Below are 55,714 nucleotides of genomic sequence, written 5' to 3' on the forward strand. Positions count from 1 at the left end.
GAATGGCCCATTGAGGGACGCTATGTCCCTCAATGGGCCATTCACGGCCTTCCGCCTGACCGCTTGCGCGGCAGACTTCAGGAGCGGCGGTCCGCGACCACCGCGGAGATGATGTCGTCCAGGGTCCGGGTGGGAGCGAAGCCGATCTGGTTCAGTGCGCGGGTGCAGTCGGGGATGCGGCGCTGCATGTCCTCGTAGCCCTCGCCGTAGGCCTCCTCGTACGGCACCTTCGCGATCACGCTCGTCGAGCCCGTCGCCGTGATGACGCGCTCGGCGAGCTGCGAGATCGTCGTCTGCTCGGTGCTGCCGAGGTTGAACACCTTGCCGTACGCCGATTCGTCGGACAGCAACGCCACCAGGGCCGGCACCACGTCGTGGACGTGACAGAAGCAGCGGGTCTGCTGGCCGTCGCCGAACACGGTGATCGACTCGCCCGCGAGGGCCTGGGTGACGAAACGCGGGATGACCATGCCGTAGCGGCCGGTCTGGCGCGGGCCGACGGTGTTGAACGGCCGCACGATCACCGTGCGCAGTCCGTGCTCCACCGCGTACAGGTGGGCGAACGTCTCGTCCAGCGCTTTGGCCTCGGCGTAGGACCAGCGGTTCTTCAGCGGCGAGCCGATGATCCGGTCGGACTCCTCGGTGAGGCCGTCGGCGGTGTTCTTGCCGTAGATCTCGCTGGTGGAGGCCACCAGGATCGGGACGTCGTGGCGCAGCGCGGCGTCGAGCATGTTCTCGGTGCCGTGCAGGTTGGTGCGGAGGCTGTCCATCGTCTTGTCGAGGATGGTGAACACCCCCACCGCCGCGGCGAGGTGGAACACGGCCTCGACGCCGGGCATGCACGCCTCGACCGCGGCCGGGTCGGTCACCGAGCCGCGCACGAAGCGGAACTCGGGCCGGCCGATGACGTCGGAGAGGTTGTCGAGCGTGCCGGTGCTCAGGTCGTCGAGCACGACGACCTCGTCGCCGGCCGCCAGCAGATGCTCGGTCAGGTGGGAGCCGATGAACCCGGCGCCGCCGGTGATCAGATAACGCACGTCAGTCGTCCTTTCAGGCCGCGGAAAGCGCGGGGTCGAAGCGGTAGGTGGCGTCGATGACGATCGGGCACTGACCGAGCCAGTCGTAGTCCTGGCCGGGGTGGACGGTGTGGATCAGCGCGAGGTCCCAGTCTTCGCCCGCGGGCTCGACGACGCTGTCCAGCGAGCCACCGGTCACGCGGACGTTCGGCGCCAGCGGGTCGTAGTAGCCGACCGTCGCGCCCTTTTCGGCGAGCAGGTCGATGATGTCCAGCGCCGAGGAGGACCGCACGTCCTGCACGCCGGGCTTGTAGGTCACGCCGACCACCAGGATCCGCGCGCCCGCCATGCCCGTCCCGTTGCGGGACAAGGTGTTCAGCACCCGGTCGACGACCTGGCCCGGCCGTTCGGCGATGGCCCGCATGGCCTGGGTGACCAGCGGCGCGCTGTTCTGCGTCGCGCGGAGCTGCCAGAGCAGGTAGTGCGGGTCGCACGGGATGCAGTGGCCGCCGACACCGGGGCCGGGGTGGAAGGCCATGAAGCCGTAGGGCTTGCTGGCCGCCGCGTCGATCACCTCGATGGGGTCGAGCGAGAAGCCGTCGCTGATCTCCGCGAACTCGTTGGCCAGTGCGATGTTCACCGCGCGGAACGTGTTCTCGTACAGCTTGGTCAGCTCGGCCGCCTCCGGCGAGCTGACCAGGTGCACCCGCGGGGTCAGCACGTTGAGCACGCGCTGCGCCATCGCGGTGCACGCCGGCGTCACGCCGCCCAGCACGCGCGGCGTCTCGGCCTGCGTGTGCGTGACGTTGCCGGGGTCGATGCGCTCGGGGCTGGACGCGACGAAGATGTCCCGGCCGACCTTGAACCCCTTGGCCGTCAGCGGCTTCACCAGCAGCCGCCCGGACGTGCCGACGTAGCTGGTGGAGGTGAGGATCAGCGTCTGGCCGGGGCGGGCGTGCGCGACCAGCGCCGCGCACGCGCTCTCCAGCGGCCCGAGGTCCGGCATCAGGTACTCGTCGAGCCCGGTCGGCACGCACACCAGGATCGCGTCCGCCTCGGCCATCCGCGAGGCGTCGGCGGTGAGCTGGAAGTCCTCCTGGTGCACGGCTTTCTCCAGCCGGCGTTGGTCGTTCTCGATGAGGTCGACCTCGCAGGCGCGGATGGCCTCGAGGCGGTTCTGGGAGAGGTCGATGCCGATCACGGCGACGCCGCCGGCGTGCAGGCCGAGTGCGGTCGGGAGGCCGACATAGCCCATCCCGATCACCGCGACCGACGTCAGCTCGTTCAGCTCGGCCACGGTCTGGAATTCAGCGACAGTACTGGTCATTGTGGTTCACCCGTTTCTGGCAGGGCGGTCAGTGGACGATCCGGACGATCTCGAACGCTTCGGCGAGGCCGGCGGAGATCTGCGAGCCGCGGTATTCGGCGAGCGCCCGCACCCCCCGTTCGCTGCGGGGGTGGGGCCAGGGCTCCAGCTCCTTGCCATAGGCGCGCAAAGCCTCGATCTTGCGCGCCACGTGGGTTTCGTCGAGGAGCTGCCAGTAGTTGGGGCGGAAGGTGACCGGCAGGCCGGACGCCTCGCCGACGTCGGTGGCCGACCGGATCTCGAACGTCCGGACCTCCCGGACGCTGCCTTTGCCCGGCCGGCCCGCCACGCGGGCGGCGCGGCTGACCAGGGCGTGGTCGGTGCTCAGGTCGCACATGCTCGTGGTGAAGATGGTGTCCGGCTCGAAGTCGCGCACCTCCTGCTCCACCACCCGGTTGAGCTCCAGGTGGCTCACCGTGTCGAGCCGGTTGTCACCGAACTCGTTGACGCGCACGCGTTCGACGCCCAGCGTCTTCGCGGCCAGCTCGATCGCGTCGGTGCGGTTGACGACACCGGCGCCGGTCGCCGACCGGGAGCCGTCGTCGTTGGTCAGGATGCAGAGCGACACGATGACACCCTCGTCGGCGAGACGGGCGATCGTGCCGCCCGCGCCGAGTGTCTCGTCGTCGCCGTGCGCTCCCACGACCAGGAGTTTGCTGATTGTCCTGCGCATACCGATCCCCAGCCTTAGTCCAAAGGGCGAGCCAATGCCGAACACGGCATGACGGAATTGGAAAGTCGTTTGATCGTGCCGAAAATCTGTCATCCGGGCGGGCGAACCGGCAACCCCTAAAGACCGTCTAAAGCGGACCTTGGGGGAGGCCCCGGGTGCGTCCCGGCCGCCCGGAACGCACCCGAGTCTGGGGGCCTTAGGGGTGGGTGCCTCCCCGGCGCCGCTCGTATCGTTTCCCCTCGACGCTTCTTCTCGCGTGGAAGGAAAGAGGACTCGTGGGTAACTCCGAAGACAAGCTGGTCGGTGCGCTCCGTGCGTCCCTCAAGGAGAGTGAGCGGCTGCGCGAGAAGAACCGGCGGCTGACCGAGGCCGCGCGGGAGCCGATCGCGATCATCGGCATGGCCTGCCGGCTCCCGGGCGGGGCGGTCACCCCGGAGGAACTCTGGCAGCTGCTCGACGGCGGCGTCGACGCGATCGGGGAGTTCCCGGCGAACCGGGGCTGGGACCTCGAGCGGCTCTACGACCCGACCGGCGAGCGACCGGGCTCCAGCTACGTGCGGGAGGGCGGGTTCCTGCACGACGCACTGGACTTCGACGCCGACCTGTTCGGCATCAGCCCGCGCGAGGCTCTGCTGATGGATCCCCAGCAGCGGCTCCTGCTGGAGACGTCGTGGGAGGCCTTCGAACGCGCGGGCATCGCCCCGCACTCGGTCAAGGGCAGCCCCACCGGCGTGTTCGCCGGGACGATGTACCACAACTACCAGGGCAGCTACGGGTCTTCCGGGGTCATCTCCGGGCGGCTCGCCTACACCTTCGGGCTCGAAGGACCCGCGGTCACCATCGACACCGCGTGCTCGTCCTCGCTCGTCGCGCTCCACATGGCGGTACAGGCTCTGCGCAACGGCGAATGCTCGCTCGCCCTCGCCGGCGGTGTCTCGGTGATGTCCACACCGCGCACGTTCGTCGAGTTCACCGTCGACGGCACGCTTGCCCGCAGCGCCCGCTGCCGCGCGTTCGCCGACTCCGCCGACGGCACCGGCTGGTCCGAGGGCTGCGGAATGCTGCTCGTCGAACGGCTTTCCGACGCGCGCCGCAACGGCCACCCGGTCCTCGCCATCGTCCGGGGCACCGCGATCAACCAGGACGGCGCGTCCAACGGGATGACCGCGCCGAACGGTCCCGCGCAGCAGCGCGTGATCCGCCAGGCGCTCGCCAACGGCCGGGTCGCCCCCGAAGAGGTCGACATCGTCGAGGCGCACGGCACCGCGACCACCCTCGGCGACCCGATCGAGGCGCAGGCGCTGCTCGCGACCTACGGCCAGGGCCGCCCCGAGAATTCCCCGCTGTGGCTGGGTTCGGTGAAGTCCAACGTCGGGCACACCCAGGCCGCGTCCGGCGTCGCCGGGGTGCTGAAGATCGTGCTGGCGCTGAACAACGGGATCATGCCGCAGACGCTGCACGTCGACAAGCCGACCCGGCACGTCGACTGGAGTTCCGGGCAGGTCGAGCTGCTCACCGAGCGGCGCCCGTGGGAACGCAACGGGCACCCGCGCCGCGGCGCCGTGTCCTGCTTCGGCCTGAGCGGCACCAACGCCCACGTCATCCTCGAAGAGGCCCCGGAACCCGATGATGCCGTGGCGGCGCCGCGGGACGACGCCGCGGTCCCGCTCGTCCTTTCCGGACGGACGCCGCAGGCGCTGCGGGCACAGGCCGCGCGACTGGCCGGGTACCTCGCCGAAAATCCCGCGAACCCGCTCGACGTCGCCTACACACTGGCCGCCGGGCGTACCCACCTCGACCACCGCGCCGCCGTCGTCGGCCGCGATCACGCCGAGCTCCTTGCCGGGCTGACCGGTCTCGCGAACGGCGAGCCGACGCTCTCCGGTCTCGCCCGCGGCGAGACGAGCACCGCTTTCCTGTTCTCCGGGCAAGGTTCCCAGCGCGCCGGAATGGGCGCGGTCCTCGCCGCGAAGTACCCGGTGTTCGCCGAGGCCTACGACGCCGCCTGCGCCGAACTCGACCGGCACCTCGACCGCCCGATCCGCGAGGTGATCGACGCCGACGCGGAAGCCCTGTCCCAGACCGGGAACACGCAGGCCGCGCTGTTCGCCTTCGAGGTCGCGCTGTTCCGCCTGGTCGAGTCGTGGGGCCTGGTCCCGGACGCCGTCTGCGGTCACTCGATCGGCGAGCTCGCGGTCGCGCACTGCGCGGGCGTGCTGTCCCTCGCCGACGCCGCCAAGCTGGTCGCCGCCCGTGGCCGCCTGATGCAGGCGCTGCCCACCGGTGGCGCGATGGTGGCCGTCGAGGGAACGGCCGACGAAGTCGCGGCTCACGATGCCGGGGGGACGGTCGACGTGGCCGCCGTCAACGGACCGCGATCCGTGGTCCTTTCCGGCGAAGAGGCCGCCGTGCTCGCGGTCGCCGCCAAGTTCGCCGAGGCCGGCCGGCGCACGACTCAGCTGCGCGTTTCGCACGCCTTCCACTCGCGCCTGATGGAGCCGATGCTCGCCGAGTTCCGCGCTGTCGCGCAGAGCCTCACCTACTCGCAGCCCGAACTGACCGTCATCTCCAGCGTCACCGGCGCCGAGGTCGCCGCCGAGCTGACCGACCCCGGGTACTGGGTGCGCAACGTCCGGCAGCCGGTCCGGTTCGCCGACGCCGTGCGCGCGCTGGCCGCCGAGGGCGTCAACCGGTTCCTGGAGCTGGGTCCGGACGCGCCGCTGACCGCCGCCGTCCCGCAGTCGGTGGCCGACACCGCGGTCGCCGTCGCGTCGCAGCGCCGGGATGTCCCGGAGGACGTCGCGCTGATCACGGCGCTCGCGACCCTGCACGTCCGTGGCGTGGTGCCCGGCTGGGCCGCGCACTTCACCGCCCGCGGCGCGAGCCGGGCGGACCTGCCGACCTATGCCTTCCAGCACCGGCGTTACTGGCTCGAGGTGTCGTCGGAGTCCGGCGACATCGCCTCGATCGGCCTCGACCCGGTCGACCACCCCCTGCTCGGCGCGGCCACCCTGCTGGCCGACGCCGATGGCGTGGTGCTGTCCGGCCGGATCTCCGCGACCACCCAATCGTGGCTGAACGAACACGTGGTCGGCGGCGCGATCCTCTTGCCCGGCACGGCTTTCGTCGAGCTCGCCGTGCGCGCCGGAGACGAGGTCGGCGCCGGCCGCGTCCGCGACCTGACGCTGCACGCCCCGCTGGTGCTGCCCGCGAAGGGCGCGGCCCGGATCCAGGTGCGGGTCGGCACCCCCGCCGCCGACGGGACCCGCCCGATCAGCGTCCACTCACGACCGGACGGCCTCGCCGTCACCGCCGGCTGGGTCCGGCACGCCGACGGCACCCTCGCGCCGGGCACGGCCGGCGCCGCGTTCGATCTGAGCGCGTGGCCGCCCGCCGGCGCCGAGGTCGTGGACGTCGAAGGCATGTACGACATGCTCGCCGAGGCCGGCATGGCCTACGGCCCGGTCTTCCAGGGCCTGCGCGCGGCCTGGAGCCTCGGCGAGGACATCTACGCCGAGATCGCCCTGCCCGAGCAGGACCGGCTCAGCGCCGAAGCGTTCGGCCTGCACCCGGCGGCGTTCGACGCGACGCTGCACGCCGTCGGTCTGAGCGGCGCCGCCGGGGAGGGCACGACCCTGCCGTACTCGTGGTCCGACGTCGAGCTGCTGGCCACGGGCGCCGCGGCGCTGCGGGTCCACGTCCGGCCGGTCGGGGAGCAGACGGTCGAGCTGCGGCTGGCCGACTCCGCCGGGGCGCCGGTCGCCAGGGTCGGCGCGCTGGCCCTGCGCCGGATCAGCGAGGAGCAGCTCGCCGCGGCCCGTGCGGTCCCCGGTGGCAGCGACTCCCTCTACCGGATCGACTGGGTCCCGGCCACGCTGCCGGACGCCTCAGGCGACTTCGTCGTGCACGAGGTCACGCCGGGAACGGACGCGGCCGCGGCGAAGAAGGCGATCCACAGCGCACTGGCCACCGTGCAGAGCTGGCTCGCCGAAGCGAAGTCCGGACGTCTGCTCGTCGTGACCAACGGCGATCTGGCCGGTGCCGCCGTCGCCGGGCTGGTCCGTTCGGCCCAGGCGGAGAACCCGGACCGGATCGTCCTTGTCGAGGGCGGTGCGACCCCGGAGCAGCTGGCCGCGATCTCCGTCGCCGACGAGTCTTCGGTCCGCATCGAGAACGGCGAGTTGTCCGTGCCGCGGCTGGCGCGTGCGGTGCCCGAACCCGCCGAGCCGATCGACTGGGGCACCGTCCTGCTTTCCGGCGGCACCGGTGCGCTGGGCAGGCTCGTCGCGAAGCATCTCGTGCGGCGGCACGGCGTGAAGAACCTCGTGCTCGTCAGCCGCCGCGGGCCCGAAGCGCCCGGCGCGGCCGAGCTCGTGGCCGAACTGACCGAGCTGGGCGCCGAGGCGACCGTGGTGGCCGCCGACCTGGCCGACCGGGCGAAGGTCAAGGCACTGCTGAAGAAGTACCCGGTCACCGCGGTCGTCCACGCGGCCGGGGTGCTCGACGACGGTGTCCTCGCGTCCATGACGCCCGAACGCGTCGACGGCGTCTTCGATCCGAAGGCCCTGGCGGCCTGGAACCTCCACGAGCTGACCGGCGACCTCGCCGCCTTTGTCACGTTCTCCTCGGCCGCCGGCGTCCTGGGCGCTCCGGGCCAGGGGAACTACTCCGCCGCCAACGCGTTCCTGGACGCGCTCACCGCACAGCGTCGTGCCGAGGGCAAGCCCGCGCACTCGCTGGCGTGGGGCATGTGGGAATCTTCGGCCGGGATGGCCGGGGAAACCCACGGCAAGCGCGGCCTCGGCGCGTTCGGCGCGGAAGAGGGCTTGGCGCTCTTCGACACCGCGGTCGGCGCGGCGGGCGATGTGTACGTCCCGATCAAGCTGGACCTCCCCGCGTGGCGCGACGCCGGTGGCGTTCCCGACCTGCTGCGCGGCCTCGTCCCGGCGGCGCGGCGGACGGTGTCCGACCGCGAGGAGGGCGCGGACTCGTTGCTGGGCAAGCTGATCCGGCTGCCCGCGGGCAAACGCCTCGACCACCTGCGCGATCTGGTGGTCCAGCACGCGGCCGCGGTGCTCGGCCACGGCTCGGCCGCCGAGTTCGACGCCGACCGCGTGTTCAAGGACCTCGGCTTCGACTCGCTGACCGCCGTCGAACTGCGCAACACGCTCAACGAGGCCACCGGCCTGAGCCTGACCGCGACGCTCGTGTTCGACCACCCGACCGCGGGCGACCTCGCCGCGCACCTGCACGAGTCGCTGCTCGGCGACCTCGCCGACGCGGGGGAGCCCGAGGAGGTCGTGGTGGCCCTCGGCGCCGACGAGCCGATCGCGATCGTCGGCATGGCCTGCCGGTTCCCCGGTGGCGTCGGCTCGCCGGACGAGCTGTGGCGGCTGGTCGCCGCGGGCGGCGACGGCATCAGCGACTTCCCGGAAGACCGGGCCTGGGACATGGACCACTGGCTGCCGCAGGTCGCGCCGGACGGCGGCACGCCGCAGGGCGGGTTCGTCCACGACGCCACCGATTTCGACGCCGCGTTCTTCGGCATCAGCCCCAACGAAGCCGTGATGATGGACCCGCAGCAGCGGATGCTGCTGGAGTCCTCCTGGGTCGCGCTGCAGAACGCGGGCGTGGACCCGTTGTCGCTCAAGGGAAGCGTGACCGGGGTGTACGTCGGCGTGATGCAGACCGACTACGACCCGGGTGACGCGCTCGCCCAGGGCGGCGGCCTCTACCGCGGGTCGGGCGCGCTGAGCAGCGTGGTCTCCGGCCGGGTGGCCTACTCGCTCGGTCTCGAAGGGCCGGCGGTGTCGGTGGACACCGCGTGCTCGTCCTCGCTCGTCGCGCTGCACCAGGCCACGCAGGCACTGCGGGGCGGGGACTGCTCGCTGGCGCTGGTCGCCGGCGTGTCCGCGCTCGTCTCGCCCGCGCCGTTCGCGCAGTTCGTGGACGGCGCCGTGGCCAGGGACGGCCGCTGCAAGCCCTACTCCGCCGCGGCCGACGGCTTCGGCTGGGGCGAGGGCGTCGGTGTCCTGGTGGTGGAGCGCCTTTCCGACGCGCGCCGCCACGGGCACGAGGTGCTCGCGATCATCAAGTCCAGCGCCATCAACGCCGATGGCGCTTCCAACGGCCTCACCGCGCCGAGCGGGTCCGCCCAGGAGCGGCTGATCCGCCGGGCACTGGCCACCGCCGGTCTCGAACCGTCCGAAGTGGACGCGGTCGAGGGCCATGGCGCCAGTACACCGCTGGGCGACCGGATCGAGACGTCGGCGCTGCTGGCCACCTACGGCAAGGAGCGCTCCGCCGACCGTCCGCTGTGGCTCGGTTCGGTGAAATCCAACATCGGCCACACCCAGGCCGCGGCCGGGGTCGCCGGCGTGATCAAGATGGTGCAGGCGATGCGTCACGGCGTGCTGCCCGCCACGCTGCACGTCACCGAGCCGACAGCGGACGTCGACTGGTCCGCCGGGGCCGTCCGGCTGCTGGAGCGGACGCAGCCGTGGCCCGAGGTTTCCCGGCCGCGCCGCGCGGCGGTGTCAGCGTTCGGCTACAGCGGTACCAACGCGCACGTGATCCTGGAGCAGGCCCCGCCCGTCGAGGCGCCGGTGACCGAGCCGGTCAAGGACGCCGGCGGTGTGCTGCCGCCGCTCGTGTTGTCGGCCCGGACCGCCGCGGCGCTTCCGGACCAGGCCCGGGCCTTGCTGGCGCGGCTGGACGGCTCGTCGGATCTGCTGGACGTCGCCTACTCGCTGGCGAACCGCCGCCCGCTGTTCTCCCACCGCGCCGCGGTCGTCGGAGCCGACCTCGACGAGGTTCGCGCCGCTCTGTCCGCTCTGGATGTCGTGGGGCGTGTGCGTTCCGGTGGGAGCACGGCGTTCGTGCTCCCCGGTGAGGGGGCGCGGCGAGCCGGGACGGGTGCCGCCCTGTATGCCGCGTTCCCCGCTTTCGCCCGGGAATTCGACCGCGTGGCGAACGGATTCGACGCTTACCTCGGCCGGTCGCTGCGTGAGGTGATGTTCGCCGAGGCCGGTTCGGTCGCCGCACAGTTGCTCGGTCGCACGGACTTCGGCCAGGCCGCGGCGTTCACCCTCGGTGTCGCGCTGGCCCGCCTGTTCGAAGGGTGGGGGCAGCGGCCTGATGTGCTGGCCGGCCTCGACGTCGGCGAGATCGCCGCCGCGCACCTGGCCGGTGTGTTGTTCCTCGAGGACGCCGTGAAGCTCGTCGCCCACCGCGGCCAGATGATGGCGGAGGGGCCTCTCGACGACGATCTTCTCGAAGAGCTGGAGGAGATCGCGGGGGAGCTCACCTACAACGAGCCGCGCGTTCCCGTCGTGTCCACCGTGGCCGGTGGAGACGTTCGCGACCCGAAGCACTGGGTGGCCCTCGGCCGCGACGGCGGGCAGCTCCCGGTGACGGGGGCGACGCGGGTCCTGGACCTGGGAGCGGGTGTGGACCCGGCGGACGACCTCCTCCTCGTGCCGGTGCTGCCCGAGGTTCGCTCCGTGCTGCTGGCCGCCGGGCAGCTGCACGCGGTGGGCGCCGGGCTCGACGTGACGCGCATGTTCGCCGATCGCGCGGCGAAGATCGTGCCGCTGCCCGACTACGCCTTCCACCGCACCTACTACTGGCCCACGGTCGACATGGAGGCCCGGCACGCGGTCGGCGATTACGAGCTGCCCGCGCCGCGAGCCGCGGTCGAGGAAGAGGTCTCCCTCGAGCTGACCGAACAGGGACTGCTGCGGTTCGTCCTCACCGAAGCCACGGAGCTGCTCGGATACGCCGACACGGAGGCGATCGACCCGGACGCGCACTTCCTCGAGTTCGGCTTCGACTCGCTGACGGCCGTGCGGCTGAGGAACCGGATCGCGAGCGTCGCCGGGGTCACGCTGGGCGCGGCGGTGGTGTTCGAGCACCGGACGCCGGCGGGGCTGGCGGCGCACCTGCTGGAACTGCTGAGCGGCCCGGCTCCGGTCTCGACGGCCGGGGATCCGGTGAAGGAGCTCTTCTTCGAAGCCGTCCGCGGTGGTCAGGTCGAGAACGGCATCGCGTTGCTGGGCGCCGCCGCGAACCTGAGGCCCAAGTTCGGCGGCGTCGCCGACCTCGGTGCGGCGCCCCGGCCGCTGGAACTGGCCGATGGCCCGGACGGCCCGCGGCTGCTGGCCCTCCCGTCGCCCGCGGCGCTGGGCGGGGAGTACCAGTACGCGAAGCTCGCGGCGCGGTTCCGGGGCAGGCGCGCGGTTTCCGCGTTGCCGACGCCCGGGTTCCACACCGGCGACCCGGTGCCCGCCGACTTCGACGCGTTGCTGGAGGTGCTCGAGGAGAGCGTCCGGCTGGGCGCCGGCGACAAGCCGTTCGCGCTGCTCGGGTATTCGTCCGGCGGTGTGCTTGCCTACGCGCTGGCGGCGCGGCTGGAGAAGTCCGGCTTCGCGCCGGCGGCCTTGGTTCTGCTCGACAGCTACGAGATGGACGGCGGCGGTGACGCGACCGCGGACACGGTTTCGGACATGGCCACGGGCATGCTCGAACGCGAAGAGCAGTACGGCCCGTTCGACCGCGACAAGCTGACCGCGATGGCGCACTACCTCGGTCTGCTGGAGACGGCTTCGCTGGGCGAGGTGACGGTGCCGACGGTCCTGATCCAGCCCGACCACCGCTTCGCCACGGGCAGCGCCGTCGCTTCCGATGACCCGTCGGCCTGGCGGACGACCTGGCACCGGGCGGACACTGTCGTCACGGTGCCGGGTGATCACTTCAGCCTCGTCGACACCGACTCCGAGACCACCGCGAAGGCCGTGGACACCTGGCTCGGCTCCCTTTCCTGAGCCTCCCGGCCGGGCGGCGCCCCACCTCCCCCTCGCGGGGCGCCGCCCACTCTTACTCCCCCTGTTCCCGAGTCCGGCTGCGAGGGTTTCTTGGTCCCGAGTCCGGCTGGGCGGCGGGTCAGGAGCGGGAGTCGACGAGCAGGCCCGCGATGCCGTCCAGGACCCGGTCGAGACCGAAGTCCACCGAACTCGACGCCGGGTACTCGCCCCGCGAGGCGAGCGCCGCCAGGTGGGGATAGCCCTCCGCGGCCAGCAGCGGCTGGAGGAACGAGCGAACATCCCCAGCCCGCGAAGGGGAGTCGGCCGAATCCGGGTCGGACGACGCCCGCAGGCGGTCGGCCGTGGCGCGGGCGAAGTCCGCCACCAGCCGGGCACAACCGAGGGCGTCCACATCGGACAGTCCGGCGGCGGACAGGGTCGCCACCAGCAACTCCGTCCAGCGCAACCGGTGCGGGGTGATCGCGCTGCCGCGGAACGGGATGTCCAGCAGCCACGGCCGGGCCTGGTAGCGGTCCAGCGCGGCGTGCGCCCAGGCACGGGTGACGACCTGCCACTCCGGGCCGGACATCGGCGGCGGTGGCCCGAAACCCTCGTCCGCGAGCAGGATCAGCAGTTCGTCCTTCGAGCCGACGTAGCGGTACAACGCGTTCGTGGTCAGGCCGAGCGAAGCGGCGATGTTGGGCAGCGACGCCGCGGCCAGCCCGTCGGCGTCGGCGAGCTCGATGGCGGCCGTGACGATCTGGGCCAAGCTGTGCGACGGCTTGGGGCCACGGCGGGGCCGCGGCGCGGCGACCCACGCCGGGGCCAGTCCCGGTGGCAGGTCCGGACGTTCGTCCGGCTCGGGTTCGGTCGGCATCTATCGCTCCGCGGTCTGAGTCAGTAAACTGTGCAAGTCTTACACTAATCGGCGCTGGGAGCGAGTACCTGTGAGCGAGAGCAACCGGTTCGGGCTGGGTCCAGTCACCGAGCTGGACCGGAAGCTGGCGGCCACCGAGGTCGAACACGCCCTCGCGACCGGGCAGTACGACGGCGGGGAAGCTGCCCGCCGGCTGGCCAGGGTCCGGCTGGCCACCACGCAGGCCGCGCTGCGCGTCGCGGTCGCGGGACGGGCCGAGGCGGTGGTCCCGCCGGTGCTCGAGGCGGCGCCGAAGATCGCGGGCGCGCTGTGGGCGGTCGTCAGCCTCGTTCACCTCGTCATCTGGCTGTTCATCGGGTTGATCGGCGGGCAGTGGGACCCGCTGTGGCTGCTCTGGGTGGTGCTCGGCGGCGGGGTGCTGGTGGCCGGCGTGTGGAAGGCCCGTGACTGGGACCGCCGCATGCGGATCTCCGCAGGTGGCGCCCCCTAGGCGGGCGCGGCTTCCCCGTCCGGCGGCGGTGCGCTAAACTGTGCATGCCTTACACGATTAATCCGACCACTCGGCCGGTGCCGATATGGGGGGCTTCATGCCGGAGAGCACAGAAGAAACGCGGTCCTCGGGCGGTCGCGCCCGCCGGGTCGTCACGATCGTGTGGGCGGTCGTCGGCGGCATCCAGTTCGTGATCTGGCTGCTCATGAGCCTGATCAGCATGTCGTTCAAGTCGCCGTTCTGGCTGTGGACGATCGGTATCGGCGGGGTCGTCCTGCTGGCGTGGTGGTACCTCGACCCGGCGCGGCGAGCCCGGGAAGGATCGGAGTGAACGACGTGCCAACGATGACCTCCGTCGAGTCGCCGGTCCAGCTGGACGCGGTGCACAAGACCTACGGTTCCGGCGACAGCGCCGTGGAAGCGCTTGCCGGAGTCACTGTCACCTTCCCGGCGGGCACCTTCACCGCGGTGATGGGCCCTTCGGGTTCCGGCAAGAGCACGCTGCTGCACTGCGCGGCGGGCCTGGACAAGCCGACCTCCGGCAGCGTCCGGCTGGCCGGCACCGACCTGAAGGGCAAGAGCGAGACCCAGCTGACGGTGCTGCGCCGCGAGCACGTCGCGTTCGTCTTCCAGTCGTTCAACCTGATGCCCGCGCTGAACGTCGAGCAGAACGTCACCCTGCCGACGCTGCTGGCCGGCCGCGAGCCGGACCAGGCGTGGGTGAACGAGGTGATCGGGCGCGTCGGGCTTTCGCAGCGCGTGAAGCACCGCCCCGGTGAGCTTTCCGGCGGCCAGCAGCAGCGCGTCGCGATCGCCCGCGCGCTCGCCGGGCGGCCCGCGGTGGTCTTCGCCGACGAGCCGACCGGTGCGCTCGACACGACCACCGCGCTCGAGGTGCTGAACCTCATGCGCGAGCTGGTGAGCGCGGGCCAGACCATCGTGATGGTCACTCACGACCCGGTCGCGGCGTCCTTCGCGGACAACGTCCTCTTCCTCGTGGACGGCCAGATCGTCACGCAGATGGCGACGCCGAGCGTCGAAGCCGTCGCGTCGACCCTGGCGCAGCTCGGGGCCCGGGCCAAGCAGGCACGGGGGCAGCGGTGAGTTCGCGGCGGGTGGTGCTCAACCTGGCGCTGGCCAGCCTGCGGTACCGCGTGGCGGCATCGCTCGCGTCCTTCGTCGCGATCCTGATCGGCTGCGGGTTGCTGATCGCGTGCGCCGGGCTGTTCGAGACGGCCATCGTGCTGCAGGCGAAGCCGCAGCGGCTCGCGTCGGCGCCGATCGTGGTCGGCGGGTCGTCGGGGTTCAAGCTGCCCGACGAAGAGTCGGAGGTGGTCCCGTACGCCGAGCGTGCCGGGCTGCCCGCGGACCAGGTCGCCAAGATCGCCGCGGTGCCGGGCGCGCAGCGCGTGGTCACGGACGTGTCGTTCCCCGCGGTGCTGCTGAGTGACGGCACGCCACAGGTCACCGGCCCGTCCGTCCTTTCCGGACACGGCTGGGACTCCGCCGCGCTCGGCGGCTACGTCCTGCGCGAGGGCGGCCAGCCGGCGCCGGGGCAGGTCGTGCTCGACGCGGCCACCGCGGACGCGGCCGGGATCAAGGCGGGCTCGAACGTGGACCTCGCGGTCGGCGGGCGGAAGCAGACCTTCACCGTCGCGGGGACCGCCGGGCCTGGCCAGGCCGTGCGGGCGCCGGCGTTCTTCTTCTCTCCCGTTGACGCGCAGCAGTTTTCCCCGCACCAGGGCCGGTTCGACCTGGCCGGGGTGTTCCCGGCCGATGGCGTGGACGCGGGCGAGCTCGCCGCGCGCATCGCGGAGCAGGTTCCCGGCGTCAGCGTGCTGACCGGCGACGAGCGTGGTTCGGCCGAGTTCCTCGGCGTCGACAACAGCCGGCTGCCGCTGATCCTGCTGGCCGCGGTGTTCGGCGGCATGGTGCTGGTGGTCATGGCGCTGGTCGTCTCCGCGACGATCAGTCTCACCGTGCGGCAGCGCCAGCAGGAGCTCGCGCTGCTGCGGGCCACCGGCGCGACGCCGAAGCAGGTGCACCGGATGGTGCTCGCCGAGACCATGGCCGTCGGCGCGGTCGCCGCGGTGTGCGGCGGCGTCCTCGGCAGCTTGCTCGGCAACCAGATCTTCGACACCAGCGCGTCGCTCGGCATCGTGCCGGACGAGCTGGTGTTCCGGCAGGACGTCGTCGCGTTCGCCGCCGGGATCGTCGCCACGCTCGCGATCGTCTACGCCGCGGCGTGGTTCGCCGCGCTGGCCGCGGCGCGGGCCCGGCCGATCCAGGCGCTGGCCGAGGCCTCGATCCCGAGTGCCAAGGTGAACCCCTTGCGCCGCACGGGTGCCGCGGTGTGCGGGATCGCGACGGTGCTGCTCGCCGGCACCACGATGTTCATGCCCGCCGATACGGCGGCGGCGTTCGGCGGGCCGGCGGTGCTCACCGGCGCCATCGCGGTGGCGCTGGTCGGGCCGGAGATCATGGCCTACGTCGCGGACCGCTTCGGCCCGCTCATCCGGCGGGTCGGTGGCCGGGACGCCACCCTCGCGGTGATCAACTCGCGGGCGCGCGCGGTGGCTTTCGCCGCGGCGCTCACGCCGATCACGCTGGCCACGGCGGTCGCGCTCGGCAACGTCTACTCGGAGACCACCGCGCAGAAGGCGCAGATCGCCGCGTATGCCGGTCAGCTGCGGGCCGACGTCGTGATCAGCGCCGGCAGCGGCGCGATGCCGGCCGACGAGCTCCAGCGGATCCGGAGCACGCCGGGAGTCGGCACCGCGTCGCCGCTGGTCACCAGCTCCGGCTGGATCGAGCAGCCCTATGACGGCAACGGCAGCGACCCGCTGCGCCTGATGGGCGTGGCCGCCGAGGACCAGGGCGGCACGGTGCTCGCGACCGCGGTCACCGAGGGATCGCTGAAGAACCTCACCGGTGACGCGGTCGCGCTGCCTCAGGAAGTGGCGGAGAACCTCGAGATCAAGGTCGGGTCCAAGATCACCATGCGGCTCGGGGACGGGACGCAGGCGCAGGTGAACGTCGTCGCGCTGCTCGACAGCCCGTCGAGCTACGCGAGCATGGTCCTGCCCGCCGACCTCCTCGCCGCGCACACCACGAGTGGCCTGCCCGCGCAGGTGCTGGTGAAGGCCGCCGAGGGGAAGGACGCGAGCGAGCTCGTGTCCGCGCTCACCGACCAGTTGAAGGACTGGCCGGGCGTCACGGTCGGCGACGACAGTGCGCTGCTGCGGAACTTCCAGGCCGGCGCGGACGTCGAGGCGTTGATCAACTACCTGCTGGCCGTGCTCGCCATCGCCTACGCGGCGATCGCGGCGGTGAACACGCTCGCCGTGGCCGTGCTCGGCCGCCGCCGGGAGTTCGGCGTGCAGCGGCTCGCCGGCGCCGATCGCCGCCAGGTCCGGCGGATGCTGTTCATCGAGGGTGGCATCGTCGCGGTGGCCGGGCTGGTGCTCGGCATCGTCATCTCGCTGTTCACCGTGCTGCCGATGGCGATCACGACCGGTGAGATCATCCCGTCCGGGCCAATCTGGGTGTTCCTCGCGGTGGTGGTCGCGGTGTTCCTGATCGTCTGGCCGGTCACCGCGCTGGCCGCGCGGCTCGCCATGCGCCGGAACCCGATCGAGGCGGTGGCCCTGCCCGGGCAATGAGCGACCGGCGATAGGGGTACTGGGGCACCTCCGGCGTGGTTAGTGTCGAATCAAACTATCCGCGCCGGGTGTGCCCCGGCTCCATTTCCTGGAGTGGATTCCATGCGCGTGCTCATGGCCGCCCCGTCGTCGCCTGCCCGGCTGCACAATCTCACGCCCCTCGCGTGGGCGTTGCGGAACGCGGGCCATGACGTGAAAATCGCCGGACGCCCGTCGTTCGTCGAAGAGATCCTCCGTACCAGTTGTGTGGCCGTCGAATTGGAAAGCGGTGCGGAAGCCTCGCTCGCCGAATCCGCGGCCCTGGCCGAATTCGCCGAGCTGTGGCGGCCCCAGGTCGTGGTCTCCGACGCCCGCGCACCGGCGGGAACGGCCGCTGCGCGGGCGGTCGGAGCCGTCGCCGTCCGGGTGATCGGCGCGCTGGACGAGCCGGACCCGGCGGACGTGGACATCACCTTGGACACCGTGCCACCTTCGTTGCGTGCCGGGGGCGGTTCGGCCCGCGCGGTACGGCACGTGCCCTACTTCGGTCCCGTCGTGGTGCCGAACTGGTTGCGCCGCAAGGCAAGGCGCAGCCGCGTACTGCTGTCGCTCACCGACGAGACGATGTTCGGCCCGGTGTTCGACGCGGTCGCGGAAGCCGACTTCGAACTGGTGTGCGCGGCCGAGGCGGCCCGCGTCCCGGCCGGGGTGGCGATGCCGGCCAACGTCCGGCTCGTCGACTCCGCGCCCCCGGCCGCGCTGCTGCCGACGTGTGCCGCGGTCGTCCACGACGGCGACGCGGCACTCGCGCTCGCGGCGGCGGCGCACGGCCTGCCCCAGCTTTCCCTCACCGAATCGGCGATCGCCCCGCGGATCGCGGCGGCCGGCGCCGGAAGGACCGGCTCCGTCGAAGGAGCCCGCGCGCTGACGGCCGACGAAGAGCTGCGCCGCGCCGCGAACGCGTTGCGTGAAGAGATCGCCGCGCTGCCCGCCCCGCGCACCGTCGTGGCCGAACTGATCCGCTGATTGCGGGGGCGTCCCGGCCCGGTTAGGGGTGGGGCGGGCGAAGACCTCTGGGTAGCGTTTTCCGCAGAATCACCTGGAAATTCGCGGGCAACTTACCGAGGCGGTCGATTACGTGAGTGCCATTTTCTGCTCCGCCGGCGCCGGAATGGGGGTAATGACGTGAGCACGGAAGACGAGGGCAAGCTGCTCGGTTACCTCAAGCGCGCGACGGCCGAACTGCGCGAGGCGAAGCAGGCCCTGCGGGAGGTGCGGCAGGCCGACACCGAGCCGATCGCGATCGTCGGCATGGACTGCCGGTACCCCGGTGGGGTCGCCTCCCCGGAGGACCTGTGGGAGCTGGTGGCGTCCGGCACCGACGCGATCGGCCCGTTCCCGGCCGACCGCGGCTGGCCGCTGGAGGCGCTCTACGACCCGGCGGGGGAGCGGCCCGGCACCACGAACACCCGCGAGGCGGGCTTCCTCTACGACGCCGCCGAGTTCGACCCGGAGTTCTTCGGCATCTCGCCGCGCGAGGCGCGCGCGATGGACGCCCAGCAGCGGGTGCTGCTGCAGACCTCGTGGACGGCGCTGGAGCGGGCCGGCATCGTGCCGGAGACGCTGCGCGGCAGCAGCACCGGCGTGTTCGCCGGGGTGATGTACCACGACTACGCGGGCCACGAGGCCGCCGGCAGCGTCGTCTCCGGCCGGGTCGCGTACGCGCTCGGGCTGGAAGGCCCGGCGGTGACGGTGGACACCGCGTGCTCGTCCTCGCTGGTCGCTCTGCACTGGGCCGGCCAGGCGCTGCGCCGCGGCGATTGCGCGCTGGCCCTCGTCGGCGGCGTCACGGTGATGGCCACGCCCGGGACGTTTGTGGACTTCACCGAACAGCGCGGCCTGTCGGACGACGGACGCTGCAAGGCGTACGCCGCCGGCGCCGACGGCACCGGCTGGGGCGAGGGCGTCGGCGTGCTCGTGGTCGAGCGGCTGTCCGACGCTCGCCGGCTCGGCCACGACGTGCTCGCCGTCGTGCGGGGCAGCGCGGTGAACTCGGACGGCGCCTCCAGCGGGCTCACCGTCCCCAACGGGCCGGCGCAGCAGCGGGTCATCCAGCAGGCACTCGAGTCGGCCGGACTGTCCACATCGGACGTCGACCTGGTCGAAGGGCACGGCACGGGAACGAAGCTGGGCGACCCGATCGAGGCGCAGGCTCTGCTGGCGACCTACGGGCAGCGCCGCGAAGAAGAGCCACTGTGGCTCGGCTCGCTCAAGTCGAACATCGGGCACGCGCAGGCCGCCGCCGGCGTCGGTGGCGTGATCAAGGTCGTGCAGGCCATCCGCCACGGCGTGCTGCCGAAGACCCTGCACGTGGACGCGCCGTCCCCGCACGTCGACTGGTCGGCCGGCCGGGTCGAACTGCTCACCGAGTCCCGCGAGTGGCCCGCGGTGTCCCGGCCACGCCGCGGCGCGGTGTCGTCGTTCGGCATCAGCGGCACCAACGCCCACGTGATCGTCGAGCAGGCCGATCCGGCGCCGGAGGAGCCGGTGACCCCGCCCGCGGTGCCCGTCCTCGCGTGGCCGGTGTCGGCCGACTCGCCGGACACCCTGGCCGCACAGGCGCAGCGGCTCGCCGACCTGGCCGACGCCGCCGATTCGCCGGCGGACATCGGTTTCTCGCTCGCCACGACCCGTTCGGCGCTGGACCACCGGGCCGTCGTCGTCGGCGCCGGCCGCGCGGAACTGCTCGCCGGGCTGGCCGCGCTCGCCGCGGGGGCCGACGCGCCCGGCGTGGTGCGCGACCGCCGGGGAAGTGGCCGGACGGCGTTCCTTTTCACCGGTCAGGGCGCCCAGCGCGCCGGGATGGGGCTGGTGCTCGCCGGGCAGTACCCGGCGTTCGCCGAAGCGCTCGACGCCGTGGCCGCCGAACTGGACCAGCACCTGGACCGTCCACTGCGGACGGTCCTCGACGACGACGAGGCGCTGGGGCAGACCGGTTTCACGCAGCCCGCGCTGTTCGCCGTCGAGGTCGCGCTGTACCGGCTGCTGGAGACGTGGGGCGTGCGGCCCGACTTCCTCCTCGGCCACTCGATCGGCGAGCTGGCCGCGGCGCACGTCGCCGGGGTGCTTTCGCTCGGCGACGCCTGCACGCTGGTCGCCGCGCGGGCGAAGCTCATGCAGGCCCTGCCGGCGGGTGGCGCGATGGTCGCGATCCAGGCCACCGAGGCCGAGGTGACGCCGCTGCTCACGGCCGAGGTGAGCATCGCCGCGATCAACGGCCCGGACGCGCTGGTGATCTCGGGCGCCGAAGACGACACGGCCGCCGTCGCCGCTCGGTTTTCCGGCCGCAAGACCTCGAAGCTGAAGGTGTCACACGCTTTCCACTCACCGCTGATGGAGCCGATGCTCGCCGAGTTCGCCGCCGTCGCGAAGAAGCTCACCTACGCGAAGCCCGAGATCCCGATCGTCTCGACGGTCGCCGCCGACGCCGACCTGGCGACGCCGGAGTACTGGGTGCACCAGGTTCGTGCGGCCGTCCGGTTCCACGACGGCGTGCGCGCGCTGGCCGCCGAGGGGGTCCGGACGTTCGTCGAGGTGGGGCCGGGCGCGGTGCTCACCGCCGCCGCGCGGACGGCGCTGGAGGACACCGCGTCGGAGCACAACGTCCTGGCGTTCGTCCCGGCGCAGCGCAAGGACCGGGCCGAGGCGCACACCGTCGTCACCGCGCTCGCGACCCTGCACGCCCGGGGGGTTCCCGTGGACTGGGCGGCCTTCTACGCCGGTGCCCGGCGGGTCGCGCTGCCCACCTATGCGTTCCGCCGCACCCGCTACTGGCTGCCCGCCACCATCGCCGCCGGCGACGCCGGAGACCATGGCCAGCAGCCCGCTGGGCACCCCATGCTCAGCGCCGTCGTGCGGGTCCCGGATTCCGGCGCGCTGGTGCTCACCGGCCGGCTGTCCGCGGACACCACTCCGTGGCTGGCCGACCACGTCGTCCTCGGCACGATCCTGTTGCCCGGCACGGCTTTCCTCGAGCTGGCGCAGCGCGCCGCCGACGAGGCCGGCTGCGCCCGGATCGAGGAACTGACGCTGCAGGCCCCGCTGACGCTGGCCGAAGGCGCGGGCGCGGCGATCCAGGTTTCGGTGGAAGCCGAGGAGAACGGCCGCCGTCACCTCACCGTCCACTCGCGACCCGACGGCGAGGACGCCTGGATCCGGCACGCCGAGGGGTTCGTGAGCGCCGAAGCCGACGCGCCGTCGTTCGACCTGGCCGAGTGGCCGCCCGCGGGTGCCGTCGAGGTCGAGCTGGCCGAACCGTACGAGCGGCTCGCGGAGCTGGGCTACGACTACGGCACCGCCTTCCAGGGCCTGCGGGCGATGTGGCGGCACGGCGACGACGTGTACGCCGACGTCGTCCTGCCCGATGGCGCCGACGCCCTCGGTTACGGACTGCACCCGGCGCTGCTCGACGCCGCGATGCACGCCCAGCTGCTCGGCCCCGAGCCGGAAGACGGCGAAGCGAAGCCGATGCTGCCGTTCGCCTTCACCGGCACCACGCTGCACCGCGCGGGTGCGGCGGAGCTGAGGGTGCACGTGTCGCCGAAGAGCGCCGACACCATCACGCTGCGGATCGCCGACGCCACCGGCGGGCCCGTGCTCTCCGTCGAGTCCCTGGCCGCGCGGCCGATCTCGCTGGACAAGCTGGCATCGAGCCGGGACTCGCTGTTCCGGGTGTCCTGGGAACCCGCTTCGACCACCGGGAACGCCGGCGGCGCGAAGGTGCTGGAAGTGTCCACTCCGGACGGTCCGGTGCCCGTCGCGGCTCGCGCGGTCACACGGCAGGTGCTCGCCGCGGTCCGGGAACTGCTCGCCGAGGACGGCGAGACCCGCTTGGCCGTGGTCACGCGCGGCGCGGTGGCGGTCGACGGCGAGGACGTCGACCCGGCCCTCGCGCCGGTCTGGGGCCTGGTGCGGGCGGCCGAGGCCGAGAACCCGGGCCGGTTCGTCCTCGTCGACCTCGACGTGAACGGCACCGCCGAGTCCGCCTTGGCCACCGGCGAGCCCGAGGTGGCCGTCCGCGACGGCAAGGTCCTCGTGCCGCGCCTGACCCCCGCGACGCCGCAGGCCGGCGAGCTGAACTGGAACCCCGGCGGGACCGTCCTCATCACCGGGGGCACCGGCGGGCTCGGCGCCGTCGTCGCGAAGCACCTGGTGACGCGGCACGGGGTGCGCCGCCTGCTGCTCACCAGCCGCCGGGGCGCCGACGCCCCCGGCGCGGCCGAGCTTCGCGAAGAACTCCGGCAGCTGGGCAGTGCGGTGACGATCGCGAGCTGCGACGTCACCGACGCGGCGTCCGTGCGGGCGCTGCTCGACGCGGTCCCGGCCGAAGCGCCGCTGACCGCCGTCCTGCACGCCGCGGGCGTCGCCGCCGGCGGCCGGGTCGAGGCGCTCACCGACGACGAGCTGGACCGCGTCTTCGCCCCCAAGGTCGACGGCGCGTGGCACCTGCACGAGCTGACCCGCGACCTCGACGCGTTCGTCCTGTTCTCCTCGGCCGCGAGCACCGTGCTCGCGGCCGGCCAAGCCGGCTACGCCGCCGCCAACGCCTACCTCGACGAGCTGGCTCGCCATCGCCGTGCCCAGGGGCTCGCGGCGACGGCACTGGACTGGGGCGCCTGGGCCGAGGACGGTGGCATGGCCGGCGAGCTCGACGAGGCCGACTTCCGCCGGCTGCGCCGCCTCGGCACGCCGCCGATGGCCACCGAAGAGGCCCTCGCCCTGCTCGACGCGTGCCTCGTCGCCGAGGAAGCCGTGCTCGCGCCGGTGAAGCTCGATCTCGCGGCGCTGCGCGCCCGCACCGACGCTCTTCCGCCGGTCTTGCGCGGGCTCGTCCGGCCCGCGCCGGCCCGCCGCACGGCCGCCCGGTCCGGCGGCGCGGTCGCCGCCCGGCTGGGCACGGTGCCCGAGGCCGAGCGCGAGGCCTACCTCCTGAGCGTGGTGTCCGAGCAGGTCGCGGCGGTGCTCGGGTTCACGTCGGCCGCGTCGGTCGAGCCGGAGCGCGCCTTCCAGGAGATGGGCTTCGACTCGCTCACTTCGGTGGAGCTGCGCAACCAGCTCGGTGCGCTGACCGGCCTGAAACTGACCGCGACCATCGTGTTCGACCACCCGACGCCGGCCGCGCTCGCCCGGCGCCTGCACGAGCTGCTCGGCCCGGGCCGCGGCGCCGCGGAGCCGCTGCTGGCCGAGATCGACCGGCTCGAGGCCGTGCTCAACGCCGCCGGGTCGCTCAACGGCTCGACCGCGAAGGTCACCGCCCGGCTCGACGCCCTGGTGCGCAAGTGGACCGACACGCACGCGGGCGTCGCCGAATCCGCCGACCTGGACGAAGCCACCGACGACGAGCTCTTTGCCGTGCTGGACGAGGAATTGGGTATCTCATGAGCAACGAGGACAAGCTCCGCGACTACCTGAAGCGCGCGACGGCCGACCTCAAGCAGGCCAGGCACCGGGTGCACGAGCTGGAGACCAGGGACACCGAGCCCCTCGCGATCATCGGCATGAGCTGCCGCTACCCCGGGGGCGTCGCCACGCCGGACGACCTCTGGGACGTGGTCGACGGGGGCCGTGACGTGATCGGCGAGTTTCCCGCCGACCGCGGCTGGGACCTCGAGGGCGTTTACGATCCGACGCCCGAGCGGCCCGGCAAGACCTACACGCGTCACGGCGGTTTCCTCTACGACGCCGCGAACTTCGACGCGGAGTTCTTCGGCATCAGCCCGCGTGACGCCCGCCGCGCCGACCCCCAGCAGCGGATCCTGCTCGAAGCGTCCTGGGAGGCCATCGAGCGGGCCGGGCTCGACCCGCACGCGCTCAAGGGCAGCCCCACCGGCGTCTTCGCCGGCGTCATGTACCACGACTACAGCGGCGGCAGCCCCGAGGGCAGCCTGGTCTCCGGGCAGGTGTCCTACACGCTCGGGCTCGAAGGACCGTCGGTTTCGGTGGACACCGCGTGCTCGTCGTCGCTGGTCGCCCTGCACATGGCGGCGCAGGGCCTGCGCCGCGGCGACTGCACGCTGGCGCTGGTCAGCGGCGTCGCCGTGATGGGGACGCCCGAGATGTTCGTCGACTTCTCCAGCCGCCGCGGCCTGGCCGCGAACGGCCGGAGCAAGTCGTTTTCCGACGACGCCGACGGCACGTCGTGGGCCGAGGGCGTCGGCGTGCTCGTGCTGGAGCGCCTCTCGGACGCGCGCCGCAACGGTCATCGGATCCTCGCGCTGCTGCGCGGTTCCGCGGTGAACCAGGACGGCGCGAGCAACGGCTTCTCCGCCCCGAACGGCCCCTCGCAGGTCCGGGTGATCGAGGCGGCGCTGGCCGACGCCGGGCTTTCGGTGTCCGATGTGGACGCCGTCGAGGCGCACGGCACCGGCACCGCGCTCGGCGACCCGATCGAGGCGCAGTCGCTGATGGAGACCTACGGGCAGCGCACCACGGGGGAGCCGCTGCAGCTCGGCTCGATCAAGTCGAACATGGGCCACCCGCAGGCCGCCGCCGGGGTCGCCGGGGTGATCAAGATGGTGCAGGCGCTGCGGCACGGCAAGCTGCCGCGCACCCTGCACGTCGGCACCCCGTCGAGGCACGTCGACTGGACCGCGGGCGCGGTGGAGCTGCTGATCCAGCCGCGCGACTGGCCCGAGGTCGCCCGCCCGCGCCGCGCGGCCGTGTCCTCGTTCGGCGTCAGCGGCACCAACGCGCACGTGATCCTGGAGCAGGCGCCGAGCCAGGAGCGGGAAGAACCGCCCGCGCCGGTGGTCTGCCCGCTGGTGCTGTCGGCGAAGACCCCGGCCGCGCTGGCCGCCGCCGCCGGCCGGATGGCGTCCCATGTGGACGGTCGTGCCGGCGAGCTCGCCGACATCGCGCACACCCTCGCCACCGGGCGAGCCCGGCTCGACCACCGCGCCGTGGTGCTCGCCGGGGACGGCGCGCAGGCCGCCGAGGCGCTGCGCGCGCTGGCTGCCGGGGGATCGCGGCCGGACCTCGTCACCGGCGCCGCCGATGTGCGCGGCAAGACCGTGTTCGTGTTCCCGGGCCAGGGGTCGCAGTGGACCGGCATGGCGACCGAGTTGCTGGCGCAGTCGCCGGTGTTCGCCGGGCGGATGGCCGAATGCGACGCGGCGCTGCGGAAGTTCGTGGACTGGTCGGTGATCGCGGTGCTGCGCGGGGAGCCGGGCACCCCGCCCGCCGACCGCGTGGACGTGGTGCAGCCGATGCTGTGGGCGGTGATGGTCTCGCTGGCCGCGCTGTGGCGTGCGCACGGCGTGGAGCCGGACATGGTGATCGGGCACTCGCAGGGCGAGATCGCCGCCGCGAGTGTCGCGGGTGCGCTGTCCCTGGAGGACGGTGCCCGGGTGGTCGCGTTGCGCAGCAAGGCGATCGGGGACGTCCTCGGCGGCCGCGGTGGGGGCATGCTCGCCGCCGGCCTGCCCGCCACCGAGCTGCTGACCAGGCTCGACGCCTGGAACGGCCGGATCTCCCTGGCCGCCGACAACGGCGCCACGTCGGCCGTGCTGTCCGGCGACGGCGAGGCCCTCGACGAGCTGCGTGACCAGTTGCAGGCCGAAGGCTTCCGGGCGAAGCGGGTGCCGGTGGACTACGCGTCGCACTCCGCGCACGTCGAGCACCTCGCCGACCGCCTGCTGGCCGACCTCGGCCCGATCACCCCCGGCGCCGGGACGGTCGCGATGACCTCCACGGTGACCGAGGAGCCGGTGACCGAGTCCACCGTGGACGCGAGGTACTGGTTCACCAACCTGCGCACGACGGTCCGGTTCGCGCCGGTCGTCGCGAAGCTCGCCGAGGCGGGCTACACCCGGTTCGTCGAGGTCAGCCCGCACCCGGTGCTGGCCATGAGCATCCAGGAGACCCTCGACGAGGGCGGGCACAGCGGCGCCGTCGTCGGCACGCTGCGCCGGGACGAAGGCAGCCTGACCCGCTTCGCGACGTCACTGGCCGAGCACGCGGTCCGCGGCGGCGCGGCGGACTGGGCCTCGCTGGTGCCCGGCGGCCGGATCGCCGACGTTCCGACCTATCCCTTCCAGCACAAGCGCTTCTGGCACGAAGAGGAAGCCGCGACGGCTCCCGTGACCGGAGCGCAGGTCGCCGACCAGGACTTCTGGCAGGACGTCACCGCCGGTGACGTCGACGCGCTCGCCGTCCGGCTCGGCGTCGAAGCCGCCCCGCTCGCCGAGGTCGTCCCGGCGCTGGCCGCCTGGCACGGCCGCCGCACCGACCTGTCCACAGTGGATTCCTGGCGCTACCGCGTCTCGTGGGCGCCGGTGACCGTCACGGGCGGGCTGGCCGGCACCTGGCTGGTCGTCGTGCCCGCGGACGTTCCCGAGGCGGCCGAGCTGGCCGACGCGCTCGCCGAGCAGGGCGACGTCGTGCGGGTGATCGCGACGGCCGACCGCGAGCAGCTGGCCGGGCTGCTCACCGAGGCGACGGCGCTGCGGCCGTTCGACGGCGTGCTGTCGCTGCTCGCGCTCGACACCCGCGAACACCCGGAGCACCCCGCGCTCAGCACCGCGGTCGCCGCCACCATCGCGCTGCTGCAGGCCTTGCGCGACACCGGCGTCGACGCCCCCGCTTGGGTGGTCACCCGCGGCGCGGTCGCGGTGGACGCCTTCTCCGGCGCCGACCCGGCCGCCGCGGCGGTGTGGGGCCTCGGCACGGTCGTCGCGCTCGACCAGCCCGCCACCTGGGGTGGCCTGGTCGACGTCGAGGGCCCCGCGGACGCCGCCCGCCTGGCCGCCGTGGTGTCCGGAGCGGACAACGAGGACCAGGTCGCGATCCGGCCGTCCGGGGTGTTCGCCCGGCGCATGGTCCGCGCTCCACTGCCGGGAACCGAGACGGAGTGGAAGGCGCGGGGAACGGTGCTGGTCACCGGCGGCACGGGCGCGGTCGGTGCCCACGTCGCCCGCTGGCTGGCCGGCCGCGGCGCCGAGCACATCGTGCTCACCAGCCGTCGCGGTCTCGATGCCGAAGGCGCGCGTGAGCTGGCCGATGAGCTGGGGGCCACCGTGGTGGCCTGCGATGTCTCCGACGAGGAGCAGCTGAAGGCCCTGCTGGCCGAGCACCCGCCGACGGCCGTGGTGCACGCCGCCGGGGTGCTGACCGCCGAGTCGCCCCTGGCCGACGTCACGCCCGCGGAGTTCGCCGCCGCCACCCGTGCCAAGATCACCGGCGCCGCACTGCTCGACAAGCTGCTCGGCGACACCGAGCTGGACGCGTTCGTGCTGATGTCGTCCGGCGCCGCCGTGTGGGGCACCTCGGGCCAGCCCGCGTACGCCGCGGGCAACGCCTACCTCGACGCCCTGGCCCGCCGTCGGCGCGCCGCGGGACGCACCGCGACCGCGATCGCCTGGGGCTCGTGGGGCGGCGGAGGCATGGTCGACGCCGAGGCGAGCGACCTGCTGCGGCGCATCGGCCTGGCCGAGATGGCGCCCGAACTCGCCGTCGAGGCACTGGGTCAGGCACTGGACCACGACGAGACCCACCTGGTGGTCGCCGACATCGACTGGGCCGTGTTCGCCCCGGTGTACCAGCTCGCCCGGCCGCGGCCGCTGCTGCGCGCGCTGCCCGAGGTCGCCGAGGACAAGACCGACACGGTCGAGGACACCGGCGACCTGAAGGGCCGGCTGGCCTCGCTCACGCCCGCCGAACAGCAGCGGACGCTGCTGGAGCTGGTCCGCGGCCAGGTCGCCGTGGTCGCCGGCTACGACAACGGCTCGGCGGTCGAACCGGCCCGCGCGTTCAAGGAGCTCGGCTTCGATTCGGTCACCGCCGTCGACCTGCGCAACCGGCTCGGCGCCGCCACCGGCCTCAAGCTCCCGGCCACCGTCGCCTTCGACCACGTCAACCCGCAGGCGCTCGCCGAGCACCTGTGGACGCAACTGGGCGGCGGCGAAGCGGCGGTCCCGCTGGAAGCGGAACTGGACCGGCTCGAGGCGGTGGCGTCCGGTTTGGACGCCGCGGAGATCGACCGGTCCCGGATCGTCGCCCGCCTGCAGGCGATGGTGACCACCCTGCACAAGACCCTGGCCGGCACCAAGACCACCGACGTGCTGCAGACCGCGACCACGGACGAGCTGTTCGCCCTCATCGACAACGAGCTCGGCGCCTGAGCGCCCCCACCCAGCGACAAGAGGAATCTGGCGATGACTGACGAAAGCAAGCTGGTCGACTACCTGAAGCGGGTGACCGCCAACCTGCAGGAGACGCGTGAGCGGCTGCGTGAGGTCGAGGCGGCGGAGGCCGAGCCGATCGCGATCGTCGCGATGGGCTGCCGCTACCCGGGCGACGTGCGCTCGCCGGAGGACCTCTGGGAACTGGTGGCCGAGGGCCGCGACGCGATCGGCGGGTTCCCGGCCGACCGCGGCTGGAACCTGGACACGCTGTTCGACGCCGACCCCGACAGCCCGGGCACGAGCTACGTCAGCGAAGGCGGCTTCATCCACGACGTGGGGGAGTTCGACGCGCCGTTCTTCGGGATCGCCCCGCGCGAGGCGCTCGCCATGGACCCGCAGCAGCGGCTCGTGCTGGAGCTGGCGTGGGAGACGTTCGAGCGGGCGGGCATCGCGCCGCATTCGCTCGCCAAGCAGCAGGTGGGGGTGTTCGTCGGCAGCGGCGACCAGGACTACTACGACGAGCTCCCGCCGTCCGTGCTGGCCGGCGAGGTGGAGGACTACCTGAGCACCGGCAACGCCGGCTCGGTGATCTCCGGCCGGATCGCCTACGCGCTCGGCCTGGAAGGCCCGGCCATCACGATCGACACCGCGTGCTCGTCGTCGCTGGTCGCCCTGCACCTCGCCGTGCAGGCGCTGCGGCAGCGCGACTGCGCGCTGGCGCTCGCCGGTGGCGTGATGGTGATGTCGCGGCCCGGGCCGTTCCTGGCGTTCAGCCGCCAGCGCGGGCTCGCCGCCGACGGCCGCTGCAAGGCGTTCTCCGACAGCGCCGACGGCACGGGCTGGGCCGAGGGCGCGGGCACGCTCCTGCTGGAGCGGCTGTCCGACGCGCGCCGCAACGGCCACCCGGTGCTCGCCGTCGTGCGCGGCTCCGCGGTGAACTCCGACGGCGCGTCGAACGGCCTCACCGCTCCGAACGGGCCCTCGCAGCAGCGGGTCATCCGGCAGGCACTGGCCAACGCACGGCTCTCGGCGTCCGAAGTGGACGCGGTGGAAGGGCACGGCACCGGCACCACGCTGGGCGACCCGATCGAGGCACAGGCCGTGCTCGCCACCTATGGCCAGGACCGCGACCGGCCGCTGTGGCTGGGCTCGATCAAGTCGAACATCGGCCACGCCCAGGGGGCGGCGGGCGTCGGCGGCGTGATCAAGATGGTGATGGCGCTGCGCAACGGCGTGCTACCGAAGACCTTGCACGTCACCGAGCCGTCCACCGAGGTCGACTGGTCGGCCGGGAACGTCGAGCTGCTACGCGAGGAACGGCCCTGGGGTGCGGGCGAAAAGCCGCGCCGCGCCGGTGTGTCGTCCTTCGGCGTCAGTGGCACCAACGCGCACGTGATCGTCGAAGAGGCCCCCTCCGTCGAGGCGGAGGAAGTGACGCCGAGCTGGCCGGAAGGCGTCCCGGTCCCGTGGCCGCTCGCCGGGCACGGCGCCGCGGCGCTGAAGGCCCAGGCGTCGCGACTGCTGTCCGTCGTGGACGGTGCTTCGCCGCTCGACCTCGGTTTCTCGCTGGCGACGTCGCGTTCGCCGCTCACCCACCGCGCCGTCGTGCTCGACAGGAAGGCCGGGGTCGCCGCCCTCGCCGACGGCTTGGCGTCGCCCGCGCTGGTCACCGGCACCACCGTCGAGGGACTCACCGCGTTCCTCTTCTCCGGCCAGGGCGCTCAGCGCGCGGGCATGGGGGCCGAGCTCGCCGCCGCGTTCCCGGTGTTCGCTCAGGCGCTGGACGAGGTCTTCGCCGAGCTGGACCCGTATCTCGACCGTCCACTGAAGACGGTCGTCTTCGAGAAGCCGCGCCTGATCAACCAGACCGGCTACACCCAGCCCGCGCTGTTCGCGATCGAGGTCGCGCTGTTCCGGCTGCTGTCCTCGTGGGGCCTCAAGCCCGACTTCCTGCTCGGCCACTCGGTCGGCGAACTGGCCGCCGCGCACGTCGCCGGTGTGCTGTCGCTGGCCGACGCCGCCAAACTGGTGGCCGCCCGTGCGAAGCTCATGCAGGCGCTTCCGGCCGGCGGCGCGATGGTCGCCCTGCAGGCGACCGAGGACGAGGTCACGCCGCTGCTGACCGCCGACGTGAGCATCGCCGCGATCAACGGCCCGGACTCCGTGGTGCTCTCCGGCACCGAGGACGCTGTCACCGCCGTCGTCGCGCGGTTCGATGGCCGGAAGTCCTCGAAACTCAAGGTGTCGCACGCGTTCCACTCGCCGCTGATGGAGCCGATGCTGGCCGAGTTCGCCGCCGTCGCCCGCACGCTCACCTACTCCGCGCCGACGATCCCGCTGGTCTCCAACGTCTCCGGCGCGCTCGCCGGAGGAGAGGTCGCCACGCCGGAGTACTGGGTCTCGCACGTCCGCGCGGCCGTCCGCTTCCACGACGGGCTCACCGCGCTGAGCGCCCAGGGCGTCTCGCGGTTCGTCGAGGTCGGGCCGGACGGCGTGCTGTCCGCACTGGCCCAGCAGAGCTTCGACACGATGGTCGTGCCGGTCCTGCGCAAGGACCGGCCGGAGCCGCAGGCGGCGCTCACGGCGCTCGCCGAGCTGTTCGTCAGCGGGCTCGTCCCGGACTGGGCCGCGGTCTTCGCCGGCCGCGGCGCGCGGCGCGTCGACCTGCCGCCGTACGAGTTCCAGCGCAAGCGTTACTGGCTCGACGCCCGCGCCAACCGCGACGAGGTGACCGCGGCCGGCCTCACCTCGGCCGGGCACCCGCTGCTCGGCGCTGCCGTCTCCCTCGCCGACACCGACGGCGTGGTGCTCACCGGGCGGCTTTCGGTGGAGACGCACGCGTGGCTGGCCGAGCACCGGCTCGGCGACGTCATCACCGTGCCCGGCACGGCGTTCCTCGAGCTGGTGGTCCGCGCCGGCGACCAGGTCGGCAGCGGCCGGATCGAAGAACTCACGCTCAGCAGCCCGCTGGTGGTGCCGGAGCGGGGTGGTGTGCAGGTCCAGGTGACCGTGGGCGCGGCGGGGGAGCAGGGTGTCCGTGCCGTGACCGTCCACTCGCGAGCGGAAGGCGCCGACGGCGAACCGTGGACGCCGCACGCGAGCGGCACGGTCGCGCCCCAGTCGCACCGGGGCGGGGCGGAGCTGACCGAGTGGCCGCCCGCCGGTGCCGAGCCGGTCGGGATCGAGGGCGTGTACGACGATTTCGCCGACACCGGTCTCACCTACGGTCCGCTGTTCCGTTCGCTGCGCGCCGTGTGGAGCCGCGGGGGCGAGGTGTTCGCCGAGGTCGTCCTGCCCGAGGACAGCGACGCCGAGCGCTTCGGCCTGCACCCGGCGGCGCTCGACGCCTGCACCCACGCCCTGCGCGTCGCGGGCGGTGGTGACGGCGGGGTCGGCCGGGTCCCGTTCTGCTGGACCGGCGTCGAGCTGCACGCCTCCGGCGCCTCGGCGCTGCGGGTGCGGTTCACGCCGACCACCGATGACGGCAATGTCGGCTACGAAGTCGCGCTCGCCGACGCCACCGGGGCGCCCGTCGCCACCGTGGCCGAGACCGTGTTCCGCGCGTTCACCGCGCCGGTCGCGGCGGAAGTGCCGCTCTACCGGATCGAATGGCAGCGGATCCCCACCGAGTCCACTGTGGACGCCTCCGCCGTCGAGGTCTTCGACTGCGCAGGGGAAACCGGCACCGCGGAGGAGACACACGCACTGACCCACAGCGTCCTCGGCGCCCTGCAGGTCTGGCTCGCCGAGGACCACCCGGAGGACGCGCGCCTGGTCGTGGTCACCCGCGGGGCCGTCGCGGCCGGCGGCGGCGTCACCGACCTCGCCGCCTCCGCCGCCTGGGGCCTCGTGCGCTCGGCCCAGGAGGAGAACCCGGACACGTTCGTGCTGCTGGACCTGGACGCCGAGGCCGAAATCGACGAGGTCCTGCCGCGGGTCCTCGCCACCGGGGAAGCGCAGGCCGCGGTCCGCTTCGGCACGGTGCTCGTCCCGCGGCTCGTGCGCACCACGGCCGAACCCGAACCGGCGTACTTCCACCCCAACGGCACCGTGCTGATCACCGGCGCGTCCGGCGCGCTCGGCGCCAAGCTCGCCTGGCACCTGGTCACCGAGCACAGCGTCCGCCGGTTGTTGCTGGTCAGCCGCCGCGGCACGCCCGGGCTGACCCGCCTGGCCACCGACCTCGGTGAGCTGGGCGTGGACGTCGAGATCGCGCAGTGCGACGTCACCGACCGCGCCGCGCTCGCCCAGGTGCTGGCCGCGATTCCCGCCGAGCACCCGCTGACGTCGGTGGTGCACGCCGCCGGTGTTCTCGACGACGGCGTGCTCACCGCACTCACGCCCGAGCGCGTCGACGCCGTGCTGCGGCCGAAGGTCGACGGCGCGCTGAACCTGCACGAGCTCACCCGCGACACCGCGCTTTCGGCGTTCGTGCTGTTCTCCTCGGTCTCCGGCGTGCTCGGCGCGCCGGGCCAGGGCAGCTATGCCGCGGCCAACGCGTTCCTCGACGCCCTCGCGTCGCACCGCGTGGCCCGCGGGCTGCCCGGTCTGTCGCTGGGCTGGGGCCTGTGGGGCGAGGTCGGCGGCATGGGCGGCACGCTCACGAAGGAGGAGGTCAGCCGCCTCGCGACGAGTGGCATCGTGCCACTGTCCAATGCGGACGGTCTGGCGCTGTTCGACCGGGCCCTCGTGGTCCGCCACGCCACGGTCGTCCCGGCCAAGCTGGACCTGCCGGCGCTGCGCAAGCTCGACCGGCTCCCGAAGACCCTCGAAGAGCTGGTCGGACGGCCCACCCGGCGCGTCGCCTCGGGTGCGGCGGCGGCCGCGGAGGATTCCTTCGCCGCCCGCCTGCTGGCCCTGCCCGAGGCGGACCGGGCCGACGCCGTGCTCGAACTGGTCCGCGGGCACGCCGCCACCGTGCTCGGCTACGGCGGCGCGCACGAGATCGAGGCGTCCGCCCAGTTCCAGTCGCTCGGCTTCGACTCGCTCACCGCGATCGAACTGCGCAACGGCCTCACCGCGGCCACCGGCCAGCGGCTGCCCGCGACCCTGATCTTCGACCACCCGACGCCGTCGGCGCTGGCCGGGCACCTCCTGGCCGAACTGGCCGGCACCGGCGACGTCGTCACCGCGGCTCTGGCGTCTTCGGGGGCGTCCGACGAGCCCATCGCGATCGTCGGCATGGCCTGCCGCCTGCCCGGCGGGGTCACCTCGCCCGAGCAGCTGTGGGAGCTCGTCGCGAACAACCGGGACGCCATCGGCGACTTCCCCGCCGACCGCGGCTGGGACGTCGACGGCCTGCTCGACCCGACCGGCCGCCGCCCCGGCACCACCTACGTCGCCCGCGGCGGGTTCGTCTACGACGCCGGCGACTTCGACCCCACGTTCTTCGGGGTCTCGCCCAAGGAAGCACCGGCCATCGACCCGCAGCAGCGGCTGCTGCTGGAGGCGTGCTGGGAGGCCCTCGAACGCGCGGGCATCGACCCGACCTCGCTCAAGGGCAGCCCGACCGGCGTCTACGCGGGCGTCCAGTACCACGACTACGTTGGCGCGAACAGCGCCGGCTCCATCGTCACCGGCCGGGTGTCCTACACCCTCGGCCTGGAGGGCCCGGCGGTCAGCGTCGACACCGCGTGCTCGTCCTCGCTGGTCGCGATGCACATGGCCGCCCAGGCACTGCGCGGTGGCGACTGCACCCTGGCACTGGCCGGGGGCGTGACCGTGATGGCGACGCCCGAGACGTTCGTCGAGTTCAGCCGCCAGCAGGGGCTGGCCGCCGACGGCCGGTGCAAGGTGTTCTCCGACGACGCCGACGGCACCACCTGGTCCGAAGGCGTCGGCGTGCTGGTGCTGGAGCGGCTGTCCGAGGCCCGCCGCCTCGGCCACCCGGTGCTCGCGGTGCTCAAGGGCAGCGCGGTCAACCAGGACGGCACGTCCAACGGGCTCACCGCCCCCAACGGCCCCGCCCAGCAGCGCGTGATCCGCGCGGCGCTGGCCGACGCCGGCCTGGCCGCGTCCGATGTGGACGCCGTCGAGGCGCACGGCACCGGCACGAAGCTGGGCGACCCGATCGAGGTCCAGGCGCTGCTCGCCACCTACGGCAAGGAGACGTCGGCCGAGCGTCCACTGTGGATCGGCTCGGTCAAGTCGAACATCGGCCACACCCAGGCCGCGGCCGGCGCGGCCGGCGTGATCAAGATGGTGATGGCCATGCGCCAGGGCGAACTGCCCGCGACGCTGAACCTCAGCCGCCCGTCCACCGAGATCGACTGGTCGTCCGGCGCGGTCCGCGCGCTGGCCGAGCCGGTGAAGTGGCTGCCCAACGGGCACACCCGCCGGGCCGGTGTCTCGTCGTTCGGCGTCAGCGGCACCAACGCCCACGTGATCATCGAGGAGGGCGACCGTCGCGAGGTGACCGGCGGACACGACCACGACGGCCCGGTCGCCTGGCCGGTCTCCGGCCGCGGCGCCGCCGCGCTTCGGGCACAAGCCGAGCAGCTGATGTCCTATGTGGATGAAGAGCCCGAAGGCAGCCTCGCCGACATCGGCTTCTCGCTGGCCACCACGCGCGGCGCGTTCGACCGCCGGGCGGTGCTGATCGGCAGCCGGTCACCGCAGTTCGTCCGCGGTCTCGCGGCACTGGTCGACGAGGAGCAGGCGCGCGGGGTCGTCAGCGGCATCGCCACCGCGGGCGGACGCACGGCGTTCCTGTTCGCCGGCCAGGGTTCGCAGCGCGCGAAGATGGGCGCGCGGCTCGCCGAGCAGTACCCGGCGTTCGCGGCCGCGTACGACGAGGTCTGCGCGGAACTCGACCGGCACCTGGACCGCCCGATCCGCGACGTGATCGACGGCGGCGAGGGGCTCGACGAGACCCGCTACACCCAGCCCGCGCTGTTCGCGCTGGAGGTCGCGCTGTTCCGCCTGGTGCGGGCGTGGGGCGTCAAGCCGGACGTGCTCACCGGACACTCGATCGGCGAGATCGCCGCGGCTCACTGCGCCGGCGTGTTCTCCCTGGCCGACGCGGCGAAGCTGGTGGTCGCCCGGGGCGCGCTGATGCAGGCGCTGCCCTCGGGAGGAGCGATGGTGGCTGTCGAAGCGACGCCCGAAGCGGTGCTCGAAGCCGCGGGGGACAGCGTCGACATCGCCGCCGTCAACGGCCCGAGCGCGGTCGTCATCTCGGGCGCGGCCGACGCCGTCGCCGAGGTCGCGGCGAAGTTCGAGCGCACCAAGCAGCTTCGCGTCTCGCACGCGTTCCACTCCCGCCTGATGGACCCGATGCTCGAAGAGTTCCGCGCGGTGGCAACGGAGCTGACCTACGCGTCGCCGCGCGTTCCGGTGATCTCCACGGTCACCGGCGGGCCGGCCGAGCTGACCTCGCCGGAGTACTGGGTCCAGCAGGTCCGCGAGGGCGTCCGGTTCCTCGACGCGGTCACCCGCGCCGCGGCCGACGGCGTCACCCGCTTCCTGGAACTGGGCCCGGACACCACGCTCACCGCGATGACCGCGGGCTGCTTCGACGAGCGGCCCGACGTGCTGGCTTCGCTGCTGCACAAGGAGGACGACGAGGCGGTGGCCGCGCTGACCGGGGTCGCGCAGCTGCACGTCAGCGGCGTCGACGTCGACTGGTCCGTGATCTACGAGCCGACCGGCGCCCGGCCGGTCCCGGTGCCGACCTACCCGTTCCAGCGGCAGCGCTTCTGGCTGGAGAGCACCACCGGCGCCTCGAGCGAAGAGGACCACCCGCTGCTCGGGTCGGCGCTGGAACTGGCCGACGCCGACGGGCTGCTGTTCAGCGGACGGCTTTCCGCCGGCACGCACCCGTGGCTGGCCGACCACGTCGTCGGCGGCTCGATCCTGTTCCCCGGCACCGGCTTCGTCGAGATGGCGATCCGGGCCGGCGACGAGGCCGGCTGCCCACGCCTCGACGAGCTGACCCTGGAGTACCCGCTGGTCGTCCCCGAGCGGACCGGCGTCCGCGTCCAGTTCGCCCTCGGCGCGCCCGACGGCGGCGGTACCCGGACGTTCAGCGTGCACTCCCGGCCGGAAGGCGACAGCGCCGCCTGGACCCGGCACGCGACCGGCAAGCTCGCCAAGGCGGGCAAGGCCGGGAAGTTCGAGCTGACCGAGTGGCCGCCCGCCGGCGCCGAGCAGGTCCGGCTGGAGGGCACCTACGAGGAACTGGCCGCCGACGGGCTGGTCTACGGCCCCGCGTTCCGCGGGCTCGTCGCGGCCTGGAAGCGTGACGGCGAAGCGTTCGCCGAGATCCAGCTTCCGGCCGCGGTGTCCGATGTGGACCGGTACGGCATTCATCCCGCCGCGCTCGACGCCGCGTTGCACACCATCGGCGTCTCCGGGGCGGCCGGGGACGAACCGGCGCTGCCGTTCGCCTGGGAGGGTGTCCGGCTGCACGCCGTCGGCGCGACGACCCTGCGGGTCCACGTCCGCCCGGTGGGCTCCGGCGCGGTCTCGCTCGATGTCGCCGACGGCACCGGGGCTCCGGTCGCGTCGGTGGAATCCCTGCTGCTGCGCCCGATGTCCGCGGTTCCGCAGGCGGCGGCGACGGGCGGCGGGGACTCGCTGTTCCGCGTCGCCTGGGAGCAGACCGATCTTGACGCCGTCGCCGAGGTCACCGACTGGACCGTGCTGGGCCCGGACGCCTTCGGCCTCACCGAAGCGCTCGGCGCGGCCCAGGTCGACGCGGTGTCCGACGCGACCGGTCCGGCCGTGCTGCCCGCGGGCGGCACGGACGACGTCCACGCCGAACTGCACCGCGTGCTCGGCCTGCTGCAGAACTGGCTGGCCGGATCCGGGGAGTCGCTGATCGTCGTGACCCGCGGGGCCGTGGCGGCCGAGGCGGGGGAGAACCCCGACCCGGTCGGCGCCGCGGTGGCGGGCCTGGTCCGCTCGGCGCAGGCCGAGCACCCGGGCCGGATCACCCTCGTCGACCTCGGCGCGGGCACCCCGGCGGGCCGGACGCTCGCCACGGTGGCGGCCTCCGACGAGCCGCAGGTGGCGCTGCGGGCCGGTGCGGTGCTGGTGCCGCGGCTGGCCAAGGCGGCCGACGCGGCGGCCGCGCCGGTCTGGGACGCCGAAGGGACGGTGCTCGTCACCGGCGCGACCGGTGCGCTCGGCTCGGCCGTGGCGCGGCACCTGGTGACCGAACACGGCGTGAAGAACCTGCTGCTCACCAGCCGCCGCGGGGCCGACGCCCCGGGCGCGGCCGAGCTGCGGGACGAGCTGGCTTCGGCGGGCGCCGATGTCACCCTGGCCGCGTGCGACGTGGCCGATCGCGATGCCGTTTCGGCCCTGCTGGCTTCCGTTCCGGCCGAAGCGCCGCTGCGGGCGGTGGTGCACGCCGCCGGCGTCCTCGACGACGGCGTGCTGACGTCGCTGACGCCGGACCGGCTCGACACCGTGCTGCGCCCGAAGGCCGACGCGGCCCAGGCGTTGCACGAGCTGACTCGCGAACTCGACCTGACGGCGTTCGTGCTGTTCTCCTCGGCCGCCGGGGTGCTAGGCGCGCCGGGGCAGGGCAGTTACGCCGCGGCCAACGCGTTCCTGGACGCCCTCGCCGCCCGGCGCCGGGCCGAAGGCCTCGCCGGCACCTCGCTGGCGTGGGGCCTGTGGGCCGGCGGCATGGGCGAGGCACTGGAGGACGCGGACGCGCACCGGATCGGCGAGACCGGCATCACCGCACTGTCCACCGAGGACGGTCTGCGGCTGCTGGACGCGACGGCGGGTGCGGCGGAGGCGCTGCTGGTGCCGATCGCGCTGGACACCCGGGTGCTGACGTCGTCCGGTGACGACGACCTCCCGGCCGTCCTGCGCGGCCTGGCCGGCACTCCCGGCCGCCGCGCGGCGCAGGACGCGGCCGAGGACACCGAGTCGCTGGCGAAGAAGCTGGCCGGGCTGCCGGTGAACAAGCGCGTCCCCTTCGTGCTCACCCTGGTGCGCACGCACGCGGCCGCGTTGCTCGGCTACGCGGGACCGGAGGCGGTGGAGCCGGACCGCTCGTTCAACGAGGTCGGCTTCGACTCGTTGTCCGCCACCGGGTTCCGCAACAAGCTCAGCCTCGTCACCGGCATGAAGCTGCCGGTGAGCCTGATCTTCGACTACCCGACCCCGCGGATCCTCGCCGAGCACCTGGCCGGCGAACTGGCGCCGGCCGAAGCCGAGGCCGCGCCCGAAGCCGTCACCGAGCTGGGGGTCCGGGAGGCGCTGGCGGGCATCCCGCTGGAGAAGCTGCGCTCCGCCGGGCTCCTGGCGGGCCTGCTGGAGCTGGCGGGCGTGCGCCTGCCCGAGGACACCGTCGAACCCGAAGCCGTCGAGGAGGCGACGATCGACGACCTCGACGCCGACGCCCTGATCAGCATGGCGATCGGCGGTGGTGACGACGACTAGTAAATTCCGTGTGAGGCGACGCATCTTTCATAGCGAAAGTGACGTGTCGGGGTGGGGAGTGTCCGGTGGTCCACCCCTAAACCGGCCCGACCCGGCCATTATTGCCGCCGCCGAACCGGCTGTGGCCCACTGGAACCGACAGTTTCCCGTGCATCACCACGATCTTGACCCGAACGAGGAGAGGTAACCGATGGTCGCCGGCTACGCAATCGAAGCACGGGGGCTGCGCAAGTCCTATGGCGACGTGGACGTCCTGGAAAGCGTCGACCTGAACGTGCGGCGCGGCACGATGTTCGCGCTGCTCGGTCCCAACGGCGCCGGGAAGACCACGACGGTGCGGATCCTGAGCACCCTCCTGGAAGCCGACGGCGGCACCGTGACGATCAACGGTCACGATCTCGCCGGGCCCAAGCGGAAGGTGCGCGAGCAGATCGGCCTGACCGGGCAGGACACGGCGGTCGACGAGCTGCTCACCGGCCGCGAGAACCTGGAGATGATGGCCCGGCTGTTCCACCTGACCACGGCCGAGGCGAAGGCCCGCGCCACCGAGCTGCTCGCGCAGTTCGACCTGACCGACGCCGCCGGCCGCCAGGTCAAGACCTACTCCGGCGGCATGCGCCGCCGGCTCGACCTGGCGATCAGCCTGATCACGTCGCCGCCGGTGCTGTTCCTCGACGAGCCCACCACCGGTCTCGACCCGCGCAGCCGCTCGGCCATGTGGGACGCGATCCGCGAACTGCTCGACGGCGGCACCACGATCCTGCTCACCACGCAGTACCTCGAGGAGGCCGACCAGCTGGCCGACCGGATCGCGGTGATCGACAAGGGCCGCGTCGTCGCCGAGGGCACGGCGGCCGAGCTGAAGCGCACGGTGGGGACCGAGCGGCTGAAGCTCGCCTTCGCCACCGCCGCCGAGGCGGCGCGCGCCCACGGCGTGACCGGCGGTGTGCTGCTCGACGACACGGTCAGCGTCGCCATCGACGAGCCCGGCCAGGTCCGGCGAGTGCTCAACCAGGTCGCGGACGCGGGCCTCGAGACCACCGGGCTCGAGCTGTCCGAACCGACCCTGGACGACGTTTTCCACAGCCTTACCGGAACCGCGGGAGAGAAGCGATGACCCAGACCCTGTCCAGGGAGCTCGAGGGGGAGCAGATCCCCGACGCTCCGAGCCGTTCTTCGTTCGCTTTGGCGCTGTCCGACTGCCGGGTGCTGGTCGCGCGCAACGTCAAGCACATCGCCCGCAACCCGGAGATGCTGATCCAGGCGGTCTCGCTGCCGATCGTGCTCCTGCTGCTGTTCCGCTTCATGTTCGGCGGCGCGATCACTGTTCCCGGCATGGCCTACATCGACTACCTGGTGCCCGGCCTGGTGGCCGTGAGCGTGGGCTTCAACTCCACGACCACCGTGGTCGGGGTGGCCTCGGACCTCACCCAGGGCCTGGTGGAGCGGTTCCGCTCGATGCCCATGGTGGGCTCGGCCGTGCTCGTGGGCCACGTCGTCGCGGGCGTGCTGCGCAGCCTGCTGTCGCTGGTGGTGATGGTCGCGGGCGGCCTGGCCGTCGGGTTCCGCCCGGCGGGCGGGGTGCTCGGCTGGCTCGGGGCGATCGGCCTGCTGACGCTGTTCGCGACCGGCGTGTTCTGGCTCGCCACGCTGCTGGGCTCGATCGCCAAGACCGTCGAGGGCGCGGGCGGCCTCGGCATGATCCTGGTCTTCGTCCCCTACGCCACCAGCGCGCTGGTGCCCACGGCGTCGATGCCGTCGGTGCTGCGGGTGGTCGTCGAAAACCAGCCGGTGACCGTGCTCATCGACGCGGTCCGCGCGCTGATGAACGGCACGGCGCCGGGCTCGGACGCCTGGCTCGCGCTGGCCTGGTGGGCCGGCATCACCGTCCTGGCCGCGTACTTCGCGGTCCGGAAGTTCCAGCAGCGCTCCCAAGGCTGAGCACGTCCGCACCGAAGGCGGTCCGCGTTCCGCGCGGGCCGCCTTTTCGCGCGCGCCGGACGCAAGGTCGACTTTAGGTCGGTCGGGCACTCTGCGTGGAGAACATCCGAGCAATCCGTGAAGTGAGGTGGCCAGATGCCGACCCACATCGTCGAGAAGCCGGCCGGGACCCTCGACGCCTGGTCCGCACCGCTGGCCGGCGATCCGGCCGGCGCCGCGGCGTTCCTCGCCGAGATCGCCGACCGGGTCGCCCGCCACTCCGGCGTGCTCGTCCCGGGCGGCGGCCCGGTGGCGGACGCGCTCGGGACGCTGGGGTACGCCGTCTCGGTGGCCGGCTTCGACAGCCTGCCCGCCACGCGCTTCGACGTCGTCTACGCGGGTTCGGACGTCCTCTCGCGGTTCCTCGTGCAGCGAGAGCAGGTCGGCTTCGTCCGCCGCCTCGCGGCGCGGCTGCGCCCCGGGGGCGCGCTGGTCGTCCAGGGGTATCACCCGGACCCGGTCGGCTGGGCGGCTCACCCGCTCGTCACCGGGCACGACTGCGCCCGCCAGACGCTGTTCCTGGCCGGCGCCCGCGTGCCTGTGCGCTACGTGTGGCCCGCGGAACTGGACCTCATGGCCGAGCTGGCCGAACTGGCGCTCGACAGTCGCTGGGGCGGCTGGTACGGCGAGCCCGCGGTGTGCGGCGGACCGGTCGTCTCGCTCTACCGGAGCTGAAACGGCTGCGGCCCGGTCCCCGCTTGTGGCGGTGGACCGGGCCGCTGAGGCCGGACGCGGGCCGGGTCAGACCGCGTCGGACATTTCGCCGACCAGGATGCTGTGGTGCAGCTTCCGCAGCGAACTGCCGGGCTCGATGCCCAGCTGCTGGACCAGGTGGTGCCGGGCGGAGGCGAAGGTCTCCAGCGCCTCGGCACGGCGGTTCGACCGCAGCAGGGCGGTCATCAAGAACTCGTAGAACGTCTCGCGCAGCGTGTGCTCCTTCGCCAGCGCGGAAAGCTGCCCGACGACCTCGCGGTGCCGTCCGATCAGCAGCTCGGTCTCCATCAGCAGTTCCAGGCACTCCAGCCGGCTCTCCTCCAGTAGAGCGGCATAGGCCTGGACGTCGGGCGAGTCGATGAAGCTGCCGAACACGTCGCCGCGCCACAGGTTCGCGGCCTCGCGCAGGACCTTCGCGGCTTCCTTGTAGCTGCGGTCCCAGTACAGGGCCCGGCCGTGCTGGTAGAGGCGGGTGAAGCGGTCGGCGTCCAGCTCGTCGATCCCGACGTGCAGCGAATAGCCGCGCGGGCTGGTCACGACGGGGCTGTCCGCGTCGTCACCCGTGCCGCGCAGCAGCTTGCGCAGCTGCGAGACGTAGACGTAAAGGGCGGCGCTGGCCCGTGCGGGTGGGTTCTCGCCCCAGAGCTCGCCGATCAGGTGCTCGGTGGTCGCCACCTGGTTGCGCTTGGCCAGCAGGACGGCGAGCAGCGTCTCGATCTTGCGTGCGCGAGGGGCGCTGACGCCGGGCTCTCCGCCGACCCTCAGTTGCCCGAGTATCTCGTAGTACATTCCAGTGCCCTCCGGAGTCCGCGTCGATCGGGACTGCCCGGCCCGGCGCCCCCAGTGTGTCCAGCGCCCGTTTGCCCGGTCCCACGTCAGCAGCGTACTAAACCGACCTCCCGGTTTTCAAGACAAAACCGGGAGGTCGGTCTGATTTTCTGCTGCGGAGCGGTGAAACCACTTGTAGTGGCCACTTTTCGGGCGGAAGCAATTGTAAACCGGGCGGTTGGTACGTTATGGTCAGGCATGAGGCGCGGGACCCTGCGCCCAACCGGGCCGAGCGGAGGGGACCGACGGTGACCAAGCAGGCACGCTCGGAGCACACGCGGCGCCTGTTGCTGGAAGCCGCGGCCGAGCTGCTGCACCAGGACGGCTACGCGGCCACCAGCATGGTGGGCATCTCGCAGGCGGCGGGGGTCACCAAGGGCGGCCTGTACTTCCACTTCTCCTCCAAGGACGAGATCTGTGACGAAGTGCAGGTCGCCGCCGTGACGGTGCTGCGCGAGCACGTGAGCAGGCAGCTCGTCGTCCCGCGGCCGGCCCTGCGGCGCCTCGCCGAGCTCAGCCGCGCCCTCATGAGCTGGCTCGACACCGACCCCAAGGTCGGCGCCAGCTTCCGCATGGCACGCGAGATGGGTTCGGCGGACGAGCGGTTCGTGGTGTTCTCCCGCGCCTGGCTGGCCCAGGTCCACCAGCACGTCGCCGACGCGTTCGCCGACGGCGAACTCAGCGTCGACGTGCCGCTCGAGACCGCGGAACTGCTGGTGGTGGTCACGTGTGTCGGCCTCGAATCCGTGGTGTCCAGCCGGATCGTCGTGCCGGAGACCGACCTTGCCACAACGCTGGCGAAGCTGTGGCGGCTGATCGAGCTGGCCGAGCGGTCGCCGCGGAGTTCGGTTGCCCGCGGCGCGGGTGGATGAGAACGGGTGGCCGGGCGAGCCGCGGTGGTCGAGTGAGCCGGCCGCCGTGGAGGTCGGTTGCTCGCGGCGCGGGTGAATGAGCACGAGCGGATGCCGTTCCCGGTGGCAGCCTCCGCGGTGCGAAGACAAGAAACGGGCGGTCCGGCGTTGCCGCCGGACCGCCCGTTTCCCACGTTTCTCAAGCCGTGACGGGCTCCATCGCGTGGTTCGTGCCCATCGGGTTGAACCGGTGCAGGCGGCGGGGCGGCACCACGGAGTTCAGGATCGTGGTCCACATGAACGTGACCCGCTCCAGCAGGTCCGCCCGCCCGGTCAGCACCTGCGAACTCAGCTGGATCCCGGTGAACGAGGCCACCACGAACTGCGCCAGATCGTGGGCGTTGACGTCCTTGCGCAGGTCGCCCGCTGCCTTCGCCGCGAGCAGGCAGCCGTGGATCGTGTCGATCCACTGCTTGTACACGTTGCCCGCCGGCGTGACGAACGAGCCGTGCTCGATGACGAGCCGGATACTGGCCCGTACCCGGACGTTGGACCGCAGGCTGGCCGCCATCCCCTGGGTGAGGTCGATGACCGTCTGCAGCCCCGGATTCTCGATCGCCGCCAGGGGTTCCCAGACCGTGAACTGCTCGTCGATGAGCGCGTCGGCCAGATCTTCCTTGGACTTGAAGTGGAAGTACAGCGCGCCCTTTGTGACACCCGCTTCGGCGAGGATGTCCGACAGGCTCGCACCGAGGAAGCCGACCGCGTCGAACCGGGAGGCCGCGGCCTCGAGGATCGCGGTCCGTGTCTGCTCCGCACGCACTTGGCGAGCCAATTCAGCTCCTCTCACCGGCCGCCGGAGGTGGTCCACAGCGGACCACTTCGGCGGCATCGCCGGATGTGTCAATGGGCCAGTGTACGTCGGGCGGTCCGGGAAATCCAGTGAAAAAAACCGCTCGGTTGGTATGGTTTTCGCACGCCGAGTGAGCTACAAATGTTACGGGGGAGTGCTGGGGTACTGGGGTACTGGGGTAGCTCATTCTGGGAGGACCGTCATGGTCAGCACGGTGATTCAAGGTTCTGTGCGCGAAATACCCGAAACCAAGATCGACGGAAGGCCGGCGACGCAAACAGTCGACTTCCAGCAGACGATCCCGCGGAGCCTCGTGCACCGCGCGGCCGTCTCGGAAGTCTTCGTCACCGACCTGAACATCCTCGGCGAAGGCCGGTTCGAAGTCGGCGCGCAGTGGCCGCGCCGGCACAGCTTCTTCGGGCCGAGGACGCCCGCGTTCCACGACCCGATGCTCTACGCGGAGACGATCCGCCAGGCGGTGCTGCTGATCGCGCACCGGGCGTACGGCATCCCGACCAGCCACAGCTTCCTGTCCGACCACAAGGTTTACTCGGTCGACGAGGCGGGGCTGGAAACGCTCGGGCGCCCGGTCGACGTGGTCCTGCGGGTCAGCGCGCACGAGGTCGAGTACCGGGGCAAGAACGTCGGTGGCATGCGGCTGGACTTCGAATGTTTCCGCGACGGTCACCTGATCGGTACCGCTTCGGAGCGCTGGCGCTGCGTCTCCCCGGCGGTCTACCGCCGGGTCCGGGGCGACCACTTCGCGGCGACACCGTTCCAGGCGGCGGTCCTGCCCGCGGTCGCGCCGGCCTTGGTCGGCCGCGACCGTGCCGAGGACGTGCTGGTGGCGGCGACGCCGACGGACGGCACCTGGTCGCTGCGCTGCGACCCGGACCACGCGGTGCTCTTCGACCACGCGGTCGACCACGTGCCGGGCATGGCGCTCATCGAAGGCGCGCGGCAGGCCGCCCTGCTGGCGGTCGGCGACCCGTACGCCATCCCCGGGCGCGCGGAGTTCCGGTTCGACACCTACGTGGAGTTCGACTCCGACTGCCGGCTGGTGGCCGAAGCGGACGTCACCGGACCGGGCCGCCTGCGGACGGTCCGGATCGACATCCGGCAGAAGGGTGCCACGGCCGCGCACGGCACGCTGGGGATGCGTTTGTCATGAGTGCCGGGGAGCCGACGGTCGGCGGGACGGACATCCTGGTGACCGGCGCGACCGGCTTCGTCGGCACCGCGGTGCTGCGCGAGCTGGTCGCGCGAGGCATGGGCACCCGGGTCCGCGTCCTCGTCCGGGGCCTGGTACCGGCGTGGATGACGGACGCGGGCGTGACGACGTGGCGCGGTGACCTCACCGACGCGCCGAGTCTCGCCGGGCTGTGCGCCGGGATCACCACGCTGGTGCACCTCGCGTCGCAGGTCGGCGGGGAACCCGCACTGTGCACGGCCGTCAACGAGGACGGCACGGCGAAGATCCTCGCCGAAGCCCGCAGCGCGGGTACCACGGGCGTGCTGTACCTCAGCACGTGCGCGGTCTACCGCGACGGCGTCCACCGGGGTGCGGCGGAGCCGGGGGGCGGGTCCGGGCTGGTGACGGAGCCGGCGTCGGCGACCAGCCGCAGCAGGCTGGCGGGCGAGCGGCTGGTGCTGGCCGCCGGCGGCGTCGTGCTGCGGCCGCACCTGGTCCACGGCACCGGCGACCGGCACGTGGTGCCGGCGCTGGCCCGCTGGGTCCGGGCGGTCCCGTCGTGGGCGGCGGGCGGCGCGGCGTGCGCGTCGCTGGTGGCGGTGGCCGACCTGGCCGCGGCGATCGCGGTGCTGGCGCTGACGCCCCGGGCCGAGCGGGCGGGGGAGGTCTTCCACGTGGCCGACCCGCGCCCGGTCCCGGTGCGCCAGCTGATCACCGCGATGTGCGGGCTGCTCGGCATGCCGCTGCCGGTCGGGGACCTGCCGCTCGACGAGCACCGCGCCCGCACGCGCGCGGCCATGCCGTCGTTGAGCGACCACCAGTACTCCCTGCTCACACAGGATCACTGGTACGAGAGCAGCCGCATCTGGAAACTCACCGGCGTCTCACCGGGTCCGGGCTTCGCCCGGCGCTTGGAGGAGGCGGCGGACTGGTATCGCGAGTCACTGGGGATCCCGGAACCGGTCGGCTGAGCCGGATCGCGGGAGGGGCGACATGCTCTGAAGGCCACCTACAGGTACGAAAGTGGCTTTGACCTGGCAATTCACTACTGATCATCTGACAGCCGTGTGACAGACGTCCCGAACGAACGGCCCCCCGACCAGCGATGGAAGGGGGGCCGTTCTCATGCGGCAACGACGATCAGGCAACGGCTAGCTCTCCAGTTCGGCCAGTGCCCGCCGACGTCCGGCCCATTCGGCATCGCGCCATGACTCGGGCATCATCGCGATGGCTTCACGAGCTAGCCGCGCTGCGCCGGAGTGGTCGCCGAGCGCGTGCAGCACGAACGCCCGTTGACCGTGGAAGAACGATGGCACGTACCAGTACCCCGAATCGGGCAGCTCGTCCGCCGGGGGTAGATGCTCTGACAACCGATCAGCCTCGCGCAACCGTGCTAGCGCTTCGGTCCGGCTCCCATCGCGTGCCAGGACTTCCGCACGCTGAAAGGTGACGTACGTCCTTAGCCCGATGTTCACGCGGTCATCTCGCGCGGCCGCTTCGTTCAGTGCGTCGGCCGACCGAAGATCGTTACGCCGTAGGTTTCGATAGGCCGCGAAGCTCAACGCGGTTGACAACCGTGTCGGGTCGTCCGCTTCGAGTGCGAGCACGCTTGCCCGATCAAGGTATCGGCGGGATTCGTCCCACCGTTGGAGCGGGATGTTCAACCACCCTTGGTACTGCTCCAGTTCGGAGAGCAGGCCAACCGCTTTCGGACGGACGTTCCCGCGCGCGTTGTCGGCAAGCTGTGTCGCTAGGGCAGCCTGGGCACGAACGGTCGGCAGGACTTCGGCGGCCCCGGCCGCATCCTCTAACCGCCGGACGCTGGCCAGCACCTGCGCCACGGCATCGATAGCCGCCGAATCGGTCGCTAGGCGGCCTGACGCGGCTTGTGCGACCCGGTCAGCGTCGGGCGGCCGCAGGAACCCCAGGTCGCACTCCGAGGCGTCCAGCACGGCGCACAGAGCCGCCCGGATGATCGGGCCTGGCCGCTTGACTACGCCCCGTTCGATCTTGCCCAAGTGCACGGCATCGAACGGGTGAGAGCGTCCCTTTTCGTCGTGCCGCTCGATCCACTGAGCGACCAAGGCGGCCAGCTCGGTACGCCCCATCGGGGTGCCCGGGTACCGGCGCGACGACATGGCCTCGCGGGCGAGGCGTAGCCGATCGTTCGGGACCAGGTCAGGCATGCGACCAGCCTATATCTTCCTGCGTCTTCCTAGCTCTCTTCCCTACCGTGTGTGTTCGTTAGCGACGACGCTAAGTGATGTGACCGATCTTGTTCCGCCCGCCGACGAGCCGCAGCCGACGACGGCCGACGACGAGCCATTTCGCCCGCTGTCGGAGATGACGGACGACGAGTGGCGAGCCGCGCAAGCGGAGGTTCAGCGGCATTGGCCGAAGCAGAGCCGGTACCCATCGTGACGGCCGTGATCTACCTCGACACTGAGGCACTCCACCCCGTGATCGATGGCGAATGGCACCGGACCCGGCTGACCGGCATCCCGAAGCCGGGTCAGGGCATCACGATGCTGTGCGGCGAAACGGCATCCGCTGCGTTCGAGCCCCTGGAGCAGCGCCGCGCGCACGGGGTGCCGACATCGTGCCCCCGTTTGCGATGCGATCCACCGGCGGGAGCGCGGTATCCCGCAGCAGCACACCCGGCAGAGCCGCTGATCTCCCGGCCGATGCGCCTCGCCCTCCACTTGGCGCGTCGGCCGGGTTCCACTTGTGCGCGAGCTGCGCGGACGGGCTAGTCGCGTGGTGCGGACGTTGGCATCTCATGCCCGCGCTGGCTTGGTATCCTGGACGCCTAGCTCTGACATGACGCGGTACGGCTTCGCGAGGCATGGCCCGGCACGGCGAGGGTCCAATCAGACCCATCGACTGCCCTAGGGAGCCATGCAAGAAATGAGCAATCAGAAGATCATCGAAGATCGCGCCCGGCGACGCGCCCGCCGTCTCGGACTGCGGATCACCAAGTACCGCAACGGGTTCATGGTCGTCGACGCGGACACCAACGGTGTGGTGGCTGGTAGCCAGCCCTTCCCGTACGCCCTCAATCTGGACGACGTGAACGAAGTGCTTGTGACGTACGCCCGGATCGACTGAGGCGGACGCCGCCAGCGAATGACGATTGAACACGGGTCCCGCGCCCGGCTACGGCATGGATAGAAGATCGCGGGACCCGTGCGTCCCAACCGGCAAGCCTGATTACGCTGACTTGTCGAGCATTCGGAAAGCGGCATCGTTAACGCTGTCTGCGCCAACACGTCGCATTAACCACCAGCCACGCTGGCCGGAAGGCCTACGGTTTGCACCGAACAAATGGGGGACCAATTCCACAGTGGATCCAATCCGGTCCGCGATAACATAGTTCGAAAAGTCGCCGTAAACAGCCAAATAGTCGTGGGTAGTGCCGGCCGCGATTGTGCTATCCATATAGCTGGCCTCGTTAGCAATCTTGGAAAGCAGAATCGGCGGATTGCCTTCGATCATTGGAGTGGTCAGACCAGTTCCGGCAATGATCGACCGCCCGCGATTAAGTGAGACCAAGTGCATAATCCATTGGGCGTTAGGCTGAAAACGAGGTCCGAGCGCCTCTTGCGTGGATGTGAAGTCGACGGCGTCCAATGTGCCACCGGTCAAGCTGACGACCGAAGCGGTGCCGACAAGCGCGGTCACAATGCCGAACGGCTGGGCGCTACCGGTGCCGAGGATGAACGCCTGTGAATCGACCTGGTCAGCGGCATCGAAAAGTAAGCTAGTGACTTCGGCGGCGCCGTTGGCCATATCGTCGTATGATTCGACGCTCACTGGAACGAAAGCCGATTGCTTGTACACGTTGATCGAAGGCTGCGCCAGGGTCGGAGCATTATCCGAATTTTCTGCCGCTTCTGCGAGCCAGCCAGCCGTGATACCGGCGCTGCTAACACCGTTCCAAACATCCCCCGTGGCCACCACCGTGCGGGCAATCTGCCGCAGCGGGTTAGTCGAGCCATCCGACGTGAGAATCACCGTAGGGTCCAGCTGAAAGGGAATGAGGTATCCACCGGAAGCATCGGTCAACGACATAGCGCGAGCAAGCGACTGGGTACGCTGGAACGCGTTCAGCTCGTCACCGGTGAATTCGCGGTTACCGTTCATCGGGTCAACGGCAAGCTTGCTAAAGGCGCGCATGTATGCCGGGTCCGAAGTGGCGATAGACCATGCGGCAATCTTGTTCAGGCTTCCACCCTGCTCGGAATCAAGTGCGCGGGTGATCCGGTCGCGCCCACCATCCGGCGCGTGAGCGGTTCGCTCGATAGCCGTGCGGGCGCGGCCCCGCAGCTCAGCCACGGTGTCATGAGATCCGCCGTATGCCGGTGCGGCGATGCTTTCCCGCCAGGGGTCACCCCGTTGCACAAGGGTTCCGCCCCATCGATCACGCGCGTTGTCATTGTCCGATGGGGTGCCGTCTTCGACGTGACCCTTGGCGTATGAATCTTTAAGAATGACGCGTTGCAATTCGATTGACGCGGTTCGCAGTTCTTGATAGCGAATGCCCTGCGGCTCTGTCAATTCGTTAAATCGATCCAGCCGACGGATCTCGGCGTCGATTTCACGTTGCTTCCGTAGCGTCTCGGTCATATCCATTTGCTTTTACCCAACAGGATTGGTGCGCAACAATGGCGCAATGAATGGGTTTCCTGTCGAGTAGCGGCCCCTGGCCACTTGCTCGAACCGTCGGGCGACACCTGTGGCCGACCGACTCAAAAACCGGCGACCCTGGCCGACCGGCTAAGAGCGACTGTAACGGTTTTTCGGGGCCGGGGCATCCCTCGGGGCTACCATCGCCGCAAAAGCCGCGAGCTGGGACACTGGGAGGTCGAAATGAAGGTCGAGCGCGTCGGGGCTACAAATGGTCGGGGACGTTCAGCGATTCGGAGTAGCTCAACACGCGATAGGTGACCTCGGCGTCCACCGCACAGGCGACCGCGCCATAAAAAATCCTGGTTATCCTGTTCTCTTCCGGATTGACGCTGGCCAGATAGCATTCGTTTTTGATTTCGTGCAGTTGGTTTTCGTCGAGCTCGCGCAAGTCGAGTTCTGGTCCGATGCGATTTAGCATTTGGTTATTGCCTTTCAAAAAAAATTGAATGAGCAAGGTTTGAGCAGTGTTAACAGCGATACAAGGCAAGGGCACGGGTGCCGGTGTTGACCATCGGTGATCACGATTGGCCCCCACCCCCCTAGCTCTAACCCTCCGGCGCATCGGGAGTAAGTACGACGATTTGTATCGGGTCCGGTCGCCGTATTGATCTTCACCGTTCACGGCTCATGAGCCACGCGGCACTTGAGGTCACGGCAGTCACGGCGGTTACGGCACTTTGGACAGGTGGGCGATCACCAGCCTTAATCGGTCTCTTCGCTCGACCTGGTCGGGGCATCTGCCAGGTCCTGGCTGTCCGCCTCGCCGGTCGTGACGCCGGGCAGGGCGAGAGTGCCGTTACTGCCGTGACCGCCGTAACCCGGCAGGTAGCGGGCCCACGCGTCGCCGAGTCCGGTCACGCCGGTTGCCCGGTAGCCCTTCGAGCCGATGCCGTTGATCTTGACCGTGGTCGGTCGGACTCCGTACCCGCGCAACAGGTCGGACAGCTTGCGCGCGTTGAGCGGGGCACGGTTCAGGTCAGCCCACGGTGACAGCTCCAGCTTCCACAGCCCGGCGAGGACGTCCGTCGTGGTCATCTTCTCGGCGCCGTCGAACACGGTTAGGAGGTCAGTAAGAAGACGGATGCCAAGGCTCGGCGTGGCGTCCATGGCTTCGGCTACCAAGGCGACCGCGGCGCGACGGGAACGATCCGGCCACGAGCCACCCGCTTGGTCCGCAACCGCGATGAGTGGTTCCCAGATATCGGCCGGTCGATCGGTGATGCTTTCCGGCATGATCGGCCATTCGCCGTCGATGCTGATGGTGTCGGCCCATGCGGCCAATTCATCCCGTATCGCCGTTCCTTGCGGTTCATGCATTCGCCGCCGGAATGGTTCGACCTGTTCGCCGGGCGCTCGTCGCCGCATCCTGACGATCACCGACCGCGTCAAAATGGTGTCCGGCAACGAACCCAGCCCGGCGAGCGCGACCGCGCAATATGCAGGGATATCTTCTGTCACGACCGTTTTTCCAACAACCCTGCTTCGGCCGGCGATCGCACCGCGACGATAGCCAGCGTTGAGCAAGCCGCGAATTTCTTCGTTGCCTCTCGCAGCAGGGCCGAACACCGTATCGATCTCGTCGTAGAGAATGGTCGGACTGTCGTTTCCCACCTTGCGAAACAGGTATGACGGCGACATGTTAATCGCGATGATCGGATTCGGCACCAGAAGCTCCGATACCTCCAGCGCGCGAGTCTTGCCAGATGCTGGTTCGGGCGACAGGAACGCGATCCGCGCTGTGGTCTCCCACTCGTCCATTAGGTGCGTATGAGCGATCCACAGCGCGTGCGCGATCTGAGCTGCATCGCTTGGATATGCGACGAACCGTCCGAGGAAGTCGTACACGCGGTCAAGAATCGCGACCCCGTCGCCGTTGCCGTGAACCGTTCCGTCGTGATCCAGCCAGGCGCCGCTGGCGGGGTAGTCGTTTCCGTACGGAATCGCGGTCATCGACCGTACCCCCGCTGCATGATCCACTTAGCGCCGGGGTGGTCGGCCCACGAAGCGACGTCCGCCGCCGACGCAGCAGCACGCGTGCGAATCTGCTCGGGCGTCAGCGGGACAGTGGTAGCTACGTCCCGTCGACGCCGCAGTTCGGCGTACGTGGGCGTTGTCGCGACCTTCAGCCAGTTCGCGGCTTCGTTGATCGCGGCGGACGTCTCGCGGGCCTGGCGCCGCTGATACCACTCATACCATTCAGAAAGCAACTCGGCGACATGCAGCGAGCTATTAAGCGCACGCCACATCATCGCGTCATGCAAGAGGGAGTCCAAGGGGGTGAGCGCGGGCTCGGTCGGCCCACCACTGGACGGTGGCGGCGCGTCGGCCCGTGCGCTAGAATCGGGTTTGTTCATAGCGGACGCCTTTCAGGGAAGCCGCCTTTGCTGCATGACATCCAGCAAGGGCGGTTTTCTTACGGGTCAGTTCATTCAAGCTTTATGGGGTCAGCAAGGCGCGGAGACGTTCCGCCTGCTCGGGAGTGAGCGGTGGAACTGCGGCAACAACTCGCTTGAGATACTGCTCAGCCTTGGCAACCCTGAGGTCCCGTTGAAGATCCGCCGTGTCAGCATCAGGATGGTGACGCGTGACAACGGCCAAACGGGCGCGAGCACTGAAGACGGATGAAGCCATAATGAATTCCCGTCACTGCGGTCAGAAGGCGAAAGGCCTCGACGGTCGCGGGTCGTGCCCGGAGTGTGAATGGGGTCCGGCTCGCGCTTCTCCTTCGACACTACTTCGGGTGTCTAGTGTCCGACCGTTCGCCAATGGGTAAGAAGCAGGAAGAAGTCGTAAGAAGTAGGAAGATGTAGGAATACGCAGCATTCAGGCGTTACGCAACCGTTACTACGCGGTTGTCGGCACATCCAGGTGTACTGTTGCTGTTATGGCACCAACTAGGGAAACGATCAAGGGGCCGGTCAGGGACCAGGTGGCGGCCAACGTCCGGGCTCGCCGGGAGCGGTTGCGGCTATCGTTGGCCGACGTTGCTGCGCTATTGACGCAGCTAGGGCACCCTATGGGCCGTCATGCCGTGTTGCGGATCGAGACCGGCGCGCGAGCTGCCAGCGTCGATGATCTTGTCGCCCTGGCCTTGGCGCTGGACTGCTCGCCGCTCGCCCTGCTACTGCCGTCAGAGGACCCGGGCGAACCGGTGAAGATCACGAGTAGGGCAGCCCTGGAGTACGCCGACGCGTGGCATTGGGCACGAGGAAAGGGAACGAGTAGACCGAAGATTCTCACGGAGAGGAAAGGATAAGACAATGGCATGGGTAATTCCGCAAAGACCGGAGAGGGACGAGAATGGCAACTTGCGCAAACGCTATTGCGCGGGTTACGCGGTTGGCAAAGGCGCGAACCGGCAACGTCGGTCCGTCAAGAACCCCGACGGGTCGAACGTGATCTACTACAACAAGCGTGAGGCCCTGCGGGTTGCGAACGCGGAGGAACGGCGCGCACGTGGCGCGGCTCCCACTTCGCTCAACACGGAAGCAACCACGCTGTTCCGGGTGTGGTGGGAGCGCAATTACGATGGCAACCGCCATCCGGGCAGCGATGGCGACGCACAAGAACAGACAATGATGCGCGTGCACATTCTCCCGCGATGGGGCGAATCGCCGTTGAACGAGATCACCGAAGACGACATTAAGGACTGGATCAAAGAGACGCTCGCGCCCAAGTTTTCGGCATCGTACACGGAAAAACTCTACTACTTGCTCAAGGTTTGGGTAAAACTAGCAGTCGACAAGCGCGTTTTGACCATTGCGCCGTATAGCGCGGACATGGGTTTGCCGAAAATCCGCAAACAGGAACGCCCCTACTTCGAGGATTCCGACATTGCCGCGCTGAAGGCGAAAGGGTTCCGCGAGGACTACATGGACGTCGTGGAATTCTGCTACGAAACGGGTGTGCGCCCGTCCGAAGCAACCGGCCTACACGTTGCCATGCTCCGGCTCGACAAGGGTTTCATGGTTACCCGTGACGTGCTCGTGCCCGGTAAGCGACTCATCCGTGAATCTCCGAAAGATGGGGAGTCGCGCAGGGTTCCGTTGACCGACCGAGCAATCGAGATCGCGCGCCAGCACATCGGCGACCGCGACGTGACGGCCGGATGCGGCATGGTCCATCTGGTCGGCGAGAACCTACGCGAGACGGCGTGCACGGGTGGCGAGCTGGTGTTCCGCAACCGTACCGGCGGCATCATCGCGGCACGGTCGATTACGACGGCCCTACGGCTGTTCTGCAAGGCGAACGGCTTGCCGTACAAGAGCGCGTACGCCACCCGGCGCGGCTGGTCTACATGGACGGCTGACGGCGGACTCGACTCCGAGTTTCGGCGCAAGACCATGGGTCACAGCAAGGACTCCCAGACGGACGGCTACCGCCAGGTGACCCCACAGATGCGTGAACGGCTCCAGGAAGCACGCGAGGCATCACGGTCATTGAGCGCTGGTCAAGCCGTATCCGAGCGTCTGACAGATCGTGTGACACTCGTCCCGAGGAAGACTACGGAGGAAGCCGGAATCCAGCATGATCAAGATGCCGCGTGACCAGCGCAAACAGTGGACTTTGATGGAAGACTGCGGAGGACCACGCAAGATGCAAAACCCCAGGTCAGACCGCAGTACCTGAAGGCCACCATCAGAGCATCTGGTGCCCTGATGGTGGCCCTTCGGAGCATCCCGGAATTTCCCCGCGGGCAGGGGAAGGAGGGACGCCACGGCGACGGACACGGCCACCAGCACGACGCTGCCCACGACGTCGAGAACGTAGTGGTTCCCGGTGGCGAGCACGTCCGCCGTCATCAGCAGCGGGAAGATCCACGGCAGCAGCGCCAGTCGTGGATGGGTGGCCCGGAGCGCGGACCACACGGCGTACGCGCACCACAGCGACCAGCCGACGTGCATGCTGGGCATGGCCGTGTAGCTGCTGGGGTTCGTCCAGCTCTCCCGGGACGCCTGGTTCAGAATGTCGTACCGGGCAACGATGTCGACCGCGCCCGGCAGCGCGAACCGCGGCGGCGACATCGGCACCGCCCAGTAGACCGGCAGGACGAGGACCGTCATCGCGACCAGCGTCCGGCGGACCTTGCGGTAGACGCCGGCGCGCCGGACGAACGCCCACACGAGGACACCGGTGATCACGACGTAGTACAGCCGGTACAGGTACACCGCCAGCTGACTCAAGACCGGATTCGCGGCCAGCCAGCCGTTCGCGCTCCGCTCGATGTCCAGGTGCACGGCGTGTTCCGCGGACTGCAGGGCCAGTGCGTTGGCGGTGGCGGCCGCGACGTCCCGGCCCGCGGTGGAGTGGAGCCACGAAAAGAGCAGGAACCAGAGCAGCAGGCCGATCACCTCGACGAGCACACCGGGCCGCCCACCGGCACCCCGGACGAGCACGTTCACCCAGGGCCGCGCGATCAGGCCCGGCCGTTCCTTCGGCGCTGTCACGGCTCAGCTCACTCGCCCTGCTCGGCGACCAGCCAGCACAGGCAGAACGGATGACCGGCCGGATCGGCGTACACCTGGAAATCGTCCCCGGACGTCGTGCCGGCGGCCGCCTTCAGTACCGGGGCACCGAGGGCGGTGACCCACTCGTGCGCTTCGGTGAAGTCCTCGACCCACAGGTCGAGGTGCACCTGCTGCTTCGTGGGGCCGTCCGGCCACGTCGGCGGGGTGTGATCGGGGGCGAGCTGGACGCCGATCCGCGGCGCGCCGTCCACCGTGACCATGTGCCAGTCGCCGTCCTCCTCGACCTCGCCGCCGAGCACGCCCGCCCAGAAGCGGCTTTCGGCGGCAAGATCGGCCGCGTCGAAGGTGACGACCTGGTGTCTGATCCGCATGGGCCCAGTCTGCCGGGAACGGTCTCGCCTGACAACGGAATCGGTGGCGGGGTCGCTGTCGTTTTCCCTAATCATCATCGGCGGCGCGGACCGCAATTAGCGAAAACTGGGTGACCGCTCCTCCCTTTTCGATCTTCACGCGTTTCGGAAAAGGCCGTCACCCCGTGAACTTCGGCGATCACAGCGCTAGTGTCGCGCGTCGCGGCCGAGCGCCCCAATGTGGCGTTCGGTGCGTCCAGTGCACCCAATGTGGCGGTGGGGGGGGGGGGGGGACCCCCCCCCCCCAAGTGGGGGCGAGCCCGCGCCCGGCGAACCACCACGGG

32 protein-coding genes are annotated in these 55,714 nt (G+C 71.1%); 19 read left to right on the plus strand and 13 right to left on the minus strand.

The features are described from left to right. Positions 1-77 precede the first annotated feature (77 nt). The 3 genes from AB0M82_RS23495 to AB0M82_RS23505 are packed head-to-tail and all read right to left on the minus strand — an operon-like array spanning position 78 to position 3,055. On the minus strand, positions 78-1,037 hold the full coding sequence (locus tag AB0M82_RS23495; RefSeq protein WP_364725417.1) for an NAD-dependent epimerase/dehydratase family protein: 960 nt from the start codon (positions 1,035-1,037) through the stop codon (positions 78-80). A gap of 13 nt (positions 1,038-1,050) precedes the next feature. Then, positions 1,051-2,343 carry a nucleotide sugar dehydrogenase gene (locus AB0M82_RS23500; protein ID WP_364725420.1) on the minus strand — a complete coding sequence of 431 codons (1,293 nt, stop codon included), beginning with the start codon at positions 2,341-2,343 and terminating at the stop codon, positions 1,051-1,053. A gap of 28 nt (positions 2,344-2,371) precedes the next feature. Further along, entirely contained in the window at positions 2,372-3,055 is a 684-nt protein-coding gene (locus AB0M82_RS23505) for a PIG-L family deacetylase (protein ID WP_364725423.1), read from the minus strand. Between the two features lie 275 nt (positions 3,056-3,330). Between AB0M82_RS23505 and AB0M82_RS23510 the strand changes: the two genes are divergently transcribed. Then, positions 3,331-11,877, plus strand: coding sequence for an SDR family NAD(P)-dependent oxidoreductase (locus AB0M82_RS23510; protein WP_364725426.1), 8,547 nt, complete (start codon positions 3,331-3,333; stop codon positions 11,875-11,877). Positions 11,878-11,995: 118 nt separating this feature from the next. Here the strand turns inward: AB0M82_RS23510 and AB0M82_RS23515 are convergent, their stop codons facing one another. After that, positions 11,996-12,733, minus strand: coding sequence for a TetR/AcrR family transcriptional regulator (locus tag AB0M82_RS23515; protein WP_364725428.1), 738 nt, complete (start codon positions 12,731-12,733; stop codon positions 11,996-11,998). Positions 12,734-12,803: 70 nt separating this feature from the next. On the opposite strand from AB0M82_RS23515, the gene AB0M82_RS23520 reads away from it, so the two are divergent. The 11 genes from AB0M82_RS23520 (at position 12,804) to AB0M82_RS23570 (ending at position 41,100) form a co-directional block, all read left to right on the plus strand. Beyond that, positions 12,804-13,223 (plus strand): hypothetical protein, encoded by a 420-nt coding sequence (locus tag AB0M82_RS23520; RefSeq protein ID WP_364725430.1) that lies wholly within the window; start codon positions 12,804-12,806, stop codon positions 13,221-13,223. 97 nt (positions 13,224-13,320) lie between these two features. Then, on the plus strand, positions 13,321-13,554 hold the full coding sequence (locus AB0M82_RS23525) for a hypothetical protein (RefSeq protein ID WP_364725433.1): 234 nt from the start codon (positions 13,321-13,323) through the stop codon (positions 13,552-13,554). 14 nt (positions 13,555-13,568) lie between these two features. Then, positions 13,569-14,327 (plus strand): ABC transporter ATP-binding protein, encoded by a 759-nt coding sequence (locus AB0M82_RS23530; protein ID WP_364725435.1) that lies wholly within the window; start codon positions 13,569-13,571, stop codon positions 14,325-14,327. After that, a complete protein-coding gene (locus AB0M82_RS23535) occupies positions 14,324-16,885 on the plus strand; it encodes an FtsX-like permease family protein (RefSeq protein WP_364725438.1) in 2,562 nt (853 codons plus the stop codon). Before AB0M82_RS23530 ends, AB0M82_RS23535 begins: the two co-directional genes overlap by 4 nt. A gap of 102 nt (positions 16,886-16,987) precedes the next feature. Further along, positions 16,988-17,890 carry a nucleotide disphospho-sugar-binding domain-containing protein gene (locus AB0M82_RS23540; protein ID WP_364725440.1) on the plus strand — a complete coding sequence of 301 codons (903 nt, stop codon included), beginning with the start codon at positions 16,988-16,990 and terminating at the stop codon, positions 17,888-17,890. 159 nt (positions 17,891-18,049) lie between these two features. Further along, on the plus strand, positions 18,050-23,305 hold the full coding sequence (locus tag AB0M82_RS23545; RefSeq protein WP_364725442.1) for a type I polyketide synthase: 5,256 nt from the start codon (positions 18,050-18,052) through the stop codon (positions 23,303-23,305). Then, positions 23,302-28,041: a type I polyketide synthase gene (locus AB0M82_RS23550; RefSeq protein ID WP_364725445.1), complete on the plus strand. Its 4,740-nt coding sequence runs from the start codon at positions 23,302-23,304 to the stop codon at positions 28,039-28,041. Before AB0M82_RS23545 ends, AB0M82_RS23550 begins: the two co-directional genes overlap by 4 nt. Positions 28,042-28,074: 33 nt before the next feature. After that, on the plus strand, positions 28,075-38,445 hold the full coding sequence (locus tag AB0M82_RS23555; protein WP_364725447.1) for a type I polyketide synthase: 10,371 nt from the start codon (positions 28,075-28,077) through the stop codon (positions 38,443-38,445). Positions 38,446-38,635: 190 nt separating this feature from the next. Then, positions 38,636-39,562: an ATP-binding cassette domain-containing protein gene (locus AB0M82_RS23560; RefSeq protein WP_364725450.1), complete on the plus strand. Its 927-nt coding sequence runs from the start codon at positions 38,636-38,638 to the stop codon at positions 39,560-39,562. Beyond that, entirely contained in the window at positions 39,559-40,386 is an 828-nt protein-coding gene (locus AB0M82_RS23565; protein ID WP_364725452.1) for an ABC transporter permease, read from the plus strand. The genes AB0M82_RS23560 and AB0M82_RS23565 overlap by 4 nt, the downstream gene beginning before the upstream one ends. 135 nt (positions 40,387-40,521) lie before the next feature. Continuing rightward, on the plus strand, positions 40,522-41,100 hold the full coding sequence (locus tag AB0M82_RS23570; RefSeq protein ID WP_364725455.1) for a hypothetical protein: 579 nt from the start codon (positions 40,522-40,524) through the stop codon (positions 41,098-41,100). A gap of 66 nt (positions 41,101-41,166) precedes the next feature. On the opposite strand, the gene AB0M82_RS23575 is transcribed toward AB0M82_RS23570, so the two are convergent. Then, the gene (locus AB0M82_RS23575; protein WP_364725457.1) at positions 41,167-41,928 is read right to left on the minus strand and encodes an AfsR/SARP family transcriptional regulator; all 762 of its coding nucleotides are present in this window, start codon (positions 41,926-41,928) and stop codon (positions 41,167-41,169) included. 287 nt (positions 41,929-42,215) lie between these two features. Between AB0M82_RS23575 and AB0M82_RS23580 the strand changes: the two genes are divergently transcribed. Then, positions 42,216-42,839: a ScbR family autoregulator-binding transcription factor gene (locus tag AB0M82_RS23580; protein ID WP_364725460.1), complete on the plus strand. Its 624-nt coding sequence runs from the start codon at positions 42,216-42,218 to the stop codon at positions 42,837-42,839. A 178-nt stretch (positions 42,840-43,017) separates the two neighbouring features. Here the strand turns inward: AB0M82_RS23580 and AB0M82_RS23585 are convergent, their stop codons facing one another. After that, complete coding sequence (locus tag AB0M82_RS23585) at positions 43,018-43,653, minus strand: ScbR family autoregulator-binding transcription factor (RefSeq protein ID WP_364725463.1); 636 nt, start codon at positions 43,651-43,653, stop codon at positions 43,018-43,020. A 232-nt stretch (positions 43,654-43,885) separates the two neighbouring features. Between AB0M82_RS23585 and AB0M82_RS23590 the strand changes: the two genes are divergently transcribed. Together AB0M82_RS23590 and AB0M82_RS23595 are read left to right on the plus strand one after the other, a co-directional pair. Continuing rightward, on the plus strand, positions 43,886-44,842 hold the full coding sequence (locus AB0M82_RS23590) for a ScbA/BarX family gamma-butyrolactone biosynthesis protein (RefSeq protein ID WP_364725466.1): 957 nt from the start codon (positions 43,886-43,888) through the stop codon (positions 44,840-44,842). Continuing rightward, a complete protein-coding gene (locus AB0M82_RS23595) occupies positions 44,839-45,834 on the plus strand; it encodes an NAD-dependent epimerase/dehydratase family protein (protein ID WP_364725469.1) in 996 nt (331 codons plus the stop codon). The genes AB0M82_RS23590 and AB0M82_RS23595 overlap by 4 nt, the downstream gene beginning before the upstream one ends. 180 nt (positions 45,835-46,014) lie before the next feature. Here the strand turns inward: AB0M82_RS23595 and AB0M82_RS23600 are convergent, their stop codons facing one another. Then, positions 46,015-47,049 carry an XRE family transcriptional regulator gene (locus AB0M82_RS23600; RefSeq protein WP_364725472.1) on the minus strand — a complete coding sequence of 345 codons (1,035 nt, stop codon included), beginning with the start codon at positions 47,047-47,049 and terminating at the stop codon, positions 46,015-46,017. Between the two features lie 721 nt (positions 47,050-47,770). Between AB0M82_RS23600 and AB0M82_RS23605 the strand changes: the two genes are divergently transcribed. Continuing rightward, complete coding sequence (locus tag AB0M82_RS23605; protein WP_364725475.1) at positions 47,771-47,971, plus strand: hypothetical protein; 201 nt, start codon at positions 47,771-47,773, stop codon at positions 47,969-47,971. A gap of 102 nt (positions 47,972-48,073) precedes the next feature. On the opposite strand, the gene AB0M82_RS23610 is transcribed toward AB0M82_RS23605, so the two are convergent. The 4 genes from AB0M82_RS23610 to AB0M82_RS23625 form a co-directional block, all read right to left on the minus strand. Beyond that, a complete protein-coding gene (locus AB0M82_RS23610; RefSeq protein WP_364725478.1) occupies positions 48,074-49,489 on the minus strand; it encodes a phage major capsid protein in 1,416 nt (471 codons plus the stop codon). A gap of 265 nt (positions 49,490-49,754) precedes the next feature. Then, a complete protein-coding gene (locus tag AB0M82_RS23615; RefSeq protein WP_364725481.1) occupies positions 49,755-50,087 on the minus strand; it encodes a hypothetical protein in 333 nt (110 codons plus the stop codon). Positions 50,088-50,254: 167 nt separating this feature from the next. Beyond that, positions 50,255-51,502 (minus strand): DUF3631 domain-containing protein, encoded by a 1,248-nt coding sequence (locus tag AB0M82_RS23620; RefSeq protein WP_364725484.1) that lies wholly within the window; start codon positions 51,500-51,502, stop codon positions 50,255-50,257. Next, on the minus strand, positions 51,499-51,906 hold the full coding sequence (locus tag AB0M82_RS23625; protein ID WP_364725486.1) for a hypothetical protein: 408 nt from the start codon (positions 51,904-51,906) through the stop codon (positions 51,499-51,501). The genes AB0M82_RS23620 and AB0M82_RS23625 overlap by 4 nt, the downstream gene beginning before the upstream one ends. Before the next feature lie 34 nt (positions 51,907-51,940). Between AB0M82_RS23625 and AB0M82_RS23630 the strand changes: the two genes are divergently transcribed. The 3 genes from AB0M82_RS23630 to AB0M82_RS23640 all read left to right on the plus strand — a co-directional run bounded on the left by AB0M82_RS23630 (position 51,941) and on the right by AB0M82_RS23640 (position 54,099). Then, positions 51,941-52,177, plus strand: a complete 237-nt coding sequence (locus tag AB0M82_RS23630) for a hypothetical protein (protein WP_364725489.1) — start codon at positions 51,941-51,943, stop codon at positions 52,175-52,177. 259 nt (positions 52,178-52,436) lie between these two features. Beyond that, a complete protein-coding gene (locus tag AB0M82_RS23635) occupies positions 52,437-52,808 on the plus strand; it encodes a helix-turn-helix transcriptional regulator (protein ID WP_364725492.1) in 372 nt (123 codons plus the stop codon). Between the two features lie 52 nt (positions 52,809-52,860). Continuing rightward, positions 52,861-54,099 carry a tyrosine-type recombinase/integrase gene (locus AB0M82_RS23640; RefSeq protein ID WP_364725494.1) on the plus strand — a complete coding sequence of 413 codons (1,239 nt, stop codon included), beginning with the start codon at positions 52,861-52,863 and terminating at the stop codon, positions 54,097-54,099. Here AB0M82_RS23640 and AB0M82_RS23645 read toward each other — a convergent pair. Then, the gene (locus AB0M82_RS23645; RefSeq protein WP_364725497.1) at positions 53,989-54,999 is read right to left on the minus strand and encodes a phosphatase PAP2 family protein; all 1,011 of its coding nucleotides are present in this window, start codon (positions 54,997-54,999) and stop codon (positions 53,989-53,991) included. The genes AB0M82_RS23640 and AB0M82_RS23645 overlap by 111 nt on opposite strands. 8 nt (positions 55,000-55,007) lie before the next feature. Next, positions 55,008-55,391 carry a VOC family protein gene (locus tag AB0M82_RS23650; protein ID WP_364725500.1) on the minus strand — a complete coding sequence of 128 codons (384 nt, stop codon included), beginning with the start codon at positions 55,389-55,391 and terminating at the stop codon, positions 55,008-55,010. Between the last annotated feature and the right edge of the window lie 323 nt (positions 55,392-55,714).

Source organism: Amycolatopsis sp. NPDC051128 (genome assembly GCF_040682715.1).
Lineage (GTDB): Bacteria > Actinomycetota > Actinomycetes > Mycobacteriales > Pseudonocardiaceae > Amycolatopsis.

Bases quoted from the DNA above. Each gene is read 5' to 3' on its own strand.
- AB0M82_RS23500 (WP_364725420.1), bottom strand. From the start codon at position 2,343: ATGACCAGTACTGTCGCTGAATTCCAGACCGTGGCCGAGCTGAACGAG.
- AB0M82_RS23505 (WP_364725423.1), bottom strand. From the start codon at position 3,055: ATGCGCAGGACAATCAGCAAACTCCTGGTCGTGGGAGCGCACGGCGAC.
- AB0M82_RS23515 (WP_364725428.1), bottom strand. From the start codon at position 12,733: ATGCCGACCGAACCCGAGCCGGACGAACGTCCGGACCTGCCACCGGGA.
- AB0M82_RS23525 (WP_364725433.1), top strand. From the start codon at position 13,321: ATGCCGGAGAGCACAGAAGAAACGCGGTCCTCGGGCGGTCGCGCCCGC.
- AB0M82_RS23530 (WP_364725435.1), top strand. From the start codon at position 13,569: ATGACCTCCGTCGAGTCGCCGGTCCAGCTGGACGCGGTGCACAAGACC.
- AB0M82_RS23540 (WP_364725440.1), top strand. From the start codon at position 16,988: ATGCGCGTGCTCATGGCCGCCCCGTCGTCGCCTGCCCGGCTGCACAAT.
- AB0M82_RS23550 (WP_364725445.1), top strand. From the start codon at position 23,302: ATGAGCAACGAGGACAAGCTCCGCGACTACCTGAAGCGCGCGACGGCC.
- AB0M82_RS23555 (WP_364725447.1), top strand. From the start codon at position 28,075: ATGACTGACGAAAGCAAGCTGGTCGACTACCTGAAGCGGGTGACCGCC.
- AB0M82_RS23560 (WP_364725450.1), top strand. From the start codon at position 38,636: ATGGTCGCCGGCTACGCAATCGAAGCACGGGGGCTGCGCAAGTCCTAT.
- AB0M82_RS23565 (WP_364725452.1), top strand. From the start codon at position 39,559: ATGACCCAGACCCTGTCCAGGGAGCTCGAGGGGGAGCAGATCCCCGAC.
- AB0M82_RS23570 (WP_364725455.1), top strand. From the start codon at position 40,522: ATGCCGACCCACATCGTCGAGAAGCCGGCCGGGACCCTCGACGCCTGG.
- AB0M82_RS23575 (WP_364725457.1), bottom strand. From the start codon at position 41,928: ATGTACTACGAGATACTCGGGCAACTGAGGGTCGGCGGAGAGCCCGGC.
- AB0M82_RS23595 (WP_364725469.1), top strand. From the start codon at position 44,839: ATGAGTGCCGGGGAGCCGACGGTCGGCGGGACGGACATCCTGGTGACC.
- AB0M82_RS23600 (WP_364725472.1), bottom strand. From the start codon at position 47,049: ATGCCTGACCTGGTCCCGAACGATCGGCTACGCCTCGCCCGCGAGGCC.
- AB0M82_RS23605 (WP_364725475.1), top strand. From the start codon at position 47,771: ATGAGCAATCAGAAGATCATCGAAGATCGCGCCCGGCGACGCGCCCGC.
- AB0M82_RS23610 (WP_364725478.1), bottom strand. From the start codon at position 49,489: ATGACCGAGACGCTACGGAAGCAACGTGAAATCGACGCCGAGATCCGT.
- AB0M82_RS23620 (WP_364725484.1), bottom strand. From the start codon at position 51,502: ATGACCGCGATTCCGTACGGAAACGACTACCCCGCCAGCGGCGCCTGG.
- AB0M82_RS23625 (WP_364725486.1), bottom strand. From the start codon at position 51,906: ATGAACAAACCCGATTCTAGCGCACGGGCCGACGCGCCGCCACCGTCC.
- AB0M82_RS23630 (WP_364725489.1), top strand. From the start codon at position 51,941: ATGACATCCAGCAAGGGCGGTTTTCTTACGGGTCAGTTCATTCAAGCT.
- AB0M82_RS23635 (WP_364725492.1), top strand. From the start codon at position 52,437: ATGGCACCAACTAGGGAAACGATCAAGGGGCCGGTCAGGGACCAGGTG.
- AB0M82_RS23650 (WP_364725500.1), bottom strand. From the start codon at position 55,391: ATGCGGATCAGACACCAGGTCGTCACCTTCGACGCGGCCGATCTTGCC.